This is a genomic window from Frankia sp. CcI156 (assembly GCF_001983015.1).
GTDB lineage: Bacteria > Actinomycetota > Actinomycetes > Frankiales > Frankiaceae > Frankia > Frankia casuarinae.
Map to the genome: position 1 here is coordinate 1 of NZ_MOMD01000018.1, position 49,069 is coordinate 49,069.

Here is a 49,069-nt window from a genome sequence, read left to right on the forward strand (position 1 = left end):
GCCGCGGTCGTCGTATCCGCCGCGGTCGTCGTATCCGCCGCGGCCGTAGCCGGTCCCGCCAGCGCGCGACCCGCGGGGGCCTTCCACCCGGGTGTCGTACCGGGCGTACCGGGCGTCCCGGGCCTGGGCGGGGCCGGGGTAGCCGGCCGTGTCGGCATAGCGGCCCTGCGCCGGGTAATTCCCCGGCGCGAGGTAGTCCGAGGAGGCGAAGGCGTCCACATCCATCGCCTCGGTGCTGGGCGGGGCGTCGCTTAGGCTCATCAACCCGGTGTCGAGCACGGCGTCCACCGGGTTGATCGACTCCAGCTCCTCGACCAGGTCGGCCGCCGTGGTGATGGGCGCTCCGACCCGGTCGTCGCCGAGGGTGGCCATGGTGATGGCGTCGAGATCACGCGGAACTGACGAGGCGACCTGTCGGGGAGTCCGCAGCCGGCCGCCCGAGGTGGGTGCGGTGGGCAGACCGTGGTCCCCGCCAAGGGGCCAGTAACCGGTGAGCCCGGCATACAGCAGGCCACCGAGCGCCCGGACGTCGGCCGCGGCGATCAGGTCGGGATTCACCGCCGTGGCGTCGGAGCCGCCGCCCGCGCGGTCGGCCGTGCCTGGGCCGGAACCGTCGTCCCCGCCGATCCCACTCTGGTCGGGCTGCCTGCCGTGCCCGTCGAGCTCCGTCGCGGGGAGGGAACCGTCGAGTTCCGCGAGCACCCCGCCGATCTCCAGGTCGATGACCTTGACGGTGCCGTGGCTGGAGACGATGACGTCACCGGGGTTCAGGTCACCGTGATGGATGCCGCGCTCGTGTGCCGCGGCGATGACTCGGGCCGCTGCGAGCACCACGGCGCCGGCCTGCTCCGGGCGTAGCGGCCCGTCGGTGGAAAGCTGACGCAGCGTTTTGCCGTCCACCCATTCCGAGACGACGTAGGAGATGCGTCGGGACTCGGCCGTGGTAGTGGTGGCGTCGTAGGTCGAGGCGGCCCCGGGATGCACCAGCCGACCGGAGTTGATCGCCGCGGTGAGAAGCCGACGGGCCGCCTGCTCCTGCGCCGGATCCGTGACCGGCCCGCCGCCGCCCGCGGACGCGGGGCCGTGCTCGACGATGCGCACCGCCACCGGTCGGGCGAGCACCTTGTCGTCGCCTCGCCAGAGGGTGACGGGCCCACGGGTCGTCAATGCGGAGAGTAGACGGTAGCGGCGGTCGAGCACGGACTCGGCGAGGATGGCGGTGCCGGAGGGCGGCGTCGCACCCCGGACTCCGGGCGCGTTCGGGTTCACGTCGTTATCGACGTCCCCGGCCTGCGGTCGGTTGCTTCCGTCGACCACAGCGCCTCCGTCGTCCACGGGCCCGGCGTCCATAATCCGCCGTCGGCTTCCCTACCTCACCCGGGCAGGGGTTCCGCCCAGCGTGCCGCCACCGTAGGCGGACACCCGGGYACCCTCCGTCGCTCTGACCAGCCGCCTCGATGAACGAAGCGACGAGCGGGAGGCTGCGCCTGGTTCACCGGCGACGTTGGGTGGGGCCCGCGCACAGCGTGTCCAGTGTACGAGGAGGTCAGGAGGATCTCGCGAATGTCTTGGGACAACCCGCCCATGTGTACCGACTGTGACGATCGGCGAGCCGATTCTTCCGGTGACGTGCGAGGATGCCCCGAGAGCAACGACGACGAGGATCTTCCTGGTGCCGGCGGGATCGTCTCGGCTGGCCCGTAGGTGCCATCACCGCCGGTCAGTCGCGTTGCGATGACCGTCCCGGCGGTCGGGGCAGCCGGCCGCCGAGTCGTCCGTTCACCTCCGCCAGCAGGGCGTTGATCTCGTGTATCCCCGTCCGGGTGCCGACCGCGAGGAAGAGCCCGCCTCCCACGGCCGCGGCGAGCACCACCGCGATCCCGGAACCAAGCCACCCCTCACCCACGACCGCGCGGACACCTCGGGCGAGAAGCGACGCGAGGACGGCGCCGATCCCGGCCGAGATCGCAACCCGGGTGATGACCCGCACGGTGCGATTGCCATCGATTCCCCCGAGCCGCCGGTGCAACAGGGCGCTCGTCGCAGCGAGGCCCATCAGGTAGGCGGTGGCGAAGGAGAGCGCCAGCGCGACGGCCCGGTGCTCCTCGRGCACGACCACGGTGAGGACCAGGGCACCGATGACGTTCACCGCCACGACCCCGATGTTGACCAGGGCCGGGGTGCGACTGTCCTGGTAGGCGTAGAACACCCGTAGCTGCACCTGGAACAGAGAGAACGGCACGAGGGCCAGGGCGAAGGCGCTGAGGGTGTCGCCGATGTCCACAGCGTCGCCGTAGCCGGTCGCGCCGTGATGGAACACGGCGACGGCGATCGGCCGGCCCAGGGCGAGGATGAACAGGGCGGCGGGCACGATCGCGGTGATCGTGATCCGGGTTGCCATCGAGATGTCGGCCCGCACCAGGTCGCTGCGCCCCTGGGCGGCGTGCCCGCTCATCCTCGGCAACAGCGCGGTGATGACCGAGACGCCGATGATGGCGTACGGGAGCTGGAAGATCTGGTATCCGTACGTGTAGATCGTGTAGGCGGTCGTCGCCGTCGACAGGTTGACGATCACCAGATAGCCGGCCTGGCTGATCACGACGAACAGCAGCGTCCACCCCGCCARCCGGGCCGTCGAGCGCAGTTCGGGATGCCGCATGTCCAACCGCGGCCGGTAGTGGAAACCGACCTTGCGCAGCGAGGGGAGCAGTGCGAGGGTCATGACGACGACGCCCAGCGTCGTCCCGGCGCAGAGCACCGTCACCTGAGTGTCGGTGATGGCCTTCGGCCCGTCCACACCCGGCGGGCGCGGCCCCGCGATGAAATAGGTGAAGCCCAGACAGGTGACGATGACCAGCAGGTTGTTCAGGATCGGGGCGAACATGGGCGCGGTGAACGACTGTCTGACGTTGAGGATCGCCCCGATCGTCGCGCCTACCCCGTAGAAGACGATCTGCGGCAGGAACCACCGCAGCATCGTGGCGGCGAGCGCCCGCTCGTCGGAGCCGGCGTGCAGGTAGAGACTGATGATCCACGGGGCGATCAGCATGCCCACTGCCACGACGGCCCCGAGGCCGAGGATCATGAGTGTGAGCAGCGACGACGCGAACGCGTCCCCCCCGTCGGGATCCTCCTTCGCGGTGCGGACCATGACCGGCACCACGACGCTCGTGAGGACGCCGCCGAGGAGCAGGTCGTAGAGGATGTTCGGCGTGGTGTTGGCGACGTTGTAGGCCTGGCTCACCGCACCGGTCCCGATCGCCGCGGCGATCGCGACGGTCCGCAGGAACCCGGATGCCCGGGAGACGATCGTGCCGATCGCCATGGTTCCACTGGCCCGGCCGAGGCCGGGCCCGGCCTCGGCCGGGCTGCCGGCCTGCATGGTTGCGCTGCCGCGCCGCGCCGTTGTGCTGTCGCGCCGCGCCGTTGTGCTGCCGTGCGGCGCCGTGCCGGTGTCTCGTCGGGCCGGTTCGGGGGGGATGCGGCGGACGTTGCTGCGAGGAAGTGCCACCGTCGGCCTGGACTCGCTCAAGGACGGCCGACGGCGCTCGTCGCCGTCCCGACGGGAACGGTCGGCTCGGGTGCGTCGCTCCGGACGCGCCGCAGGCTCTGGGCGGTCTGGGGTGTCCCGCCATGAGGATCGTCCGATGGGGATGACAGGGCCGACCCCGGGCGGGGTCGGCAGCCGGCTCGTCCGCCCGTCGTCCAGCGGCGGGGTGCCGCGTTGCGATCGTTCCGGTATGCGTGGCCCCGGCGGGGGACCTCCTTCCGACGGAGGCGGCACATGGGGAGGCGGCGGTGGTGGGCCCGACGTGGCGGGAAGCTTCCGGGTCTGCTCGCCGGCGGTCATGCGCGGAGCGCCGGGAGYGGGGRGGCGGTCTGCGGATCGCGGATACCGCTCGTCGCGGGAGCTCGCGGGATCGTCATGGCGCGGGTCCGGGTGGCGCGGGCCGTCATAGCGCGCGCCGTCATGGCGCGGGTCCGGGTGGCGCGGGCCGTCATAGCGCGCGCCGTCATGGCGCGGGTCCGGGTGGCGCGGGTCCGGGTGGCGCGGGCCGTCATGGCGCGGGTCCGGGTGGCGCGGGCCGTCATAGCGCGCGCCGTCGTACCGTGGGTCGCCCTGCCGCCGGTCTTCATGGCGTGGCGCGTCGAACCGTGGCGCGTCGAACCGTGGCGCGTCGAACCGTGGCGCGCCACGGCGTCCGTCCGGGTCGACAGGATGGTCCCGTTCCGGATGGTCCCGTTCGGAGTGCCGGGGCCGGCGCGCGAGTCCCCGGTCCGGATCTGGCTGCTCCGGACGGGTCTGCCAGGGATAACCGGGATACGACTGGTCCGGGGGGAACCGGGCCGGGCGTTCGGCCGCCGGGTAGCCGTCCTCGTCGCAGTACCCGACATCGGGTGGGTCCCGGTCCGACGGTCCACCGCCGGTACCGCGATCACGCCGGGGGTCGGTAGCACCCCTGCGATGCCGGGCCCCAGGCCGGCCCTCCTCCTCGACCGGCGTCATGGGCCGCTCCGTCGCCGTCGGAAGGGAGCTGTGGCCGCCGAGTCGCCGGTGTCCTCCTGGCTGTCGAGGCCGTGGCGAAGGGTGTCTCGGTCCTGGTCGTCATAGCGCCGGACGKCCGTCCGTACCACCGGCGTCGTCGTAGTYGAGGTGGYGGCTTCGCGCTCGTCGTCGCCACTATGCCGGGTCGAGACCGAGGCGGCGGGGGTGAGCGGACCGGCGGGGGTGAGCGGACCGGCGGGGGCGACCGGATCGACCTGGTTCACCTGGTTCACCTGGTTCACCGGGTAGAGCGGGGCAGTCGGCCCGGTCATAGCCTCGTGCGGACCCGCCGGTCTACCCAGGTCGTCCTCGGCCCCACGCAGGCGGGCCCGTAGCCGTCGCGCCAGGCGGATGATGACCGCCAGGAGCAGCACGCCGATGGCACCGATGGTGATCGCGGTCGCGATGGCGCCGTAGACGGTGGATCGGACGAGAACCCGGTTCGGTGGTTCCTTGGACAGCGCCTGCCCGTCGAGGTTGAGTTTGCGGATCTCGAGGGGAAACGTTCCCGCGCCTTCGGCCTCCATCCCGATCTCGACCTGAGCCTTCTGCCCTGGGGGAAGGCGGAGTGTCTGCCGGGCTGGCGAGCGCAGCCGGGACCGGTTGGTCGAAGAGAAGGCGAGCACCACAGTGACCTCGTATTGGGTGTTGTTCTCCAAGGTGATCGGGACCAGCCCACGTTTGCTCGTCAGGTTGACGCTGCGGGAGGCCACCACCTGGATTCCGTTGCGGATCGCGGACGCCTCCCCGTCCACCTGCTGGCTCAACGACACACCGTCAACCCTGCGGTCTCCCCGCCACGCGGCGGAGGCCGCCGTGACAAGCGCGTTCTTCATCGGGTTGATGAGCTGCAGCTGGCACCTGGGACCGCGCCTGGGTGGGCACAGCACGGGGCTCAGGGCCTGCACCTCGTCGAGGACGTCCTCGACGGCGGTGAGGTAGTTGGCCGGCAGTTCGCGGGCCTGTGCCTCGGCCGGGTAGACGAGCCGGCCCGGCCGGTCGGCCGGCCGGCCCTGGCCCCCGGCACCTGCGTCGAGTCCCACCGAGATGGAGTAGCCGCTGGTGAGGGTGTCGAGTACCGACCGTGCCCAGTCGCTCGGCGGATCCCAGTCCCGGGGCAGCGCCAGGACCTGGAACCGTTGCTCGGGTCGTTCGGCGGTGATCATGCCGAGCTCGGCCCGCAGGCGTGCCAGGGCCGTCCCGAAGTCGGGACCGTCGGGCAGCCCGGTGTAGGCGGTTGCGATCCTGGTGAGCCGGCGGTCGGCCGCGAGCGCCTGGATCGGTCCGGCCGAGGTGGCGAGGCTGACGGTCGCTGACGGAGTATAGGTGATCTTCGTCGCGGGGGGTAGCAGCTGGTCATCGAGGATCACGGTCCCGACCTCCAGCTGGCGCAGTACGTCCACGGTGGTGGCGTCCGCCGACCCGTCGGCAGGGTATGCGATGGTGCCCTTCTGTAGAGGGGCACGCCCCAACAGTTGGGCCAGCACAACTTCGCCAGTCTTGACGGCGTACTTCATCGTGTCCAGCTTCCGGGCGTGGACGAGCGCGGTCAGATCGGCATCCCCGTAGGGCAGCGCGAACACCATGCCTCCGTGCTCGGCGAAGCGCACGATGTCGGAGAGAAAAAGGGCCGCATCGGCGTTCGCCTGCGCATGAACGGGCCCGCCCGGGGTGGCGTAGTCGTAGCCGCCCGGCTGCGCCATGATGGTCAGCGCCTGCACCAGGGTCGGATCGACGGCGAGCGTGACCGGCGGCGCGGCGGCGGTCAGCAGCCGGGACAGCCGGCCGCCCGGCTTCACCTCGTCCGCGAGCGCGTTGTCGGTCAGCCTGCCGTCCGAGCGCAGGCGCGGCTGATCTGCGATCGGCAGGACCGCTGCGATCGGCGTCCTCGGCTGCTGCGGATTCGGCGCCCAGACCAGGAAGGTGTAGGCCGCGCCGATCGGTGCCACGGCGCGGCCCCCGACGGAGCCGGTAATCCGTAGCTGGATCGGGTACACCCCCAGGCTCGGCGGCAGGTCCAGCGCGGCGCGATCGGTGGCGATCCGGAAGGGCACGGGCGCGGCACCCTGGGTGGGCGGGGCGRCCAGCGGCTGGGTGCCGTCGCCGTTCGCGAGGACCACCTGGCGGTAGCTGCGTGTTCTCGCCGTGGCCGGGTCATCGGTCAGGGTGGCCAGCTGCCCGCGTGAGGTCACCCTGGCGCCTATCCACAGGCTCATGGAGAGGTGGGCCAGCGGCTCCCCGACCGTGGTGATGAGCTGGCCGCTGACGGAGAGCATGGTCGAGCCCCCCGGGGTGGGGGGACTTACCTCATCCAGATCAATCGTCACCGGGTTCGGCGAACCACCGGGCCTGGCTGCCGTGTTATCCGGAGTGATAGATGGCAAATTATTCGATTTATCGGTGGATGAAGATGCGGAAGATCGTGGTGTTCTTGTAGATGAACCGTGGTGGGTAACCGGTTCGACGAGGACTCCCCCGGCCGACGCGGGGGCCGAAGCCGAAGCCGAGGCCGCGCAGACCCCGGGCACGGCCACGGCGAACAGGGCCAGCGCCGCGAGCATCGCCGCCCAACGAGGTCCACGACGGCGCCGCCCGGGTCCCTTCTCACGCATCGTCACAGCCTGTCCCGCTCATCCGAACAGCCTGTCTCACTCATCCGAAGTCTGTCGATGCGGTCGTGTGGTCATGCGGTCGTGTGGTCATGCGGTCGTAGTCAGCAGGGTGGGCACCTCGTGGATCAGGCGGCGTTCATCGGCGTACGCGAGGCTGCCGGTCACCTGGGTCAACAGCACCCACTCCGCCGCCCGGCGCAACGGCGCGCGACCGGTGGTGGAGGTCGGCGGCGGCATKGGTTGATCGTACGAGCCCCCGGCGACCAGCCGGCCCGCCTGTCCGGAACGCCGGGGTTACGGCTTGGTTCCGCTAGGCCCTCCCCGGTTGGACGCCGAGGGTTGGACGCCGAGAAATCATGATCATTGTTTCGGGTCCACGTGCCGGATCACCGGCGGTGAGGCCGTAACCTGAAGGTGTGTCAGTGATCAGTCTGGACAATCCGCGAGACTCGRCCGAACGGGTGGTGAGTGAGCTGTTGAGGGTGCCGCCGGCCGCCGATGAGCTTGGCCGCGTCTTCACCGCGAACGGCTACCTCCTTCACCTCGTCGGTGGTTCGGTACGGGACGCCCTGCTCGGCAGGCCGGCATCCGCTGTGTCCGGGGCCGTACCGGCCGATCTCGACTTTGCCACGGACGCCCGCCCCGAGCGGGTTCTGGAGATCACCCGAGGATGGGCGGAGGCGACCTGGGAGGCCGGAATCGCCTTCGGCACGGTCGGGCTCGCTCGGCACGGTGTCCGGTTCGAGATCACTACCTACCGTAGCGAGGCGTACGACCGGAAGTCCCGCAATCCGGCCGTGACCTACGGCGACAGCCTGGAGGCGGACCTGTCCCGGCGGGACTTCACCGTGAATGCGATGGCGGTGTCCGTGCCCGGCCATGACTTCGTCGACCTGTTCGGCGGGATGKCAGATCTCGCCCGCGGCGTGCTGCGTACCCCCGCAAGCCCCGAGGCGTCGTTCGACGACGACCCGCTGCGCATCCTGCGGGCCGCCAGGTTCGAGGCGGCCCTGGGCCTCACCCCGGTACCCGAGCTGGTCGCGGCGATGCGCTCGCGGGCCGATCGGCTCGCGGTCGTCTCCCCCGAGCGGATCCGCGACGAACTGCGCAAGCTCATGTCGGCTCCCGACCCGGTCGCCGGTCTGGAGCGGTTGGTCGAGGTCGGGATCGCCGACATCGTGCTGCCCGAGGTGTCCGCCATGCGGATGGAGATCGACGAGCACCACCAGCACAAGGACGTCTACGCCCACACCATGACGGTGCTGCGTCAGGCGATGACCCTGGAGGAGCCGGGGGAGCCGGACGAGGTGCTGCGCTGGGCCGCGCTGCTGCATGACATCGGCAAGCCGCGGACCCGCCGGCACATGACGGGTGGGCGGGTGTCCTTCCACCACCATGAGGTCGTCGGCCGGGACATGGCCCGCCGCCGGCTCGCGGCGCTGCACTTCCCCAAGGACGTGACTGACGCGGTCTGCCGGCTTGTCTAYCTGCACCTGCGCTTCCACGGATACGGGGCGGGCGAGTGGACCGACGCCGCCGTACGCCGCTACGTGCACGACGCGGGTCCTCAGCTCTCCCGGCTGCACAAGCTGGTCCGCTCGGACTGTACGACCCGCAACCGGCGCAAGGCCGCGGCGTTGTCCCGGACGTACGACTCGCTCGAGGAGCGGATCGCCGAGCTCGCCGCGCGCGAGGAGATCGCCGCGATCCGGCCGGAGCTTTCCGGGGACGACATCATGGTGCTGCTGGGGCTGCCACCGTCCCGGTTGGTGGGCCAGGCCCGGTCGCACATGCTGGAGTTCCGCTTCGAGCACGGGATCGTCGGCCGGGAGGCCGCCGAGGCCGAACTGTTCCGGTGGGCCCGGGAGCACGAGGTGCCCGTCCCCGGTGATGCGCCCGTCCCCGGTGAGCTCACGCCTCGGCGGGGGTGACGGGCCTGGGCTGACCGTCCGGGCCAGGCTGACCGTCCGGGCCAGGGCGGTCAGCCGGTCGTGCCGATCCGGGCTCGCCGATGTGACGGATGATCCGGTCTTCCGGATGGCGGTGGGCGGCCCGGTAGTACAGGATCCCGGCGAGCGCGTAGCCGGCCCCGGCTACCAGGACCACCGGAACGGACCGGCCCTCGTCCGGCAGGACCACGGCGGCCACCGCCGCGGCCGCCACGAAGGCGACATTGAACAGCAGGTCGTAGAGCGAGAAGGCGCGACCGCGGTAGGCGTCGTCGGTCTCCTCCTGCACGATGGTGTCCACGCAGATCTTGCTGGCCTGTGCGGAAAACCCGAGCAACGCTCCCGCGACGATGAACAGCGTCGAGGAGAAGGGTAGCCCGAGCGCGACCTCGACGACCCCGCCGAGTACCAGGACGAGGGCGATCCAGCTCGACTTCGGCATGCGCCGCGTGACGCGGGGAGTCGCGAGCGCGGCGCTGATCGTGCCGGCTCCACTGGCGGCGACGACGGCGGCGAGTCCCGCGAGCCCGCCTTCCGAGCCGGTGAAGTAGTTGCGATACAGCAACACCGTCATCACGAGGATCAGGCCGTAGGCGGCCCGCGAGGTGGTGAGGGCGGCGAGCGCCCGCCGGGCCGGCCCGTGGTTCACCAGATAGCGGGCGCCGTCGAGCATGTCGGCGACGACCTGGGTGGTCTGCGCCCAGGCGCCCTGCCAGGCCATCGTCTCCAGCGGACCGAAGTCGCTCCGCCCCGCCCGCGCCGCGGTGGCGGCGGCTACAAGGTAGGTGAGAGCCGCCAGAGCGGCGACGAACGCCACCGCCCCGTCCTCGCCGCCGATCAGCCCGCGCAGTCCGCTGCCGACACCGGCTCCGGCGAGCGTCGCGACGGTGCCGGAGGTGACGGACAAGGCGTTCGCCGTGACAAGCCGGTCGAGGCCGACCACGACCGGGAGCCCGGCGGACAGCGCCGCCAGCACGAAGCGGTTCATGCTCACCGAAGCCAGTGCCACCGCGTAGAAGTCGAGGCCCGTCTGGCCGGTGGCGATCAGAGCGACCAGGATGCCCATCAACAGCATCCGGACGAGTGAGCAGACCACCAGAACCCGCTGGCGGGACACGCGATCGAGCACGATGCCGGCGAAGGGTCCGATGACGCTGAACGGCAGCACAACGATCGCGAGCGACGCGGCCAGGGCCGCCGCTGAGGTCGCCCGTTCGGGAGAGAACAGCACATAGCTGACGAGGCTCGCCTGGAAGACGCCGTCGGCGGCCTGGGAGGTGAGCCTGGACGCGTAGAGCATCCGGAACCCACGATCGTGCAGCAGCTCACGAAGGTTCTCCGCCCGGGCCACGTCGTCAGCCTAGGACCAGACTGGTCGGCTCGGGGCACAAGGTCCGGCCGCCCCCCTCCGGGCGGCCGGACCTTGTGTTTCCGACCGGGTCCGCTGGCCGGCCGATCCGACGAGGAGGACCCGACGAGAAAGATGAGGACGACGAGGAATCAGCCCTCGATCAGCCCTCGTCGCGGATGAACGCCTCCACCCGGTCCCGGGCCTCGTTGTCGCGGTACTGCTCCGGCGGGGACTTCATGAARTAGGAGGAGGCGGAGAGGACCGGGCCGCCGATGCCCCGGTCGAGTGCGATCTTGGCGCAGCGCACCGCGTCGATGACCACCCCGGCGCTGTTGGGGGAGTCCCATACCTCAAGCTTGTACTCGAGGTTCAGCGGCACGTCGCCGAAGGCACGTCCCTCGAGGCGGACATAGGCCCACTTGCGGTCGTCCAGCCAGGCGACGTAGTCCGACGGCCCGATGTGCACGTTGTCCTTGCCGAGGTCGTGGGAGACTTGGGAGGTCACGGCCTGCGTCTTGGAGATCTTCTTGGACTCCAGCCGCTCGCGTTCCAACATGTTCTTGAAGTCCATGTTGCCGCCGACGTTGAGCTGCATGGTCCGATCCAGGATCACGCCGCGGTCCTCGAAGAGCTTCGCCAGAACCCGGTGGGTGATGGTCGCGCCGACCTGTGACTTGATGTCGTCGCCGACGATCGGCACGCCTGCCGCGCGGAACTTCTCCGCCCACTCGGGCACCCCGGCAATGAACACCGGCAGGCAGTTGATGAAGGCGACGCCGGCGTCGATGGCGCACTGGGCGTAGAACTTCGCGGCGTCCTCGGAGCCGACCGGCAGGTAGCAGACGAGTACGTCGGCACGGGTCTCCCGCAGGGTTGCGACGACGTCAACCGGCGGTTCGTCCGACTCCTCGATGGTCTCCCGGTAGTAGCGGCCGAGGCCGTCGAGGGTGTGGCYGCGGCCGACGGTGACCCCGAGTGGGGGGACGTCCGCGATCTTGATGGTGTTGTTCTCGCTGGCGGCGATGGCCTCGGAGAGGTCGCGGCCGACTTTCTTCGCGTCCACGTCGAACGCGGCGACGAATGTCAGGTCCGAGACGTGGTACTCGCCCAGCCGCACGTGCATCAGCCCGGGGACCCGGGCTGACGGGTCGGCATCGCGGTAGTACTCGATCCCCTGGACCAGCGAGACAGCGCAGTTGCCTACGCCGACAATGGCGACACGTACCGAGCCCATGATGGTCTGCTCCTTAGCTGAGATCTTCGTGGAAGTGGGTCATATGGGGCACGCAGCTCCGCCGCGGCATTCCCGATCATGCTGGTCGGGAACAGGGACCCGCTACGGGATGACGTTCATCGGGTGGTCGGGACCTCGCCGTCGGGGTCCTGGCCGGCTGTCCGCGGGGCCCGCCTGCTCCGGCCACGCCTGTTCACGTTCACGTTCAGGTGCGCGTCGCCGTCGGCAGGCGTGCCGCTATCCCGTGCGCGCGGGTCGTCCTGGCGGTCCGCCTGCGCCGGAGGGCTTCCCGGCCCGCTTGGGCGGGCTGGTTCGACGACGGGTACCCCCGGCTGCACGGATCCTGTGGACGGGGTTGTGGGCAAACCTGTGGATCCTGTGGACAACTGTGGTCCCTGGGTGCCGACGGGGGTGCCGGCGCGTTCGGTCTCGATCAGCTCGTTCAGCCAGCGGACCTCACGTTCGACCGATTCCAGGCCGTGGCGCTGCAACTCGAGTGTGTAGGAGTCGAAACGCTCGACGGTCCGGGTCAGGGCCGATCGAACCTTCTCCCGGCGCTCCTCGAGCCGCCCGCGGCGACCTTCGAGGATGCGGAGGCGGACAGCGGCGTCCGTCTTCGAGAAGAAGGCGAAGCGCACGCCGAACATCTCGTCTTCCCAGGACGACGGTCCGCCCTCGCCCAGCAGGTCCGCGAGCTTCTCCTTGCCCTCGCCCGTCAAGGTGTAGACGACCCGRCTGCGCCCGCCGAGACGGCTCGCGGCGCCGACGTCGTCCGCGGTGACGTAGCCGGCGGACGCGAGACGACGCAGACAGGGATAGAGCGAGCCGTAGCTGAACCGGTGGAACGCGCCGAGGAGCGCCGCGAGCCGTTTGCGCAGTTCATAGCCGTGCATAGGGCTCTCGGAGAGCAGGGCGAGGACCGCCAGCTCCAGCATGATCCACCCCTTCTCGACCGTGATGCCCCGTGATGCCCCGTGATGCCCCGTGATGCCCTGCCGACCGTTCCGCGGGCCGTGGTGGACCACGGCCCGCGGAACGGTCAGCTCGACATATCGGAGCGATACATCGAGGATAGACGTCGCGGGACGAGCACCGCAACCAGGAATGACCAGTCGGCGACCGGGAGATGACAGATAGGCGCCCTGCCGGTGCATCCCGACCCCTGCCGGACCATCGGTCCCGCGCGGCCAGATCCCGGTGCGGGCGGGCTCACACTGTCATCCGGATCACAGTCGGGATGTGGAGCTGGGAGACCGGTTTGGCGGCTGTGCGGACCGTCTGTGCGGACCGTCTGTCYGGAAGCCGGCTCCGGCGTACCGTTGCTGGCATGCGTCYGCGGTCGGTCATCGACTACGCGCTCGCCCGCCGGGCGACGCTGGCGGATCTCTTCGCGGGCAGGATCTCGTCGTTGGATGTCTGCGACGCGCATCCTTATCTGCTGCGGGCGGCCAGGTACCACGGTGAGCGGACCACGAAGCGATGCCCGGTCTGCCGAGGCGGCGATCCGCTCATCCATGTCACCTACGCCTACGGCGACGAGCTCGGAGAGAGCTCCGGGCGGGTTCGCACCACCAGGGAGCTCCCCGCGCTCGCGTCGAGGTACAGCGAGCTGCGGATCTATGTGGTGGAGGTGTGTCCGCCCTGTGGCTGGAACCACCTGGTCACTTCTTATGTGATCGGGACGGGGGAGCCGAGGGCGAAGAAGCAGATCCGGCGGCGGACCGCGGACCGCTGACGGCTGGTCGTCCCCGAGAGGCGCAAAGGACGCCCTGCGCGAGGGGGCGGAATTCGGCGTGAGACCCTGGTCTGCCATGTGGGTCTCATGGCAGGTCCTGGCGTCGCATCCGCCATGGGCTGACCTCGTCACAGYCTCGCCGGGTGAATGCGGCGAGTGAGCGAACATCACGTAGTCGGCCCCGGTCCGATGGTGGACCGGTGGTCGCCGGGATCGTGCACGGTCCGGGCCGAGACGGGCCGGTTCTGTAGATCCTGTGGAAATCGGACCTTCGGTGATGGTTGGGGGCGCCGGCCCGTCTMCTGCGGCGGTCCGGATACCGGGGAGTCCCGCGGCGACGGATGGAGCGGTTGGTGAGCTCTCCCTACGATCAGGGCTCTAGTCGGGGTGGTCCTGCACCTGACCGAGCATGGCCTAACCCGGACGGCCAGTCCCGGGTACCCGCGGACCGGGTACCCCCGGACCGGGTACCCCCGGACCGCGCCCGGCGGCCGGAGCAGGCCAGGCCCGGCCAGGCCCAGCCAGGCCAGGCCCGGGCAGGCCAGGCCCGGGCAGGCCAGGCCCAGGGACGCCGGCTGGTGCCGCCGACGGGCCGGCCCACCGGCGGGAGAGGGGAACGCACCGCTCTCGTGCCACCCGCGGCTCCCTCCGCCGCGGCGAGGACGAACACGCCGCCGGACGGTGGGACCGGTCGGGGTGCCGGTGCCACCGTCGGGGGGTGGGTGCCGGACCGTGGCATCGGGAAGTCCGACGCGCCCGGCCGTGAACCGTCCAGCGCTCGTCCCGGCATGCCCGTCGGCGAGGCGACCGGTCGTCGCCGAGGCGGCGGCGCGCCCTCCGGTCGGGCGACCCCCACCCGGCGGGTTCCCGGCCGTGGGTTCTCCGATCGGACCGCCTCTGACCGCGGCGTCCCCGATCGTGGGCCGGACCAACCGGCAGACCGGACAGCCGGCGAGGTCAACACCCTGTACGACACCGTCGACCAGGAAGCCCTACGACGGGTCGATGTCCGGGAACGCACCGTGGACGCCACCGTTTACCACAAGGTGATGCCGGAGCGGGACTCCCGGAATGGCCGCCGCAACGGTGTGTCGGACCGCGACCGCATGACCGAGGTGACGCCCGCTCAGCGGGTGGCCGGTCGGCGCGACCTCACCCGCGCCACCGAACTGATGGCCGTCCGGAGCCGGGCACGGGAGGGAGACGGATCGGCCGCTACCCGCCGGATGGCGGGTGGGCGACCGGGCGCGGATCGGATCGAGCCCCGCCGGACCGGTCCAGGCCGGCCCGGTCCAGGCCGGGCCGGCCCGGGCCGATCCTCCCGGGCGGAGATGGGTGTCCCGGGCGGGGCGGGAGGACCCGGGCGCCGCAACGGGAAGGCCCCCCGGCCGGGCCAGGGGCGACACGGCCCGATGTGGTGGCGACGGCGCCCGCGCTGGCTGCGCCGTCTGGTCTTCGCCAGCTTCTTCTCCGGTCTTCTCCTGTTCGCCGCCGGCATCGGCGTCATCTACGCGGCGACCCGGGTCCCGCTGCCTGCCGAGGTGAAGACGGACCAGACGTCGATCATCTTCTACGGACCGCCGGCCGGCTCGCACCAGGACAACGGTGAGGAGCTTGCCCGGATCGGCACCGTGAACCGCACCGACGTGCCGCTCGCCGAAGTGTCCGTGGACATGCAGCACGCGGTGCTCGCGGCCGAGGACAAGAACTTCTATCACGAACCCGGTATCTCTCCCAAGGGCATTGCCCGGGCGCTCTACGTGAACGTCACCGGCGGGGAGCTGCAGGGTGGTTCGACCATYACCCAGCAGTACGCCAAGAACGCGTACCTGTCGCAGGAGCGGACCTTCACCCGCAAGATGCGCGAGATCGTGCTCGCGGTGAAGCTGGGCCAGAAGTACTCCAAGGGACAGATCCTGGAGTTCTACCTGAATACGATCTACTTCGGCCGGGGCGCCTACGGTATCGAAGCGGCGGCGAAAGCCTACTTCAACACCTCGGCCGCCAAACTCACCCCCGCCCAGGGGGCGGTCATCGCGGGCCTGATCCGATCACCCAACTACCTCGACCCGGCCAAGAACCCGGGTCCGGCGGCGAACCGCTGGCACGACGTGGTCGCGACGATGGTCGCCGAGGGCTGGGCTCCGCCGGGGCTCGCCCAGCAGAGCCCCCCACCCGTGGCCGCGAAGGCGCAGGACGCCGCCGCCTCGTCCGACCAGATCGCGTACATCCGCGATCAGGTCAAACGTGAGCTTACGACCGTCGGGAAGATCACCGAGGATCAGATCAACCGCGGTGGACTGCGCATCACGACCACGATCGACAAGGGGCGGCAGTTCAAGGCCTTCCAGGCGGTGAGCGACGTGCTGGGCCCGGCGTACGCCGCCGTGCCGGATCTGCGTACCGGGCTCACCGCGATAGAACCCGGGACCGGCAGGATCCTCGCCTGGTACGGCGGGTCGCTCTACGGCAAGGACGCACAGGGCCACGAGCAGTACGTCGACAACGTGTCAGGGGCGCAGGTGCAGTCCGCCTCCACCTTCAAGACGATCACTCTGGTCGCCGCGTTGCGTCAGAACATCAACCTCAAGTCGACCTTCGCCGCTCCCGCCAAGATCACACTGCCGGGGAATTACGTGGTCAGCAACGACGAGGGTGAGGCGGGYGATCTCGGATACAAGAACCTCATCGAGGCGACGGCGGGCTCCATCAACACGGTGTACGTACCGCTGGGGCAGAACATCGGCGTCTCGAACATCATCAAGACCGCGCGCGACCTTGGCATCCCGGCCAGCACCCAGCTTCGCAACGAAGCGGGTATCACGCTGGGCCAGGACGACGTGCACGCRGTGGATATGACCACGGTCTACGCGACCCTCGCCGGCGCCGGAGTGCGGGCCACACCGCACATCGTGGACAAGGTGGTCGACGGCAACGGGCAGGTGATCTATTCGGGTACCCCGGATGTGAAGCAGGTCATCCCGGCCACGGTGGCCCGCGACGCCACGTACGCCCTGCAGAGCGTGTTGACGGATTCGAGTGGCACCGGAAAGCGGGCCCGGCTGGACGGCGGGCGGGAGGCCGCCGGCAAGACCGGGACGTCGACCAACTTCCGGTCGGCCTGGTTCTGCGGGTACACCAGGGAACTCGCGTCCTGCGTGAACATGTTCCGGGGCAAGGGCACCGAGCAGGATGTGCTGAAGGGCATTCCCGGCGCCGAGAAGGGCGTCTACGGGGGTACCTACCCGGCCAAGGTGTGGAAGGCGTTCATGGACGCCGCGCTGACGGGGGTGCCGCCGTCGAAGTTCGATCCGCCGGCCTTCGGTGGCCTCGTGCAGGATAACGAGCCCGAGCCGACTCCCACACCCACCCCGGCGCCGAGCGCCTCATCGAGCCAGCCCGGCGATACCGGCGTCAACCTGGGCGATCTCCTGAACCCCAGTGGCAACGGCAACGGCGGTGGTCAGCAGCAGGGTGCCGGCCAGGCGGGCCGGCCGGCTCGACAGACGGGGATCTTCTCCGACCCGTTCAACTGACCGGGAGGTCGAGTTCAGTGCTGGTCATGGGCTGTCATGGGGCGAGAATGACGGGCATGGCCATGTCCCCGGCGTCCCCCGTCCGCGTCAGCCCGGCCCGGGAGGACCCGGTCGTCGCGGGGGCAAGCCAGCTCATCGGTGGGCCGCCGGGTGAGCACGCGGCCGTGCCCGACCGGCGTGGTTGGCTRACCCCGCTGCGGGTGCTGATGGCAATGGTCATCGTGGCCGGGGTCCTCGGCTACACCCAGAAGATCAGTTGCCGGGACACCCGGAACTGGACGCATGAGCACCAGTACACGGCGTTGTGCTACTCCGACATCGTCGCGTTGTACAGCCAGGAGGGGCTGGTCGACGGGAAGATCCCCTATCTGGACTACCCGACGGAATATCCGCCGTTGATCGGCGCCACCATGCAGCTCGTCGCCTGGCCGGCCGGTCTCGCGAACGGACCGCGGGCGGTCTACCGGGAGGAGAACGGCGAGCGCGTCTTCGACCATTACACGATGGACATGCGGTCGGCCGTCTTCTACGACCTCACCGCCCTGCTGTTCCTGATCGTGGCCTCGGTCGCGGTGTGCTGCACCGCGCTGGCGGCCGGATCGAGGCGGATCTGGGACGCCGCTCTGTTCGCGCTGGCGCCGACCCTCGTGCTGCATCTGCTGACGAACTGGGACATCATCGCGGTGGCGTTCGCGGCGGGCGGCCTGCTTGCCTGGTCCAGACGGGCTCCGAAGCTCGCCGGGATGCTAATCGGACTCGGCATCCTCACGAAGCTCTATCCGGCCCTGTTCCTGCTAGGGTTGGCCTTTCTCTGCCTCCGGGCCGGGAGGCTGCGCGAACTGGCCCGGACCGTCTGCGCGGCGGCGGTGACGGTGCTGGTGGTCATCGTCCCGCTATGGYTGACCGCCGGCTACTTCAACGCGGAGAACGCCCGCGTCGGCGACAGCATCTGGTCGACCTTCTGGCGAGGTGGTGACTGGATCCGGCTGGTCGGTGGTGGTCCGGACGGGGCCCGCAACGCCATCGCCCGGTTCTTCGATCTGAACTCCGACCGCGGCGCCGACTGGGACTCGCTGGCGTTCGGCGCGACCTGGCTTGCCGGCCGCTACGACCCGGCCTGGTTCGGAGCACTGCACCTGGTGGTCTCCGCGCTCACTGCCGTCGTCCTCGTCGCGGTGGCCGCGGCCGCGATCCATCATCGGCCCKATGCGCGCCGGCTGGTCATCGCGGCGGCCGCGGCCGGCTGGGTGACGATCGTCGTCGCCCTCCCGATGATCCTGCAGGGCTTGCGGAACAACGGCCTGCCCATCTCCACGTTGAACATCATCACTGGGGCGGCCCTGCTGGTCTCGGTGGTCGCCATCGGGTTACTCACCTGGCTCGCACCGCGCCGGCCCCGTCTGCCGCAGGTGCTGTTCCTGCTCGTCGTCGCCTTCCTGCTGACCAACAAGGTCTTCTCACCCCAGTACACGATCTGGCTGCTACCGCTGGCGGCACTGGCTCGGCCCCGATGGAGGCTGTTCCTGCTGTGGCAGGTCTGCGAGGCGTGGGTGCTGTTCACCCGATTCATGCACTTCATCTACAACGACACGCAGGGTCGTCACGGCATCGACCGGGGATGGTTCGTCGGCGCGGTGGCCCTGCGCGACCTGGTGCTGCTCGTCCTGGCCGGATTCGTCGTCCGGGAGATCCTRCATCCGCATACCGACATCGTGCGGACCGGCGGAATGGCGTACCCGGGTGATCCGCGTGTCGCGGTCGGCTCCGCTGCCGTCGGCGATCCGGACGCCGTTGACGACCCTGCGGGCGGGGTGCTGGACCATGCCCCCGATGTCCGCGGCGGCCGGCCGGCGTGGGTTACGGCGGCGGCCACCGGCGAGCCGGCCGGAGGCCCGGGCGCCGGCAGTGCCGACGGGGCCGGGTCCGGCGGTGCATGATCCGATCGGGCCGGGGATGGTCCGAGCGGCCTGGGCCCGGCTGCCGGAGCCGGTCCGGGCCACGCTGCCGATCTGGTTCGGGAGCCGGGTCGCGGTCGCCCTGCTGGCGCTCGCCGCCGCGCGGGTCCTTACCTCGGCGCCGGCGCGAAACGCTCCCGGCCTGCGCACGCTCTGGGACCGGTGGGATGTCGGCCTGTTCACGAAGGTCGCCCGGTACGGTTATCTCTCCCCCGCCTACTCGGACCGGACAGAAGTCGACTTTCCCGGCCTCCCGATCGCGATGCGGATCGTCCATATTGTCGTTCCGGACTGGATTGTCGCGGGTCTGGTCGTGTCGTTCCTCGCCGGTGCGGTCGCGGTCGCCGCGCTGTGGCGGTTGGCCGCGGACGAGGTCGGCAAGTCCGCGGCGCGGTTCGCCGTCCTCAGCCTCATCTGCTTCCCCTACGCGGTGTTCCTGTTCGCCGCCTATTCGGAGGGCATCTTCCTGGGGTTCGCGACGGCGTCCTGGCTGGCGGCACGTCGCAGCCGCTGGTGGTTGGCCGGCCTGCTGGGCGCCGGGGCGGCATCCGCCAGGATCAGTGGTATTCCCTTCGGGGTCGCGTTGGCCGTGCAGTACGTCGCGAGCCGGCGCTCCGCCGGCCTCCCGGTGTTCGCCCGGCCGGCGTTGTCGTTGGGGCTTCCACCCATCCCCGTCCTCGCCTACCTGGGCTATCTCAGGATTCGCACCGGGGGCTGGGGCTCCTACACGGACGCGATGCGGGACGGCTGGCACCGAGGCCTCGACTGGCCCTGGTCGGGCTGGACCGCCACCTGGGCATCGGCCACGGATGGCAACGGTGCGTCGACCTTCGTCTGGTTCTGGCGCGGGGAACTGCTCGCGGTGGTCGTCGGGGTACTGCTGACCATCATCCTGCTGGCCGGGAGACGGTGGGGTGAGGCGACCTTCCTCGGCGTGATGACCGTGATAATGGCCTGCACGAATTATTATGCATCGGGAATCCGTGGAATTTTAGTGGCCTTTCCGTTGTATCTGATGCTCGCRCGAGCCGCCGCGCGGCAGAGCTGGGTACAGTCGGTATATCTATGTACCGGTACGCCGATCATGGCAGCCCTGGTCGTCGCCTTCACGCAGGGACAGTGGGTGGACTAGCCTTTCCCCGCATGGCGCCTTCGGCGCAATGCGGGGGCCCCTGGCATCGGGGGCCGTGCGGGGTTTCCGTCGCCTCGCCTTCGGCGAGGTTCCTGGGGGAGCCTTCGGGAGCCTTCGGGAGCCTTCGGGCGCCTTCGGCGCAATGCGGGGGCCCCTGGCATCGGGGGCCGTGCGGGGTTTCCGTCGCCTCGCCTTCGGCGAGGTTCCTGGGGGAGCCGTCGGGAGCCTTCGGGCGCCTTCGGCGCAATGCGGGGGCCCCTGGCATCGGGGGCCGTGCGGGGTTTCCGTCGCCTCGCCTTCGGCGAGGTTCCTGGGGGAGCCTTCGGGAGCCTTCGGGAGCCTTCGGGCGCCTTCGGCGCAATGCGGGGGCCCCTGGCATCGGGGGCCGTGCGGGGTTTCCGTCGCCTCGCCTTCGGCGTTTGGAACTACGGGAGGCAATGCTGTGGACAGGCAGGATACCCAGCCGGGTCAGCCCGAGCCCGGCACCGGGGACGTCGGCGGCGACCCGTCCGGGAGCGACCACGACTCTTCCCCGGGCAGCCACGGCGGTTCCGGGTCCGGGCGCGTCGGTCCGCAGCTGGCTGCCCGCATGCTCGCGGTGGTCGCGGTCGCCGCGGCGCTCGCGGTGCTCGTGTTCGCCCTCGCGGATCCCTCCCCCTCCCGGCACATGCGTGGCCTCCTGATCACGGTGAACCTCGTCTGCCTCGCCGGGGTGTTCACGGCGTGGCTTCGCGTGGTTCTCGTGGTCGGGGCCGCCAGGGCCCCCGGGGGAATCGAGTAAGCTCGGCCGGACATGCCGTGCGCCGGCGTACGTGTGTCCATCCGCTGGTCCAGGCCGACCACTCGTCATGATTGGTCGGCGCGCCTCCGGGTGGCCCGCGTGCCCTGATGATCGTCCGGATGTGCTGACGGGCGGTTCCCTCTCAGATCCATCGCGTCGAGCACGTTCGAGACGGCACAGGTTCCGGTCGCGGTCCCTCCTGCCACGGAAGATCCGTGGCCGCCAGAGTCCACAGGAGGTGGGTTCAGCCTTGGCACGTCATTATGAGCTCATGGTGATCCTCGATGCTGACCTCGAGGAACGCACTGTCGCGCCCTCTCTCGACCAGTACCTCGGTGTCGTCCGTCAGGGCGGCGGCGTGGTGGAGAAGGTCGATGTCTGGGGGCGGCGCCGGCTCGCCTACGAGATCGCCAAGAGTCACGAAGGCATCTACGCCGTCATCGACCTTCATGCGGAGCCCGACGTCGTCGCCGAGCTCGACCGTCAGCTCGTCCTCAACGAGTCGGTCATGCGCACCAAGGTCATCCGGCTTCCAGAGCCGAAGAAGCCACGTCAGAGCCGCCGGGCGGCGGCATGATCCGGTCCGCGGCGACGGCAGTCCCCGTGCCGTCGTGGGCCGCCGATCTCCGGGAGAGTGCCCATGGCCGGTGAAACCGTCATCACCGTCGTCGGCAACCTAGCCAACGACCCCGAACTGAGGTTTACCCCGAACGGTGCCGCGGTCGCCAGCTTCACCGTCGCATCCACGCCGCGCACCCTCGACCGCCAGACCAACGAGTGGAAGGACGGCGAGGCGCTGTTCCTGCGCTGCTCCATCTGGCGCCAGGCGGCGGAGCACGTCGCCGAGTCGCTGCAGAAGGGCGCTCGGGTCATCGTCACCGGCCGCCTCAAGCAGCGGTCGTTCGAGACCCGCGAGGGTGAGAAGCGCACCGTGATCGAGCTCGACGTCGACGAGATCGGTCCGAGCCTGCGCTACGCCACCGCCAAGGTCGTCAAGGCCGCGCGTGGCGGTGGTGGCGGCGGTTACGGGGGCGGAGGCGGCTACGGCGCGCCTGCCGGCGCGCCCCCCGGCGCACCTGCCGGTGTTCCCGCGGGCGTTCCGGCCGGCGGYGGCTACGGCGGCGGTAGTGGTGGAGCACCCATCGATGACCCCTGGTCGCAACCGGCCGGCGGCTACTCCGACGAGCCACCGTTTTGAGCGGCCGGTCGTCGTCCTCGCGAACGACACAACGAGGTAGGAGCACACCCATGGCCAAGGCGGCCGTGCGCAAGCCCAAGAAGAAGGTTTGCGTTTTCTGCAAGGACAAGGTCGACTACATCGACTTCAAGGACACTTCGCTGCTGCGCAAGTACATCTCCGACCGGGGTAAGATCCGGGCCCGTCGGGTGAGCGGTAACTGCAGCCAGCACCAGCGCGACGTGGCGACGGCGGTGAAGAACAGCCGCGAGATGGCGCTGCTGCCCTACACCGCCTCGGCCCGGTAGGGGGTGGCAATGAAGCTCATCCTGACCCAGGAGGTCCCCGGTCTCGGCAGTCCGGGTGACATCGTGGAGGTCGCGAACGGGTACGGGCGTAACTACCTCGTGCCCCGCCGGTACGCGATCCTCGCGACCAAGGGCGCGGAGCGTCAGGTCGAGCAGATCAAGCGGGCCCGGTCGGCCCGCGCGGTTCGCGATCTCGGGCACGCTCAGGAGATCGCCGGTCAGCTCGGTGGCCTCAAGGTCGAGCTGACCAGCCGGGCGGGCAAGGAAGGCCGCCTGTTCGGTTCCGTGACGGCGGCCGATGTGGTGGAGGCGGTGACCGCCGCGGGTGGCCCCGAGCTCGACCGGCGCCGCGTCGAGCTCACCACGCCGATCAAGTCCCTGGGCGCCTACACCGTCGCCGTGCATCTGCATCCCGAGGTGACCGCGACCGTGAAGCTCCAGGTCACGCAGGCCTGATCAGGTCTGACCAGGGCAGGGCGGGCCTGATCGCGGCCGGATGGGCCCGAGGTCAGGCGGGTCTGACGGGGTGGCATCCGCCGTTTCTCCCGCTGTACCGCCGCGCTCGCTGTACGGGCTCCCCTGGCCGACCGTCTCAGGTGGTCGGCCAGGGGAGTTCGTTGTGTGTGGGGCAAGGGGCGACGACCAGATCCGAAACTTTTTCTCATCCACAGGGCACTCGGGATGCAGGCGCCTGCCAGCTAGGTTTCGTCGAGGTTGTGGTCTCGGGTGTCCACAGGTTTCCGATTTCCGTCCCGATGTCCTCCCCAGGTTTCGGCCGGTTGCCCACAGCTTTTCCACAAGGGCCTGTGGATAACTTTTTGGTGGGTGTGCCCGCCGGTCCGTAAGGTCGGACCCTCCAGGCCGAGGAAGGTACTTCTAGCCTGATCGGGCCAGGCCTCCTTCGGTGACGCGGGCGGCGCCCGGCGAGAGGCTCACCGGGCGCCGCCCGTTCGGTCCCTGCTGGAAGCCCCGGCCGGTCGGGGGCGGAGCGGTCGTTGACAGCGGTTCCGATCTGTACGAACATACGTTCGAATACGGGTCTACGGGAGTCCCGGGAGGGTGCGTCGTGAGCGTCACCGAGATCTCGCGTGGTTCCGGTGGGAGTGCAGAGTTCGACCGGACTCCCCCGCACGACCTGCCCGCTGAGCAGAGTGTGCTCGGCGGCATGCTGCTGTCGAAAGACGCCATCGCCGACGTCGTCGAGGTCCTGCGGACGGGTGACTTTTACCGTCCCGCGCACGGCCTCGTGTACGAGGTCATCGGCGATCTCTACGGCCGGGGGGAGCCTGCGGACGTCATCAGCGTCGCCGCCGAGCTCAGCCGCCGAGATCTGCTCGAACGGGTGGGCGGTCCGGCCTACATGCACACCCTCATCTCGAGCGTGCCCACTGCGGCCAACGCCGGGTACTACGCCCGTATCGTCGCGGAGAAGGCGGTCCTGCGCCGCCTCGCGGAGGCCGGCACCCGCATCGTGCAGCTCGCCTACGGCGCGGCTCCGGACGTCAGCGACGTCGTCGACCGCGCCCAGGCGGCCGTGTACGAGGTGACCGAGCGCCGGACGAACGAGGACTACCTGCCGCTGGGGGAGCTGCTCAACCCGGCGTTGGAGGAGATCGAGTCCATCCAGGGGCACGACGGTTCGCTGACCGGGGTGCCCACCGGTTTCGTCGACCTCGACGAGCTGACCAACGGCCTGCACGGCGGCCAGCTGTGGATCGTCGCGGCCAGGCCGGCCGTGGGCAAGTCGACCCTCGGCCTGGACTTCGCCCGGGCGGCGTCGATCAAGAACGGGATGGCGTCGGTCATCTTTTCGCTGGAGATGAGCCGCATGGAGATCACCATGCGGCTGTTGTCCGCCGAGGCGCGGGTGTCCCTGCAGAACATCCGCACGGGCCGGCTCACCGACGACGACTGGGGTCGCCTGGCCCGCCGGATAGGCGAGGTCGCGGAGGCCCCGCTGTTCATCGACGACAGCCCGCACCTGACGATGATGGAGGTCCGGGCGAAGGCCCGGCGGTTGAAGCAGCGTAACGAGCTGCGTCTGGTGATCCTCGACTACCTGCAGCTGATGTCGTCGCCCAAGAAGGTGGAGAACCGTCAGCAGGAGGTCAGCGAGATCTCGCGGTCGCTGAAGCTGCTCGCCAAGGAGCTCGACGTTCCGGTGGTCGCCATCTCCCAGCTCAACCGCGCCTCCGAGCAGCGGGCCGACAAGCGTCCCCAGGTCTCCGACCTGCGCGAGTCCGGAAGCCTGGAGCAGGACGCCGACGCGGTGATCCTGCTGTACCGGGAGGACACGGTCGAGAAGGAGTCGGCGCGCGCCGGCGAGGCGGACCTCATCATCGCCAAGCACCGCAACGGGCCGACTGGCACCGTCACCGTCGCCTTCCAGGGTCATTACTCACGGTTCGTCGACATGGCGAACTGAATTCTCGGCCCGGGAGCGGGACGAGGCCCACGGGTGGAGAGCGTCAGCGGCCCGCCAGCGGCCCGGGTGGGTGCCCGGGTGTGTTTGGCGTGGTCATGGTTCATGTTGGCGGACCGCAGATCTCCCGATGCTGCCAGACTGGGCGGTATGAGTTTCAGGATCATCCATGGCGAGTGAGAGGCGGGACGGCGGGCGGCCCGCCGGGGCGGTCCTCGAAGTTGCCCGGTTCGACATCAAACCGGGCAGCGAGGACGATTTCGTCGCCGCGTATCACGGGGTGCGTGCGGAGCTCGTCGGCACGCCGGGCTGTCGTTCCGCGCGGATGACCCGCGGGGTCGAGTCACCGTCGAGTTTCGTGCTGCTCGTCGAGTGGGACAGCCTGGACGCCCATCTGACGAACTTYCGGGAGTCGGAGCGGTTTGTCCGCTGGCGTGCCGCCCTCGGCCCGTACTTCGACGGCACCCCGACGGTGGCGCACAGCGCAGACGTCCCCGCCGCTCCCGGCCCGGCCTGACCCTCGACGACCGCCGGACCTCTGATCATGGCAGCGTTCCTCGGGTACCTGTTTTTCGCGCCGCTTACGGCGCTCTTCTTCGGTTTCCTCATCTGGCTGGTGCCGGCGATCCTGCTCCGGAACACGGATGTGGTGAGCCGGCTGAACCTGCGGCCCTTCGCGTTCTTCGTCACCGGCTACGTCTTCAGCGGGCTGATGGCCCTCTACCTGCTGGTGCTGGACGCCGGCCACGACGTCGCGCCGGCGGCCGGCGCCGTCGCATCCCTGGCCCTCCTCTGGGCTGTTCGGCGGCAGTGGCGCCGGCATCGGCCACTGGGCACGCGGCAGGTGGCGAGCAGGCGACGTGGCGGCCCGGTCCAGCCGGTCCAGCAGGGTTACCCTGGCCCGCCGGTGCAGCCGGGTTACCCCGGCCCGCCGGTGCAGCCGGGTTACCCCGGCCCGCCGGTGCAGCCGGGTTATCCGCATCAGCCCGGCCACCCGTACCCCCCCATGCCGCAGGCCGGGCCGGTCGCGAGAGGTCCATCCGGGTATCCCGAGACCGCCGGATATTCGCTTACGCAGCCGGATCAGCCCCGCCCGGGCGGGGGAGGAGACGGTCCGGGCGGGGGAGGAGACGGTCCGGGCGGGGGAGAAGACGGTCCGGGCGGGGGAGAAGACGACCCGGCAGGCGGGGCGGGTGATCCCGGTCAGCCGGGGTATCAGTCTGGGCCCGCGGGTCATCGGGCGGCACCGGACGGCGGTCGCGGGGCCGGTCGGCGGATCGCCGGCTACCCCTGGGCCGTTCCGCCCAGCGGGCCCAGACCGGGGGGCCTACCACCCGGCGCGCCCCCGTCCCCGCCACCGGCCGAGGCGGACCCTGATTCCTGATCACGGGTTCTTGATTTCTGGTCCGGTTCCTGGTCTCTGGCGCCTGATTCCGTCGCTCGTCGTTCGCCGCCCGGCGGGCCGGGCGGCGCGACACGGCAGGCTGGACCCGTCCGGGCGGTGGCGTACCGTCGTGTCATCGTCTGTCAGTGCCGGCGGTCCCCGCCAGCAGTGCCACTGAATTGATCTTCGAGGTCGAGATGCCCGCCCTGCGCTCCCGCACCACCACCCACGGCCGGAACATGGCCGGCGCCCGCGCCCTGTGGCGCGCGACCGGGATGACCGACGACGACTTTGGCAAGCCGATCGTCGCCGTGGCTAACAGCTTCACCGAGTTCGTCCCGGGGCATGTGCACTTGCGTAACCTTGGCTCGCTGGTGGCCGGGGCGGTGGCCGAGGCCGGTGGGGTGGCGCGCGAGTTCAACACCATTGCCGTGGACGACGGCATCGCGATGGGGCATGGCGGGATGCTCTACTCGCTGCCGTCCCGCGAGCTCATCGCCGACAGCGTCGAGTACATGGTGAACGCCCACTGCGCCGACGCCCTGGTCTGCATCTCCAACTGCGACAAGATCACCCMGGGGATGCTGCTCGCGGCACTGCGGCTGAACATCCCGACCGTGTTCGTCTCCGGCGGAGYGATGGAGTCGGGCAACGCGGTCATCTCCGGCGGCACGGCTCGGTCCAGGCTGGACCTCATCACCGCGATGTCGGCGGCGGTCAACCCGGACGTCTCGGACGGCGACCTGTCGACGATCGAGCGTTCGGCCTGCCCGACGTGTGGATCCTGCTCCGGCATGTTCACGGCGAACTCGATGAACTGCCTGACCGAGGCGATCGGGCTGTCCCTGCCCGGCAACGGGTCGACCCTGGCCACCGCCGCCGCCCGCCGTGAGCTGTTCGTCGAGGCCGGGCGCCTCGTGGTCGACCTGGCGCGGCGCTATTACGAGAAGGACGACGAGGCGGTCCTGCCCCGGTCGATCGCGACCGCCGCCGCCTTCCGTAACGCCTTCGCGGTCGACGTGGCGATGGGCGGCTCGACGAACACCGTGCTGCATCTGTTGGCCGCCGCCGTCGAGGCCGGCGTTGACGTCACCCTCGCCGACATCGACCAGATCTCCCGCACCGTCCCCTGCCTGTGCAAGGTGGCGCCGAGCTCCACCCGTTACTACATGGAGGACGTCCACCGGGCGGGCGGCATCCCCGCGATCCTCGGCGAGCTCGACCGGGCCGGGCTGCTCGACCCGGACCCRCACACGGTGCACTCCGCGAGCCTGCGCGAGTTCCTCGACCGCTGGGACGTCCGCGGCCCGAGCCCCTCGCCGGACGCGATCGAGCTGTTCCACGCGGCGCCGGGTGGCGTGCGCACGATCGAGCCGTTCAGCTCCACCAATCGGTGGGACACCCTTGACACCGACGCCAGGGACGGTTGCATCCGTTCGGTCGAGCACGCCTACTCCGCCGAGGGTGGGCTCGCGGTGCTGTTCGGCAACCTGGCCGTCGAGGGCGCCGTCGTGAAGACGGCCGGTGTGGACGAGGGCCAGTGGACCTTCCGCGGCCCGGCGCTCGTGGTCGAGAGCCAGGAAGAAGCGGTCGACGCCATCCTCACCGGGCGGGTCAAGGCCGGGAATGTGATCATCGTCCGCTACGAGGGCCCTCGCGGCGGTCCGGGGATGCAGGAGATGCTCTACCCCACCGCGTTCCTCAAGGGCCGCGGTCTCGGCCCGAAGTGCGCCCTGATCACCGACGGCCGGTTCTCCGGCGGGAGCTCCGGACTGTCGATCGGTCACGTCTCCCCGGAGGCGGCCCACGGCGGGACGATCGCCCTGGTCCGCGACGGGGACATCATMGAGATCGACATCCCGGCCCGCCGGCTGGAGCTCGTGGTCTCCGACGAGGAGCTGGCGAGCCGACGCGCGGCGCTGGAGGCGGCCGGCGGCTACCGTCCCACCGGGCGGGAACGGCCGGTGTCCATGGCGCTGCGGGCCTATGCGGCGATGGCGACCTCGGCCTCCACCGGTGCCGCGCGCGACGTCGGTCTGCTCGGCGGCTGATGAGGCGGCGTCCGGGCGGGCCTGGTTCGGACCGGGCCTGGTTCGGACCGGGACGGGTTCAGACCGGGACGGCGGCGGGGGCGGACGACGGCGTCGCGAGCGTCACGGCAAAATCCCCATCGGGATCCGTCCACTGCCGCGCCACCGCCCAGCCCGCCAGCGCAAGCTCCGAGGCGATGCCGTCCAGGGTGAACTTAGCGCTGATCTCGGTGAGGATCTCCTCCCCCGGTTGGAAGTCGACCGTAACGGCGAGGGTCGCGATCGAGACGCGCTGCTCCCGAACGGAACGTAGCCRCATCTCGATCCAGGAGTTCTCGGCGTTCCAGACCGCCACATGCGCGAATCCGCGGATGTCGAAGTCGCCCCCGAGTTCCCGGTTGATCACCGTCAGCACATTGCGGTTGAAAGCGGCGGTGACCCCGGCACCGTCGTCGTACGCGGCGACGAGGCGGTCGACGTCCTTGACKAGGTCCGTTCCCAGTAGTAGGGCGTCGGAGCTCTCGGCCTGCTCGCGCAGCGTACGGAGGAGGTTCTGCCGCTGCGCAGGGCGCAGATTGCCGACCGTGCCGCCGAGGAAGGCGAGCAACCGATGGCCACCTCGGGGCAACTGGTGCAGATGCCGTTCGAAGTCCCCGACCACGGCCGCCACGGAGAGCCCCGGGTAGGTGGTGAGGATTCCGCGACCTGCCCGCACCAGGGCCGCCTCGTCGACATCGAAGGGGATGAAACGGCGGAGGTTGCCGGCCGCCCGCAGCGCGTCGAGCAGCAGCCTGGTCTTGTCGGAGGTTCCCGATCCCAGCTCGACGAGGGTGTCGGCCGGACAGGCAGCCGCGATCTCGTCGGCGTAACTGACCAGGATGGCCCGTTCCCGCCGGGTCGGGTAGTACTCCGCCAACCGGGTGATCTTGTCGAACAGCATGCCGCCGGTGGTGTCGTAGAACCACTTCGGCGGCAGCTCGCGGGGGCTCGCGGTGAGGCCGGCGAGCACGTCGCGGGCCAGMGTGACGGCGCGATCCGACTCGTGCAGGTGGCGGTCGACGGAGAGGCCCGGGAACGGGATCTCCGCCGTGCCGTTCGCGCCCGTCCCCTCAGGGACGGCATCATCCGCTCGGGTGGTTGTCGGAGTCCTTGGTGTCATGGATGTACCCTCCATCAACGTGGTGCAACCCACGGTAACTGATCTAGGAGATCATGTTACGAAGAGTGACTTGATGTGTGTCGGCTACCAGGAGGTGATGGTCCGGAACGTCCACCCAGCCCGGTTCGTCATCGTCTGGTTCGCTTGCGACCAGGACTCCATCCTTCTCCCTCCGGTATGACAGGCTGTCCCGCCAGGCGGTCGCCACGATCTGGGTTCCATCCACCACCAGCAGGTTCAGCCGGGCCCGCTCGCCCGAACCCGCCGCGTCCAGCGACAGCACGACCTCGGCGACCGCCTCGGCGAGTGGACGCTTCCCGGCGTGCTCCCACACCAGCGCGGCGAGCAGCGCGGAGTCGCACGTCGAGTCCGGGACCGGAGCGTCGGGCCGGTCGCGCAGCATCCGCCGGACGGYCACCGGGTCGACCCGGCCGTTGTGGCTGAGCAGCCGGTGGCCGTCGGTGAAGGGAGCCGTCGCGCTTTCTTCGATCGGCATGCCGACGGTGGCGCTACGCACGGCCGCCAGCACGCAGCCGGAGGCGACCGCGCCGGCGATCGAGGCGTACGAGGCGTCCGTCCACATCGGCACGGCCCGGCGGAACCGGGCCGGCGCCGCCCGCAGCGCCGGGGCGTACCAGCCGACTCCGAACCCGTCGGCGTTCACCGTGCCGTGGCGCATCCGCCTCGGCGACCACGACTGGCGCAGCAGGCTGTACGGACGCTCCAAGGTCAGCCCCGCCAGGGTCCGTGGCGTTCCGATCCAGGCGAGGTGCCGGCACACCGAGGTCTCCTTCGCACGCGTGCTCGTTCGTCACCCGGCGTCGCGGGCCAGCCGGAATCCGGCGAAGATCTGCCGGCGGATCGGGTAGTCCCAGTTCCGGAACGTGGCGCGGACGGCGACGGCGTCCGTCGCCCAGCTGCCTCCGCGCAGGACGCGGAAGGACGACTCCCGCCCGGCCTTCGGAAAGAAGACCTCGCTGTACTCCCGGTAGGGGTAAGACACGAAGCCCGGGTACGGCGTGAACCCGCTCGCCGTCCATTCCCAGACGTCCCCGATCATCTGTTCGGCTCCRCAGGGACTCGCGCCCGCGGGATAGGCCCCCAGCGGGGCCGGGYCGCTCGTCCAGTTGCCCAGATTGGCACGCTCCGGAGTCGGATCGGTGTCCCCCCACGGATACCGCCGTGAACGTCCGGTGACCGGGTCGTAGGCGGCGGCCTTCTCCCACTCGGCCTCGGTCGGTAGCCGCCTGCCGGCCCAGCGGGCATGCGCCTCGGCCTCGTACCAGCACACGTGCTGGACCGGCTCGTCGAGGGGAACCGGCTCGACCCGGCCGAACCGGCGGCGCAGCCAGGTGCCGCCCTCGCGCCACCAGAACGCGGGCGCGCTCAGGCCCTCCGTCTGGCGCCATTCCCATCCCGCCGCCGACCAGAGCCGCTCGTCGTCGTATCCGCCGGCGTCGATGAAGGCGATCTGCGCCCGGTTGGAGACGGGGAGGGTGTCGATCCAGAACGCGGGGAGGTGGACGCGGTGGGCGGGACCCTCGTTGTCGAAGGCCCAGGGATGGATACTGGTGCCGAGGGTGAACTCGCCGCCCGGCACGAGGACCTCCGGCCGCGGCACCCGGCGGCCGGGCGGTGGCGCCGCGCCGGGAGCAAGTACCGGCGGTCCCTGGCGGAGCTGGTGCGTGGCGAGCATCGTTTCGTCGTGCATGTGCTCGTGCTGCACGACCATGCCGTAGACGAAGCCGTCGGCGAGCAGTCGTTCCCGCTCCGGTACGGCAGCGGTTTCCGCGCCGGCGCCAGCCATCGGTCCGAACCGGTCGGGTCCGAACCGGTCGAGGAGGTCGAGAGTGYGGCCGCGGACCTCGTGCAGGTACGCCCTGGTCTCGGCGGGGCCGAGCAGGGCCAGCCGGCTGCGGCTCGCGCGGCTGTGCCGGAACGCGTCGTAGATGTCGTCGAGCCCCGGCCGCGTCCCGGTGCCGCCGGCCAGCGCGCGCACCAGCCAGAGATCCTCGTAGTTGCCGACGTGGGCGAGGTCCCAGACCAGCGGGGACATCAGCGGCGAGTGCTGGCGGAGGAGATCCTCCGCGGCGATGTCGGTGTACGTGAGTGAACGCTGGCGTGCGGTCCGCAGGGCGTCGGCGACGGTGTCGGCGGTGATCGGCTTCGCCTCCCGGATCGGCTTCGCATCCTGGTCGGCGGCGGTCTCCCGGTCGGCCGGGGCGGCTGGGGATGCCAGGGATGCCGGGGACCGGGTCAGACGAGTGAGACGCACCGGTGGGCCTCCTCACGCAGCAGACCGGCCGGGCCGATCGCGAGAAGTCGTTCGGTCAGTTCGTCGGCCGGACATCGGCCGCGGTCGAGGTAGCGCCCGGCGAACGACTCGACCGTCTCGGCGAGATCGGTCGCGCCGCGGCGGCGCAGGGCGCTCACGGCCAGGTCGACGCAGCGCACCGCCGCGCGTCGCAGGGGCTCGTCGGCCATGCCGAGCATCGCCGCGGCCGGCCAGCGATGCGCGACGGCCAGGCACGCCTCGAACGCTCCGTCCGCGGCGACCGGGTCGTCAAGCAGTACCGTCGGCATCGCGACGGCAGCCTGCCAGCCGTCACCCGGTTGCGCGTCGAGGTAGCGCAGTTCCCACCAGCCACGCGGTCGGACCKGGGGGAACACCGTGGTCGCATGGTAGGAGAGATCCTCGCGGGTCGGGGGACGGGTGACCGGGCCGCGGCCGGCGAGCCAGTCCCCGAAGGTTGAGTCGTCCYGGACCGGGACGAAATGATGATCGTCTTCGGGGTTGYCGGCCCTGGCGGGATTCTCGACCATCATCAGCTTGGCGTCGAGCAGGTACCGCGCCCACAGGTCGACGAGATCGGGCTCGGTGTCCCCGGACCCCGGGGCCGTGAGAGCGGCCGCGACGGGCCGGGTTCGGCTCGCGTCGATGCCGTCCCACACCGCCTGGCGGGTCGACCGCCATCCGGTCCGGCGGCCGGCGTACGCGGGTGAGGCGGCGAACAGGGCGGTGAGGACCGGGCCGAGAGCGTGGACGAGTTGGAACCGCCGCGCCGCCTCGGCAGGCGAGCCGCCGAGGTCCAGGTTGACCTGGACGGAGGCGGTCGAGTACATCATCACCGTGCCGGACGCCCCGCCCCCGGTCCGGAAATGCTCCTCCATCGCCGCGTATCGGGACGCGGTGGTCTGCCGCATCCCGACGCGCAGGGGATCGACCCCCATGCCGACGAGGGCCAGGCCGTCGACCGCCAGGGCGGAGCGGACCAGGTTCAGATCGGCGGAGCTCGCCCGCACGGCCGCGGTGAGCTCGGCCGGCGGCCCGGACAGCTCCAGTTGGCCGCCGGGCTCGAAGGTGATGCGGCTGCCCCCGGGCAGGACCGGCCCGCCGGGACCCGGGGTGGTCCCGGGAATCCGGGCGAGGGACGCCAGCGTGCGGGCCGGCGGGATCAGACAGTGGACTGCCTGCGTGTCGACGATCAGCCACTCCGTCTCGATGCCGACGCATCCTCCCGGTACCGTCGGGCCACCGTTTCCCCGGGTGTCCTTGCGGTCGTTCCCCCGGATGCCCTTGCGGTCGTTCCCGCGGTCGTTCCCGTAGGCCGCCTCATCGCCTGTCCCGTGGACCGGCGTGACGCAGCCGGCCGCGAAGGCCCATACCTGGTCGGTGTCGATCGCCCGCCGCTGCGGCTGTGAGTGAGGGTGTGGTGGCTGCGGCTCGTCATTCCGGATCCCCTCGGGTGTCACGTGGCGTGGCATCCTGTGGCTCCTCTCCGGCACTGCAACTGTTCGACACCGCGCCCGACGGCGGCCTCCGGTGGGTTCTCCCCTGCGCCGCCGGCCCCCTACCCGGCCGCCGTACCCGGTGTCGCCTCGGCCGTCTCGCCGATGGGTGGTATAGATGTGTTTCCAACGTTCTTCTCCCTCGCATATTCCACGCCCTTGACCCTGTCGCTGTTGTGTATTCGATGGAATGGTGGCCGGGACGGACCGGGACGGACCGGGAGTCGGCAGCGCGCCGTGATTGGCTGACGGCGGAGCCGGTTCCGGACCCGGAGACAACGCCGAGCGCAACGGCGTCGTGACGGCGCCGGGAGGTGGTGACCGCGGACGTGTCCGATCGGYAGTCAGCGGGACGTTCGGCCATGGCCGAGTACCTGCGGCGCAAGCAGCTCTACGTCGCCGAGCGCAGCGATCATAAACGGCGGGCGATGGCCGTCGCCGGGGCCACGGCGGGTRCCGTCACCCTCGTCGTCGCCGTGGTCATCCTCCTGGCCGGGCTGYCCGCGCTCGTGGCCGTGCAGCTCGCRATCATCTCGGCCGTCGTGGTGGTCCTCGTCGCGGCGACCCGGTTTCTCCGGTCCCCGCCGGAGATCGAGGCCTGGCGCGAGGACGCGGAGGCCGAACGCAGCACCGCACGGGCGTTGGACCGTCTGGCCCGGGCCGGCTACACCGTCCTGCACGACCGTGCGCTGGCCGACTCGGCCGGCAATATCGACCATCTCGTCATCGGGCCATCCGGGGCCTGGGTGATCGAGACCGACGCCCATCCGGGACCGATCCGCCAGAACACCGCCGGGGTCTGGGCCGGCAAGGTTCCATTGCGGGCGATGCTGGGGCTGGTCGCGTGGATGGGCGAGGAGGCCACCGCGCAGCTCCTCGCGGAACTGCCGGCGGGCTGGCAGCTGGAGGTCCAGCCGGTCGTAGCCTTCGCCCGCGCGGATCTTCCCGCCGGCTTGGCCCTCGTCGAGGGCGTGCTGTTGCTGCCCACCACCGGSGTGGCCGACTACGTGCTCTCCGCCGGGGTCGTGCTTCGGCCCATCGACGTGGCGATGCTGGTCGACGTGGCCGGGCGGGTGTTCCCGGCCTATGCGGTGTCGGGACCCCCGCCGTCCTGGCCGGCCCGATCCCGGCTGCGTGGCCTGCTGCGGCGTTGATCGGTTCGCAGTGACGTTGATCAGGACGATGCGACCCGGTCCGACCACGGTGCCGGCGGGCGGGATACCGTTGGGTGAAGGTGGCCTACGAAGGAGACGAGATGGTTCGCAAGGTGACCGTGCTGGCTCTACTGGCGAGCGCCGGAGCCGCGCTGACCGCCGTCCGGCGCCGCGGCAGGGGCAAGGAGGAGATCGACCTCTGGCGGGAGGCGACCTCCGCGGCGGGCGCCCCGGCCGGCGGGCGCTGAGGTCCGCGGCAAGGCCGGGCTGCCACCCCGGCCCGAGGTGCCCGAGGTGTCAGCCCGTCAAAGCTTCCAGCTCAGGGCCTCAGAGCTCGACTAGGCCCACGTCGACGACCAGGGTGCCGACCAGCCCGGTCGGGGCGGCGAGGTGCAGCTCGATGTGCGTCTCCGGTACCAAATCCTCGACGACGCGCAGCGGCACGTGGATTGAACCCCGTGCTCCGATCGGGAAGAAGCGCATGGGAATCCCGTTCCGCAGGAGGATCGGGCAGATCAGCTCGTCCGTCGAGTTACCGCCCCGAAAGTAGAGCGGCTGGGCGGTGATGCCGGCTGGGACGACGTAGCTGAACGACGAGCCAAGCGAAATCGGAACATCCAGACCTTTGCCCTCGAAGGGGACAATGCCCTGCAGGAAGCGAGGAGTCGTGAACATCCGCTCATCCTTCCGTCGGGTATCCGTGTGCATGCTTTCCGTATCTTCCTCTGGGTATTTTCGCTCGGAGCTGTTTCCACCGCGTTACGTYGGCCATCGAGGGAGCGTCGGGCGCGGCGTGGATCTCGAGCGTGGAGTGTGCCGACTATAAGGAATCTGCGGGTAAAGACGCTGGCAGAAGGCTTGACCTGGCGTGTGGTGGCGTGGGGAGGCACCGTAGAACCATGACCACCCCGACCTCGTCTCGACCGTCCGACGCCCTCGTTCCCGGCGCGGGAGCTGATGCCGACCCCGGGGCGGGCGTGAGCATCGCTCAGGAGCCGAGCATCGACACGTCGCCGCCGTCCGGTCCCTCCTACCTCCCCTCGGTGGTTCCGCACGATCGGCTCGCCGGATGCGCGGCGGCCCATCGGCGTCTGCTGGAGGTGGCCGGCCGGCTGGACGACGTCGTCGTGCGCCGTCCGTTGGGCCTGCCGGGCTGGACGGTCGGTCATCTGCTCACCCACCTGGCCCGCAACGCGGACGGTCACACCGGCATGGTCGAAGCCGCCCGGGCCGGTGGGATCCGGGCCCAGTATCCCGGGGGCGCGCGGCAGCGGGAGGACGGCATCGCCGCCGGTCGCGATCTGCCCGCCGCGCACGTCCGCGACGACCTGGTGGCCGCGGTGACCCGGCTGGAGCGGGCCTGGGACGGCGTGCAGGTCGACGTCTGGCGCACGGGTCTCGGGCACACCGCCACCTATGGCCTGACGACCCTTGCCGATCTGGTCTTCCTCCGCTGGCGGGAGACCGAGATACACCTCGTCGACCTCGATCTTGYCGATCTCGGCGGTCCCGGCTGGGCGGACCTGAGCCCGGCCTACGTCCAGGCCGAATGGGAGTGGACCCTGCGCGGGCTGCCGGCCCGAGTACCCCCGGAGATCACCGTCGTGCTGGCGCCGGGGGACCGGCCGTCGACCGCCGTCGGTCGCGGGCAGCGGCGCGTGGTCGTCGACGCGCCTACCAGGCCGACGCTGCGCTGGCTCGCCGGCCGGGACCCGGGCCGGCCGGACTGGCCCACCCTCGCCCCCTGGGAATGACCGGCGCTTTCTCGGACTGACCGGCCGGCCGCTCGGTGTCCCGGGTCGGGGGCCGGCGGGACCCGCGACGGGGCGGGCTTCTTCTGAGGTTTCCGGCTAGCGCGACAATGTCTGCCGTGTTGGACAACAGGGACAACTGGGGTGAGGCGGCGCGCGGGCGACGTGGGGATCGCGGCCGGGGCTTTTCATGATCACGATGGCCTTGTTCAACAACAAGGGCGGCGTCGGTAAGACGACCCTCGCCTACCACCTGGCGCACATGCTGCAGCGCATGGGTCACCGGGTGCTCGCGGTCGATCTCGATCCGCAGGCGAACCTGACCGCCCAGTTCCTCGACGAGGACGAGCTGACCCAGCTGTGGGAGGAGCCGGAGGTCACCGCGTCGTCCGCGCYGAAGTCCATCATCGACCTCGAYGTGCGCCCGGTTCGGATCGTCCCCGGTACGGGGACGATGGCGACGGCGATCGGGCCAATCATGGAGGGGGTCGGGGACGTCACGCTCTTCGATCCGGTGACGATCGAGGACGGTCTGTGGCTGCTGCCCGGCGACGTCGAGCTGAGCGTCTTCGAGGACCGGCTGTCGGCCGCCTGGCCGAACAGCTTCCTCGGCAAGGACATCGCGGCGCTGCGTACGACGACGGCTTTGCACCGGGTCATCGACCATGGTGCCCGCTCGGTCGGCGCCGAGATCGTGCTCATCGACGTGGGGCCCAATCTGGGGGCCATCAACCGGGCCGCGCTGCTGTCCGCCGACACCGTGCTCATGCCACTGACGGCGGACCTATTCTCGCTGCGAGGGCTGCGCAACCTCGGCCCCACACTGCGGGAGYGGCGTTCCACCTGGCAGGGCATGGTGCTGCCGAAGATTCCCGAGCGTATCTCGGCCCCGCGCGGGCTGATGATGCCGATCGGGTACATCGTGATGCAGCCGCCGACGCGGACCGACCGGCCGGCGAAGGCGCACGACCGGTGGCTCGACCGGATTCCCGAGGTGTTCGCGACCTCGGTGCTCACCAGCGGGAACCCCGGACCGCATGACCGTTCCTTCGAGATCGCCACCCTGGGGCACTACGCGAACCTGATCCCGCTGGCGCACGACGCCCGTAAGCCGATGTTCGAGCTGCGGGCCGGAGACGGCGCACTCGGCGGTACGCAGAGCGCGGTGCGGCGCTGCTACTCCGACTTCCGGGATCTCGCGGTTAAGGTGCGGGAGCGGCTGGCCTTCATCGATCCGACCCTGCGCCGGTCCTGACCGACGGGCCTCGCGGCCGGTGCCGGCACGGCCGTAGCCGTAGCCATCGCTGACGGCGGCGTCGGCGGGCCGGTTATCCACAGGGTGGCGATTGGGGGAGTCGCGGCCCGGTTATCCACAGGGCGCCCGCGGGGCCCGATGGTCGTAGGCGGGCACTGTGATCGCCGGAAGACCGGATCAACCCGAGCATCGGTGTCCCCCTATGGTTCCCGTGCCGGACCAACGTCCGAGGAGACCGTCATGCCGTACGCTTGTGAAGCGCTTCGCCGAGGTGGTCATCGTCGGGTGGTTCCGTCCCGGCCGGAGTGCGTCCCGCGGGGGGCGTAGCTCAATTGGCAGAGCACTGCCTTTGCAAGGCAGGGGTTAGGGGTTCGAGTCCCCTCGTCTCCACCGCGGCTGACCTGCTGGTATCACCGGCAGTGACGCCCTCTTTGATCGTTATGTAGCCAATCGTGTAGCCCAGCCGCTACGAGCGTTCGTCGGAGTCGCCCGAGTCCGGCCGGTCGTCTGGCTCGCCGCCTTGGCCGTCCGCGTCATCGTCAGACGCCGTCATCAGCTTGTCCATCGCGTCGGACGCGGCGCGCAGACGCTCGGGGAGCGCGTGGCCGTAGCGCTCCATGGTCATGCGCATGGTGGCGTGGCCGAGGATCTCCATGACGGTGCGGGGTTCGACGCCGGCCGCCAGGAGGAAGCTGGCGCAGGCGTGGCGGAAGTCGTGGAGCCGAAGCGTGGGAAGGCTCGCCCGCCCACGCAACTGCTGGACGCGGCGCGTCACGTTGCGCGGTTCCATCAGCGTGCCGACCGTGGACGCGAAGACGAGACCGTTCTCCTTCCAGGCCGTGCCCGCGTCCGCGCGCTCCTGCTCTTGATATTTCTGGTGCCGCMGGAGCGCCTCGACCGTCGTTGCCGGAATCGGTACAGGGCGCCGCGAGCCCCGCGTCTTCGTCTCGACCAGGCRGAGCGTGCCAGAAACGCGCTGCGCCGAGCGGACGWCGCGCAGGGTCCCCGCGTCGAGGTCGACATCGTCCCAGCGCAGGCCGAGCAGTTCGCCACGGCGTAGGCCCATCGTCAGCGCGACCACGAACAGCGCTTCCAGCCGATCGCCGGCCGCGACGTCGAGGAACCGGCGCGCCTGTTCTACCATCAGCTCCCGCGGTTCCGCGTCGCCGAGCTTGGGTGCCTGGACCGACTTCGCGACGTTCCGGCTCACCAGGTCCATCCGTTCCGCGTCGGTGAGCGCCGCCCGCAGGACCGCGTGAACCTTGGCCAGGCTTGCCGGCTTCATCGAGTCCCGGCGCGCGGCGTGCAGCCGGCGGACGTCAGCCGGGGTGAGCTTGTCCAACCGGATCTTGCCGAGTACCGGCACGATGTGCCCGTCGATCGCGTACTGATAGCGCGCGAGGGTCGACGGCCGCGTGCCGTCATGGGCCTTGATCTCGTCGAGCCAATAGGCCAGCCACTGTGCGACCGTCTGTGGCTTCGCGGCGAGGTCCTGGCCCTTGTCGGCCGCTTTGCGTAGCTCCGCCATCTTGTCACGGGCTTCCTTCTGAGTCCGGCCGTAGACCGTCCGGCGACGCCGCTTGCCGTCGATCCACCCGAGGTCGACGACACCGACCCAGCGGCCGTCGCTGGCCCGCTGGTAAAGCCCACCCTCGCCGTGCGCGCGTCGACTCTTCTTCTGGTCCGCCGCCGCCTGGTTGTCCGGGTCGTTCTTCTTCTCGGCCATCAGTCGGCGTCCAGGGGGTTGCCGTCGGGCCATTCGATGTTGTCGCACCACGCGCAGCCGTAGCGGCTGTCGCCCATGTCGCAGGCGAACTTGTTCTCTCCCTCGGGCTGTGGGTAGAGCCGGCCCTGTCCGGCGCGGGCACGGTCGAGATGCTCCCGGAGAGCCTGTTGCAGACTCATCGTCGGGTGTCCGTCGTGGTTGGTAGGCATGACGAATGCAGCTCCTTGCCGAAAGAAGAACGGGGAAGGCACACGCGGGCCGCAGGTGGCGTCGCCCGGTGCCGGGGGGTTTCCGTTCTCTGGCGCTGGGATGGTCTGCCGGGGCGCCGGCCGCGTCCAGGGCGCTGCGCGTCGCTGACGCGATCGGCCTTCGGCCGACCCTGGACCCGTCCGACACCCCGGCAGCTTCAAGCGCCACCAGAGAACGGAAGAAAAATGGGGGAGGAGCAGGCAGAACTGCCGTTACGGGAGCGGAACGCTCGCCGCCGCCGGCCCCGCCGAGGGGTTCACAGACGCCGGAAGCGTTGCCGAATCCCCGGGCACYCGCCGGAAGACGAGTACCGCGTTGACGTCGCCGAAGTGCTCCGTGAAGAACGCATCCGCGGGCAGCGTGCCGAGGATCGCCACCAGGTCGCCGACATCGGCCCCGGGACGGACCGTCAGCACGAGCTCCCCGGTGGCCCGGGTGCGCATCGCGATCAGCGGGGACCCGCCATCACCGGGGGTGCGCCACGCGCCGAAGCCGCCAGACGAGAAAATGGGCATGGGTCTCAACTCCTGTGCAGTCAGGATTGGGATCAAGGTTCCGGTGGGTGTTGGCGCACCCACCGGACCGCTACCGCCTACAGTAGGCATGAGCTAATGGCTCGTCAAGTTATGATGTGCCCCATGTCGACGATCAACCTTATGGGCGCGGCGGAGATCGCCCAGATGCTGAACGTGAGTCCGTCGCGGGTTCATCAGATCCTCCGCGACGATCCGACCTTCCCCGATCCGGTGGCCGTGCTGAGCATGGGGAAGGTCTGGAACGCCGAGGACATCGAGCGATGGCATGCCGCGCGCCAGGCGCCACGGCCAGCCAAGGGCCAGGGCCGGACAGGTCAGTGGACGTTGGATGACCTGCACCAGGCTCTTGATCGTTATGAACAGGTGCTCGTGTCCACCGGACGGACGCCGAGCACGATTCAGACGTACATGGACCATCCCCGACGTTTCCTCCGGTGGCTCGCAGGCGACTACGACCCCCTGAGTAGCTGACGGCAACCACTCTCGGGGACGCAGCCACTCTCCGACCTGGCTCGGGCATCGGTCAGGCAGCCTGCCCCTCGTCGAGGCCCCGCAGCCGCCGGACGAACGCATCGAGCGCCGCCCGCGGGATGCGCCGTGACCGGCCGATCCGCACCGATTCCAGGTCGCCCGCGGCGAGCAGTTCGTACACGGTGCTCCGGCCGACCGCGAGGATCTCCGCGGCCTCAGCCGGGGTGAGCAACAGCTTGGTCATCCGTACCTTCCGGACCATCGCGACGGCGGATCAGGCAGCGTTCGCGGTCACCGGTGGGCCGGTTGCCGGAAGCCCGCTGGAGGCAGGCCGCCGATCCCGGTCGAGTTGGGCACGCCAGGCGTGGCGTTGCGCGACAGCCTGCAACAGCAGGTGTTCACGTCGAGGTGCGGCCGGATCGCCGGGACGGAGCAGCGTCCACATCGTCCGGGCCGGATCATGCTCGCCGACCGGACCGCTTCCGGTCTGCCCGAGCGCTTCGAGCTGCGCCTGGACCCAGGCGAGCCGATCGGCCCGATGATCGGCCAGCGTCTTGCCGGACCAGCGACGGGAGACCAGCACCCGCCGTCCACCGAACCCGAGGGTCTCCCGCCGGTGCGCCTTCCCCCGACACCGGCCCGGGACGAGGCCCGGTTTCGGGTTGCGCGGTTGGACGCCGTAGCGCAGCCAGTTCGCGCAGGTTGGCGAGCACGGTTCGTGTCGCAGCGCGTCCGCGAGCCGCTCGACATGCCGCCGGTGCGCGTCGGTGGCGACGTCGTGGCAGGCATCAAGGCTCTTCACCAGGTACTTCGTGAGATAGCCGATCATCCGGCCGGTGTGCGCCGAGTTCGCCGTGACGCCGTCCGCGCGCAGTTGCGGGCCGAAGCGGACGACGTGCGCGGGTTCGTCGTCCTCGCCGATCGCGTCGAGCGCCTCGTCCCAGGTCGGCAGCGGCGCGCCGGAATCCGGATCGAGGTAGCCGCCGGCTGCCTCGTCCCACACCGGTAGCCGGTCGTCGCCGTAGACCGGCCGGTCACACGACGGCCACCACACCTGCTGATAGGTCGCCGCCGCCACCTGACGCAGCACCACCCTCGGGATCGTGCCCCGGATCGCCGCGTGCAGGTGAGGGGCGAGCCGCCGTTGCGGTTCGAGCGCGGCGAAGTACTGCACATCCCAGCCCACGGCCCGGCGGAGGTTCTGCCAGAACCGGTCGATCAGCTTCGGGAAGTGGATCGCGTCCCGCGCCGCCCGCTGGTAGTCGTAGGAGTCCGGATCGACCGGGGTGCCGTCGGAGGTCACCCGCCCGTAGGTGTCGCAGGTCAGCGTCAGGAACATCGACGGCCGCCACACCGTCCCGTCCGCCGCCTCATACGTCCGCCCGACGGTCCGCCGGTCGACGGGCAGCCGGGGCAGGTCGGGCGCGTCCTGGCGCCGCCGCGTCGAGCGGACCCGACGAGGACGCTCCCGATCCTCCGGAGCCGCCCGCCCCCGCACGCCCAGCGCGTTGAGTTCCTCGTCCACCTGGCCGATGAGCTCGTCGATCTCCGCCACGCCCACCGGGTCCCCGGCACGGTCGGCATCGCGGCGGAACGCCTCCAGATCCGCGCGGAAGCCGGCAAGAACCTTCACATCGTCGGACGGAGGATCCGGGTCGGGAACCGGTTCGTCCTCCAGATGCCACCCCGCCTTGCACTGAGCCATCCGCAGCCGCCGCGCCCGCTCCGCACACGACGGGCACTTGCTCGCCAGGGTGGCGCCGCACGGCACTGGGACGATCTCTGTTTCACCGGTGTCGAGGTTCGTCCGCCGCATCGCCATCGGCCGCACGCACACCCCGTTCTCCAGAGCGACGGCTTCGACGACCTGGCGGGCCAGCGGCAGACGCATCCGCGCTGCCCGGGAACCGGGTCGATCGTCACGATCGTCACGGCTGGGAGTGTCGAGGGTGGTCGGGGAGGTTGGGGTCACGCAACCTCCCCGAGGTCGAACAGATCGCCGTGATCGGCTGGGCTGTCGCCGTTCTGGTGGGGGTTCAGGTCGGGAACCCAGCCGCCGTCTGCGGAGCGCCGGTAGGAGATCACCGTCCGGTTGATCTCGGCGTCGTTGACGAAGGCCGCCCGGACCCGGACCGGTTCGGGCTGTCCCTCGTGCAGCACGTAGCCGACCCCGGGCAGCGAGACCGGGATCTCGTCCGCCCGTGCCCCCCGGTCCCGGGCGCCAGAGCCGAGCACGAGGTCAGCCTGTTCCGGTTCGGTCATCCGCAGCGCGACCCGGACCGGGAACAGGTCCCGGAACGGGAGCACCTCCTTGCGTGGGTCCTGCACCGCCGCCAGGACCACGACCCCGGGCGCCCGCCCCTGGGAGAGCAGCAGCGGCAACGCCGCGCCGATCCGCTTCTTGACATCCCGGTCCGTGACGTAGGCGGTCAACGAGGCGATTTCGTCGACCACGACGACGATCAGCGGCTCGCCGGTCGTCGGGGTGTGCAGCCGGGTCCGGCCCCGCAGCCGTTCCGTGCGTTCCTGCATCACGCCCACCGCGTCGTCGAGCAGGTCAGCGATCGTCTCCGTGGTGGTGGCGAACCGGGCGAACAGCGGCTCCCCGAAGGCCAGTTCCATCCCGCCCTTGGGATCGCACACCCACAGCTCCACCAGGCCCGCCCRCACCGCCGGGCCGAGACCGCGGATGATCGACCACAGCACCGAGCCCTTACCGGCCCCGGTCGCCCCCGCGACGAGCAGATGCGTGCCGCGGACGGGCAACGTCCACGGTTCTCCGTCTTCCTGCCGGCCKACCGGGACCGCACCCAGCCCCGCGACGAGCAGGTCAGGCACGGTCCCGGCATCCTCCGATCGGCCGCCGTCATCCGAGCCGTCGGGACGCGGCGTGTCGAGGTCAGCAGGGCTTACCGGGGTGGTCAGGGTGTCCCGCCGGTGGAAGTGCAGCCGGATGAACCGGTGCTGCTCCGCCTGGACCTGGCAGCGCCGCGCCCGGAACACGTGCCGCAACGCTTCGGCCTGCTCCGCCCACTGCTCCGGGGTCTGACCGGGCAGCAGTTCCACCCGCAGGACGTCCACGGACCGGGTCGAGCGGATCCCGCGGATACGGGGGAAGTACTCGTCAAAGGTCACCTCGTCCCCGGTGGACGCCGGCATGCGGATCGCCAGGTCGGTGTGCACCATCGCCGGCCGCCACCGCCACCGGTAGACGAACGCCAGCCGGGCCCGGCCCCAGACCCACCGGGCCAGCCACCGGAAGGAACGGGGGTGCAGCCGGCGCCACGCCACGGCGACGAGTACCAGGCCGACGAGCAGGCACAGCAGGCCGAGGGGGCCGAACCGGTGCCAGAACAGCGCCAGCCCGACCGCGGCCGGCACGGCGACCCGGTGGCGCCAGCACCAGCGCACAGCCAGCGCCAGGGCCTTCACAGCCACCGCGAGGACGAGCATCCACACCGGGACGCGCACCTTGTCAGCCCGGGAGGGAACCCGAGGGAAAGCCCGGTCGCCGTTGATTCTGAACATGGCAAATACCACCTGTTTTCGAGCGCGCGAAACCAGAGAGAGGAGAAAGGGGAAGGATGCGCCCGGGGCTACAGCGGGGAAGTGCGGCAGTCCCGGGGGCGGTCCGTGTTTCCGGCGCGGATTACGCGGCGAGATGCTCCGGCGGATCGCCGAGCACTGCGAATCGGATACGCTCGCACTCGATGRGGTAATCGTTCACCGCGGCGAGCAGCGTGTACGCGAACTCCACATGGTCCGAGGTGACCGCGTCGTTCGCGACGGACAGGGACAGGTGCGTTTCGCCGGCCCGCACCGACAGGATCGGCGGACGGTCCGGGTACGTGTGGCAGCGCACCGACCAGCCGGATCCGACGTGCATGCCGATATGCGTCGAGGAGCTAAGTCGTTCGAGCCCGCTCATRCCGCCACCCCGGCATTCCCACGCCGGACCGTGCCCGGAGCGCGCATGCTACCTGCCCGCAGCGAGTACGCCACCCGCGGCCTGTCCGCCACCCGTCGATCGATGTAGGGAAGCACCGTGAGCTGGTCGAACTCGACCGGGCGGAACGGCGTCCCGGGCAGCAGGTCCGGCGGGACCGGCTGCACCGCAGCGATCATCCGGACCTTCATCTCCGTCGTCCGGGCCTCCGGATCACCATCGACCACCCGTACCGCCCACATCGGCTGGCCGGTCTCCTCGTCCCGCTGCTGCGGGTCCGCCGCACCACTTTTGATCTTGTCGTAGTCGTTGACCGGCTCCACACCGACAACGAAGGCACCCGCCGGGAAAACCGTCKAGAACGCGACGGGAATCCGTCTCGGTACCGCCACTGCATCTACCTCCCGAGAGATGACCCGCCGACCCCGGACCAGCTCCGGAAGCGGGCATGGACATACCATGCTCCGCCGGAAGAGCGCTTTTCAAGCGGTAGATCGTCAATGCATATTCAGTCGAGATCGGGCGATGCAGTCACGGCATGGCGTCATGCACGCCATGCAGAGTCGACATCCCCCGCTGACCAGCGCATCTAGGTGGATCGAGAATTCGCTAGCATTCCGTCTATGACTGATCGTCTCGACGGTCGGAGCGTTTCCGGCACCGATGCTGCGCAGGACGACGAGGATTGGCAGGCCGTCGCGGCAGCGATCAAGGCCCGGATGTCCGCCCAGCGCATCGGGCAGCAGGAGTTGGCGGATCGGGMGGGCATATCAGTGTCGACGCTGCGGCTTGTCCAGCACGGCGCGAACCGGCGCGTGCGGAACCGGACCCTGACCGCGATCGCGCGTGCGCTCGACTGGCCGGACGATCACCTCGTCCGCGTGCTCACCGGCAACGGCGAGCACGGCCCCACCGGTGTCCAGGCCGCACCGATGGCCGTCGGCCTGGAGATCCTCGCCGGAGTACGGGAGATACGGGACGACATCCGACGGATCGTCCGCCGCCTTGACGAGCTGGACAGCGCGGCCGGGCCAGCCGGCCGGTAGATCACCTTCGCCGTCGCAGGGGATGCACCGCCGCACCCCGCAGGTGGACGGACTCGAACACAGCAGAAGGCCGGACCCCCCGAGGGTCCGGCCTTCTGGCATCAGAGGTGGGACGTCAGCCCAGCGCCGAGGGATTCCACGACCGTGGACGGCGACGGCGGATCACCTGCCGCCGGAACGCATCCGCCGCGTCAGCCTTACCGGCCTCATACGCGGCCCGCTCCTCCTCCGTGGCCCAGCGGCGCGTGCTGTCGACGCCGGCCGCCGACGGGTCGAGCTGGAGCATGCCGCGCAGGAGCGTGCCCGGCACCTCCCGCCGGGACAGCCRCACCCCGTCCGCCTCGTAGACGAGGACCACGTCCGCGTCACCGTAGGCTTCGGCGAACCGCAGGCCCGCCGGCATCTCCGCCATGACCGCGTGTAGCGTCTGCGCCGACGAACCGGCCGGCACCACCAGCGCCCATGCATCCGAGCCCCACGGCATCAAGCCGACCCCCGGAGTTTCCTCGGTCTGGCACGACCCACTGGCCCAGGTCATAGCGAACCCCCGCATCGCTCGTGCCCGCGGCTCGTCCTGGCTGTCGACATGCTCCACACCCGATCYCCTCATCTGTCCGCTGTCCGCGTCCGGTCGAGCGCCGGCGCCGCCCGYGGAGTTGGAATCGGCACGGACGGCACCGACCAGGAACAAGGCTCACCGAAGTCGCATGGTCACGGAATGTCGAGTCAGCATTGATCGACGACATCAGGCGCCGGACCCGCGCCGCCGCCCACACGAGAACAGCGCCGTTTCAGCGCTGGTCAGCCGCTCGATTCGGGCTTGCCATACCGCGACGACATGCCCACAGCTATGCTCAGCGTGYCTGCCCGCTCACGCGGATTGCCCCGGCCCGCCACCGATCAAAGAGCGATGAATGACCGCTGACCCACAGCCGACCTGGCAGCGCTACACCGTCTCCCCCGAGCTGCTGGCCYGCGCCGACATGGCCGAGGCACTACGCACCCGCGACTTCGGCGCCGCCTTCCTGCTCATGCGCAAGTGGGACCACGTCAGCCAGGACCGCATAGCCTCGTCCATCGAAGGCTTCAGCCAGTCCCGGGTAAGCCGGATCGCCAGCGGCAAGGCCAGGGTGGAGGACGTCGACGTGATCGAGCGGATCGCCGACGGGCTCCACATCCCCGGGATCATGATCGGTCTCGCGCCTCGTCCGTGGGAGTCCGGCACGGAAGTCCCCCGGCCCCGCCGGGAGTCCCTGCGGGTCCCGACCCATCTGCGGGACCTCATCGGCAACAGCACCGGCGCCCCGCCGGTCGTCCCCCGCCGCGACGAGGTCACCGASTCGATCCGCGCCCTGCTCGCCAGCGTCCAGCCACCGGCACCAGGCCCCGGCGGCGGCCGGCAGGTCGCCCTGCCCCCGTACGACCTCGAAGGGCACATCCTCGCCGCATGGAGTTCGGGACGGCCCCGCGAGGGCACCCCCGCACTCGTCATGGTCGCCGGATTCCCCGGATCCGGGAAAACCGAGTTCGCGCGGTTCATCGCCGAGATCACCGGATGGCCCCTGCTCGACAAGGACACCCTCAGCCGTCCACTCACGGAATCGCTGCTCCTAGCGACCGGCGACGACCCGAACGACCGCCACAGCGACACCTACGTGGGCCGGATCCGCCCGCTCGAATACCGCAGCATGTTCGACACGGCGTTCGACAACCTCCGGCTCGGCATCACGACCATCGTCACCGCGCCGTTCGTCCGCGAACTCGGCGACGCCCGGTGGGTGGAACGCATGGCCAAGCGCGCCGGGAACTGCGGCGCCGCCGTCGCCGTGGTATGGCTACGGTGCGACATCGACTCGATGCGCGACTACATGGAGTCACGCGACGCCGCCCGCGACTCGTGGAAGCTGTCCTACTGGGACGACTACCTCAAGACGATCAACCCCGACGCGCGGCCGGTCTGCACCCACTACCTTGTCGACAACAGTCGGCACGCACAGACCAACCTCGCCGAACAGGCCCGCCGCATCGCAAGCCAGGTCCGCGATGCCTCCTGACGCCGTCATCCTCTACGGCCCACCGGCCGCGGGGAAAGACACCATCACCGCCGCCCTGACCAGCCGGGACGATCGCTTCGTCCACTTCGACCGGCTCAAGGTCGGAGCCGGAGCACCCAGCCGGTACCGGTACGCCACCGCCGACGACCTCACCCGCCTCCAGGACCGCGGGCAGATCCTCTACGTCAACGAGCGGTACGGCAACATCTACGCCATCGACCGGCCCCGCCTCGACGAGATCACCGGCACCGGGCGGATACCCGTCGTCCACATCGGACAGGTCGCCGGCATCGCCGCCCTACGCGCCGAATACCCGGCACGGTGGCTGACCGTCCTGCTCTGGTGCCCCCGCGACATCACAGCCGACCGGCTCCGCCAGCGTGGCAGCACCGACATCCCCGACCGGCTCCGCGCATGGGACGAAACCCGCGCCGACCTCACCGGCATGAGCCCGGCCGAGTTCGGCATGGTGCTCCGCACCGACCAGCGGACACCCGAGGCGATCGCCGAACAGATCCGCCGCCAGGTCGCCGGAACCACCCAGGACGCCGCGCCCATCCGCGATGAGCTGGACTGAACCCCCATGCAGCTCGTCCTACCCACACTAACCTTCCGCCGCCCGGACGGCCGCCTCGACACCACCGCGACCGCCCGCTACGCTGAGCGCGCCGCCGCCACGTGGGCGCACCTGTTCATCCTGTCCGGCACCACCACCGGCGGACACCACGCCACCCCCGCCGAACGCGCCACCGTCGTAGACCTGTGGGCTGACACCGTCGGCACTGACCGACTGACCGCCTGCTGCTGGACACGCGAGGACATCGACCACGCCTGGCGGAGGAACGTCGTCCCCATGGCCGTCCTGCGCAACTGTTCGACCCAGACGGAAGCCCTGGGCTTCCTGGCGGATCTTCCTCGCCCGGCCTATCTGTTCAGCCATCCCGAGTACGGTCCCGCCACCCTCACACCAGCACTGGCCACAGCCRCCGCCCRCACAGACGTTCTCCCCGCCGGAGCGAARGTGTCGAAGATGCACGTGGAGCAACTCCAGGAGCTACGCACCGCCACCGGACCCAGCTTCACCATCTGGGACGGAACCGCACGGCACATCGCCGACAGCCTCACCGCCGGAGCAGACGGCATCGTCGCCGCACCCCTCAGCCACCTACCCGACCCCTTCCCCGGGCCGAATGTCACCGCGCTACAGCATGCGATCGACACCACGCAAGCCCACCTCGACACCCTCCCCAGCCGGGAGGCCCGCGCAGCGGCCCTGTTCCATCTGGCAGCCCGACCACCAGGACACGCCGCATGAGCGCACCAGCCCCGGACGAGGAACGTTCGTTGCCGAATTACTCGTTTTAGGATCAAGCCGCGGTGCGGGTCCGCGCCGCGCGACCGGCTGCGCGCGGCCTAGCGGCCGTGCTCGCCGGGCCCGTCGCACCCCGCACCACGCAGACCATCCGAGACGTTCGATGAAGGCCGCCGGTCGGCAGGGTGGGGAGAACCAGCCGGGGCACGGGGCAGGACGCCGCGGGTTGTCGTCGCGCACGTCGGTGGGCAGCCGAAGAACGAGCAGAGGGCACGCCAGCCGACAGCCCTATCACCAGTGCCAGGGCGCTTCGCTCCCCGGGCAGCCCTCCCAGCAACTACCAGCGATGGGATTTTCTGTGGTCACCCGCCGAGCGGTTTTCGAACGTCTTCGAGATTTTTGCAAATTTGCAGAACGGTCGGATGGCTGGGGCCGTAGGCGGCCTCGGTGATGGCGAGGGCACGTTCGA

The 49,069-nt window shown here is 70.3% G+C and carries 43 protein-coding genes, 1 tRNA gene and 1 pseudogene; 24 read left to right on the forward strand and 21 right to left on the reverse strand.

What is annotated here, in order from left to right:
• From CcI156_RS08855 to CcI156_RS25565, 4 genes are all read right to left on the reverse strand, one after another.
• A partial coding sequence (locus tag CcI156_RS08855) for a protein kinase family protein (RefSeq protein WP_217697682.1) occupies positions 1–1,317 on the reverse strand: 1,317 nt, incomplete at its 3' end.
• A gap of 403 nt (positions 1,318–1,720) precedes the next feature.
• On the reverse strand, positions 1,721–3,511 hold the full coding sequence (murJ, locus tag CcI156_RS27665; RefSeq protein ID WP_371681787.1) for a murein biosynthesis integral membrane protein MurJ: 1,791 nt from the start codon (positions 3,509–3,511) through the stop codon (positions 1,721–1,723).
• Positions 3,512–4,503: 992 nt separating this feature from the next.
• Positions 4,504–7,158, reverse strand: coding sequence for a DUF6049 family protein (locus CcI156_RS08865; protein ID WP_076805289.1), 2,655 nt, complete (start codon positions 7,156–7,158; stop codon positions 4,504–4,506).
• A gap of 87 nt (positions 7,159–7,245) precedes the next feature.
• The gene (locus tag CcI156_RS25565; protein ID WP_023839965.1) at positions 7,246–7,395 is read right to left on the reverse strand and encodes a hypothetical protein; all 150 of its coding nucleotides are present in this window, start codon (positions 7,393–7,395) and stop codon (positions 7,246–7,248) included.
• A 185-nt stretch (positions 7,396–7,580) separates the two neighbouring features.
• Between CcI156_RS25565 and CcI156_RS08870 the strand changes: the two genes are divergently transcribed.
• Entirely contained in the window at positions 7,581–9,089 is a 1,509-nt protein-coding gene (locus CcI156_RS08870) for a CCA tRNA nucleotidyltransferase (RefSeq protein WP_076805290.1), read from the forward strand.
• On the opposite strand, the gene CcI156_RS08875 is transcribed toward CcI156_RS08870, so the two are convergent.
• The 3 genes and pseudogenes from CcI156_RS08875 to CcI156_RS08885 all read right to left on the reverse strand — a co-directional run.
• On the reverse strand, positions 9,070–10,458 hold the full coding sequence (locus CcI156_RS08875; protein WP_011438884.1) for an MFS transporter: 1,389 nt from the start codon (positions 10,456–10,458) through the stop codon (positions 9,070–9,072). The genes CcI156_RS08870 and CcI156_RS08875 overlap by 20 nt on opposite strands.
• A 160-nt stretch (positions 10,459–10,618) precedes the next feature.
• Positions 10,619–11,692, reverse strand: a complete 1,074-nt coding sequence (locus CcI156_RS08880) for an inositol-3-phosphate synthase (protein WP_076805273.1) — start codon at positions 11,690–11,692, stop codon at positions 10,619–10,621.
• 278 nt (positions 11,693–11,970) lie between these two features.
• A pseudogene (locus CcI156_RS08885) lies at positions 11,971–12,627 on the reverse strand (PadR family transcriptional regulator); the annotation flags it as partial.
• Between the two features lie 392 nt (positions 12,628–13,019).
• On the opposite strand from CcI156_RS08885, the gene CcI156_RS08890 reads away from it, so the two are divergent.
• From CcI156_RS08890 to ilvD, 13 genes are all read left to right on the forward strand, one after another.
• The gene (locus CcI156_RS08890) at positions 13,020–13,427 is read left to right on the forward strand and encodes a DUF5318 family protein (protein ID WP_076805291.1); all 408 of its coding nucleotides are present in this window, start codon (positions 13,020–13,022) and stop codon (positions 13,425–13,427) included.
• A gap of 578 nt (positions 13,428–14,005) precedes the next feature.
• Positions 14,006–16,963 carry a transglycosylase domain-containing protein gene (locus CcI156_RS08895; RefSeq protein WP_254847340.1) on the forward strand — a complete coding sequence of 986 codons (2,958 nt, stop codon included), beginning with the start codon at positions 14,006–14,008 and terminating at the stop codon, positions 16,961–16,963.
• Positions 16,964–17,010: 47 nt separating this feature from the next.
• Positions 17,011–18,900, forward strand: a complete 1,890-nt coding sequence (locus CcI156_RS08900) for a glycosyltransferase family 87 protein (protein ID WP_076805274.1) — start codon at positions 17,011–17,013, stop codon at positions 18,898–18,900.
• Positions 18,893–20,050 (forward strand): hypothetical protein, encoded by a 1,158-nt coding sequence (locus CcI156_RS08905; RefSeq protein WP_011438878.1) that lies wholly within the window; start codon positions 18,893–18,895, stop codon positions 20,048–20,050. The genes CcI156_RS08900 and CcI156_RS08905 overlap by 8 nt, the downstream gene beginning before the upstream one ends.
• Before the next feature lie 442 nt (positions 20,051–20,492).
• A complete protein-coding gene (locus CcI156_RS08910) occupies positions 20,493–20,831 on the forward strand; it encodes a hypothetical protein (protein WP_011438877.1) in 339 nt (112 codons plus the stop codon).
• 250 nt (positions 20,832–21,081) lie between these two features.
• Positions 21,082–21,408 carry a 30S ribosomal protein S6 gene (rpsF, locus tag CcI156_RS08915; protein WP_011438876.1) on the forward strand — a complete coding sequence of 109 codons (327 nt, stop codon included), beginning with the start codon at positions 21,082–21,084 and terminating at the stop codon, positions 21,406–21,408.
• A 63-nt stretch (positions 21,409–21,471) separates the two neighbouring features.
• A complete protein-coding gene (locus CcI156_RS08920; RefSeq protein ID WP_023839971.1) occupies positions 21,472–22,029 on the forward strand; it encodes a single-stranded DNA-binding protein in 558 nt (185 codons plus the stop codon).
• 50 nt (positions 22,030–22,079) lie between these two features.
• Positions 22,080–22,316 carry a 30S ribosomal protein S18 gene (gene rpsR / locus CcI156_RS08925; RefSeq protein ID WP_011438874.1) on the forward strand — a complete coding sequence of 79 codons (237 nt, stop codon included), beginning with the start codon at positions 22,080–22,082 and terminating at the stop codon, positions 22,314–22,316.
• A 9-nt stretch (positions 22,317–22,325) separates the two neighbouring features.
• Positions 22,326–22,772: a 50S ribosomal protein L9 gene (rplI, locus tag CcI156_RS08930; protein ID WP_011438873.1), complete on the forward strand. Its 447-nt coding sequence runs from the start codon at positions 22,326–22,328 to the stop codon at positions 22,770–22,772.
• A gap of 610 nt (positions 22,773–23,382) precedes the next feature.
• Positions 23,383–24,741, forward strand: coding sequence for a replicative DNA helicase (gene dnaB, locus CcI156_RS08935; protein WP_011438872.1), 1,359 nt, complete (start codon positions 23,383–23,385; stop codon positions 24,739–24,741).
• A 166-nt stretch (positions 24,742–24,907) separates the two neighbouring features.
• On the forward strand, positions 24,908–25,255 hold the full coding sequence (locus CcI156_RS08940; protein WP_011438871.1) for an antibiotic biosynthesis monooxygenase: 348 nt from the start codon (positions 24,908–24,910) through the stop codon (positions 25,253–25,255).
• A 27-nt stretch (positions 25,256–25,282) separates the two neighbouring features.
• Positions 25,283–26,122: a hypothetical protein gene (locus tag CcI156_RS24675; RefSeq protein ID WP_023839972.1), complete on the forward strand. Its 840-nt coding sequence runs from the start codon at positions 25,283–25,285 to the stop codon at positions 26,120–26,122.
• A 197-nt stretch (positions 26,123–26,319) separates the two neighbouring features.
• Complete coding sequence (ilvD, locus tag CcI156_RS08950) at positions 26,320–28,173, forward strand: dihydroxy-acid dehydratase (protein ID WP_076805292.1); 1,854 nt, start codon at positions 26,320–26,322, stop codon at positions 28,171–28,173.
• Between the two features lie 58 nt (positions 28,174–28,231).
• Here the strand turns inward: ilvD and egtD are convergent, their stop codons facing one another.
• Genes egtD through egtA form a run of 4 tightly spaced genes read right to left on the reverse strand, consistent with a single transcriptional unit; the run spans position 28,232 to position 33,076 of the window.
• Positions 28,232–29,311 carry an L-histidine N(alpha)-methyltransferase gene (gene egtD / locus CcI156_RS08955; protein WP_139341455.1) on the reverse strand — a complete coding sequence of 360 codons (1,080 nt, stop codon included), beginning with the start codon at positions 29,309–29,311 and terminating at the stop codon, positions 28,232–28,234.
• A 43-nt stretch (positions 29,312–29,354) separates the two neighbouring features.
• Complete coding sequence (egtC, locus tag CcI156_RS08960; protein ID WP_076805275.1) at positions 29,355–30,092, reverse strand: ergothioneine biosynthesis protein EgtC; 738 nt, start codon at positions 30,090–30,092, stop codon at positions 29,355–29,357.
• A gap of 30 nt (positions 30,093–30,122) precedes the next feature.
• Positions 30,123–31,586, reverse strand: coding sequence for an ergothioneine biosynthesis protein EgtB (egtB, locus tag CcI156_RS08965; protein WP_076805276.1), 1,464 nt, complete (start codon positions 31,584–31,586; stop codon positions 30,123–30,125).
• Positions 31,568–33,076 carry an ergothioneine biosynthesis glutamate--cysteine ligase EgtA gene (gene egtA, locus CcI156_RS08970; RefSeq protein ID WP_076805277.1) on the reverse strand — a complete coding sequence of 503 codons (1,509 nt, stop codon included), beginning with the start codon at positions 33,074–33,076 and terminating at the stop codon, positions 31,568–31,570. The genes egtB and egtA overlap by 19 nt, the downstream gene beginning before the upstream one ends.
• Before the next feature lie 386 nt (positions 33,077–33,462).
• Between egtA and CcI156_RS08975 the strand changes: the two genes are divergently transcribed.
• On the forward strand, positions 33,463–34,254 hold the full coding sequence (locus tag CcI156_RS08975) for a nuclease-related domain-containing protein (protein WP_076805278.1): 792 nt from the start codon (positions 33,463–33,465) through the stop codon (positions 34,252–34,254).
• A 101-nt stretch (positions 34,255–34,355) separates the two neighbouring features.
• Positions 34,356–34,502 carry a DLW-39 family protein gene (locus tag CcI156_RS08980; protein WP_035729042.1) on the forward strand — a complete coding sequence of 49 codons (147 nt, stop codon included), beginning with the start codon at positions 34,356–34,358 and terminating at the stop codon, positions 34,500–34,502.
• Positions 34,503–34,581: 79 nt separating this feature from the next.
• Here the strand turns inward: CcI156_RS08980 and CcI156_RS08985 are convergent, their stop codons facing one another.
• Entirely contained in the window at positions 34,582–34,929 is a 348-nt protein-coding gene (locus CcI156_RS08985; protein ID WP_011438863.1) for a hypothetical protein, read from the reverse strand.
• 224 nt (positions 34,930–35,153) lie between these two features.
• Between CcI156_RS08985 and CcI156_RS08990 the strand changes: the two genes are divergently transcribed.
• From CcI156_RS08990 to CcI156_RS09000, 3 genes are all read left to right on the forward strand, one after another.
• A complete protein-coding gene (locus CcI156_RS08990; protein WP_076805279.1) occupies positions 35,154–36,008 on the forward strand; it encodes a maleylpyruvate isomerase N-terminal domain-containing protein in 855 nt (284 codons plus the stop codon).
• 187 nt (positions 36,009–36,195) lie between these two features.
• Complete coding sequence (locus CcI156_RS08995) at positions 36,196–37,260, forward strand: ParA family protein (protein WP_076805280.1); 1,065 nt, start codon at positions 36,196–36,198, stop codon at positions 37,258–37,260.
• Between the two features lie 317 nt (positions 37,261–37,577).
• A tRNA-Ala gene (locus CcI156_RS09000) sits at positions 37,578–37,650 on the forward strand.
• 76 nt (positions 37,651–37,726) lie between these two features.
• On the opposite strand, the gene CcI156_RS09005 is transcribed toward CcI156_RS09000, so the two are convergent.
• The 3 genes from CcI156_RS09005 to CcI156_RS09015 form a co-directional block, all read right to left on the reverse strand.
• Positions 37,727–38,986: a tyrosine-type recombinase/integrase gene (locus CcI156_RS09005; RefSeq protein ID WP_076805281.1), complete on the reverse strand. Its 1,260-nt coding sequence runs from the start codon at positions 38,984–38,986 to the stop codon at positions 37,727–37,729.
• Entirely contained in the window at positions 38,986–39,195 is a 210-nt protein-coding gene (locus CcI156_RS09010) for a hypothetical protein (RefSeq protein WP_023839978.1), read from the reverse strand. Before CcI156_RS09010 ends, CcI156_RS09005 begins: the two co-directional genes overlap by 1 nt.
• A gap of 252 nt (positions 39,196–39,447) precedes the next feature.
• Complete coding sequence (locus CcI156_RS09015; protein ID WP_023839979.1) at positions 39,448–39,750, reverse strand: hypothetical protein; 303 nt, start codon at positions 39,748–39,750, stop codon at positions 39,448–39,450.
• Positions 39,751–39,873: 123 nt separating this feature from the next.
• Between CcI156_RS09015 and CcI156_RS09020 the strand changes: the two genes are divergently transcribed.
• Complete coding sequence (locus tag CcI156_RS09020; RefSeq protein ID WP_035940932.1) at positions 39,874–40,242, forward strand: AlpA family transcriptional regulator; 369 nt, start codon at positions 39,874–39,876, stop codon at positions 40,240–40,242.
• Positions 40,243–40,294: 52 nt separating this feature from the next.
• On the opposite strand, the gene CcI156_RS09025 is transcribed toward CcI156_RS09020, so the two are convergent.
• The 5 genes from CcI156_RS09025 to CcI156_RS09045 all read right to left on the reverse strand — a co-directional run bounded on the left by CcI156_RS09025 (position 40,295) and on the right by CcI156_RS09045 (position 44,580).
• Positions 40,295–40,486: a helix-turn-helix domain-containing protein gene (locus CcI156_RS09025; protein WP_023839981.1), complete on the reverse strand. Its 192-nt coding sequence runs from the start codon at positions 40,484–40,486 to the stop codon at positions 40,295–40,297.
• Between the two features lie 30 nt (positions 40,487–40,516).
• Entirely contained in the window at positions 40,517–42,133 is a 1,617-nt protein-coding gene (locus CcI156_RS09030) for a replication initiator (RefSeq protein ID WP_035729044.1), read from the reverse strand.
• 77 nt (positions 42,134–42,210) lie between these two features.
• Positions 42,211–43,770: an FtsK/SpoIIIE domain-containing protein gene (locus CcI156_RS09035; protein ID WP_076805283.1), complete on the reverse strand. Its 1,560-nt coding sequence runs from the start codon at positions 43,768–43,770 to the stop codon at positions 42,211–42,213.
• A 121-nt stretch (positions 43,771–43,891) separates the two neighbouring features.
• On the reverse strand, positions 43,892–44,128 hold the full coding sequence (locus CcI156_RS09040; RefSeq protein WP_254847341.1) for a hypothetical protein: 237 nt from the start codon (positions 44,126–44,128) through the stop codon (positions 43,892–43,894).
• 38 nt (positions 44,129–44,166) lie between these two features.
• Entirely contained in the window at positions 44,167–44,580 is a 414-nt protein-coding gene (locus CcI156_RS09045; RefSeq protein ID WP_076805285.1) for a plasmid replication, integration and excision activator, read from the reverse strand.
• A 231-nt stretch (positions 44,581–44,811) separates the two neighbouring features.
• Between CcI156_RS09045 and CcI156_RS09050 the strand changes: the two genes are divergently transcribed.
• Complete coding sequence (locus CcI156_RS09050) at positions 44,812–45,234, forward strand: helix-turn-helix transcriptional regulator (RefSeq protein WP_076805286.1); 423 nt, start codon at positions 44,812–44,814, stop codon at positions 45,232–45,234.
• Between the two features lie 115 nt (positions 45,235–45,349).
• Here CcI156_RS09050 and CcI156_RS09055 read toward each other — a convergent pair whose 3' ends face one another.
• Positions 45,350–45,829 (reverse strand): hypothetical protein, encoded by a 480-nt coding sequence (locus CcI156_RS09055; RefSeq protein WP_371681788.1) that lies wholly within the window; start codon positions 45,827–45,829, stop codon positions 45,350–45,352.
• A 319-nt stretch (positions 45,830–46,148) separates the two neighbouring features.
• Here CcI156_RS09055 and CcI156_RS09060 point away from each other — a divergent pair, with 319 nt between their 5' ends.
• Genes CcI156_RS09060 through CcI156_RS09070 form a run of 3 tightly spaced genes read left to right on the forward strand, consistent with a single transcriptional unit; the run spans position 46,149 to position 48,603 of the window.
• The gene (locus CcI156_RS09060) at positions 46,149–47,288 is read left to right on the forward strand and encodes an AAA family ATPase (protein ID WP_076805287.1); all 1,140 of its coding nucleotides are present in this window, start codon (positions 46,149–46,151) and stop codon (positions 47,286–47,288) included.
• A complete protein-coding gene (locus tag CcI156_RS09065; protein WP_023839989.1) occupies positions 47,278–47,865 on the forward strand; it encodes a guanylate kinase in 588 nt (195 codons plus the stop codon). The genes CcI156_RS09060 and CcI156_RS09065 overlap by 11 nt, the downstream gene beginning before the upstream one ends.
• Before the next feature lie 6 nt (positions 47,866–47,871).
• A complete protein-coding gene (locus CcI156_RS09070; RefSeq protein WP_076805288.1) occupies positions 47,872–48,603 on the forward strand; it encodes a hypothetical protein in 732 nt (243 codons plus the stop codon).
• Positions 48,604–49,069 lie beyond the last annotated feature (466 nt).

Bases quoted from the DNA above. Each gene is read 5' to 3' on its own strand.
- CcI156_RS25565 (WP_023839965.1), bottom strand. From the start codon at position 7,395: ATGCCGCCGCCGACCTCCACCACCGGTCGCGCGCCGTTGCGCCGGGCG.
- CcI156_RS24675 (WP_023839972.1), top strand. From the start codon at position 25,283: ATGGCAGCGTTCCTCGGGTACCTGTTTTTCGCGCCGCTTACGGCGCTC.
- CcI156_RS09010 (WP_023839978.1), bottom strand. From the start codon at position 39,195: ATGCCTACCAACCACGACGGACACCCGACGATGAGTCTGCAACAGGCT.
- rpsR (WP_011438874.1), top strand. From the start codon at position 22,080: ATGGCCAAGGCGGCCGTGCGCAAGCCCAAGAAGAAGGTTTGCGTTTTC.
- rplI (WP_011438873.1), top strand. From the start codon at position 22,326: ATGAAGCTCATCCTGACCCAGGAGGTCCCCGGTCTCGGCAGTCCGGGT.
- CcI156_RS08980 (WP_035729042.1), top strand. From the start codon at position 34,356: ATGGTTCGCAAGGTGACCGTGCTGGCTCTACTGGCGAGCGCCGGAGCC.
- CcI156_RS09025 (WP_023839981.1), bottom strand. From the start codon at position 40,486: ATGACCAAGCTGTTGCTCACCCCGGCTGAGGCCGCGGAGATCCTCGCG.
- CcI156_RS09065 (WP_023839989.1), top strand. From the start codon at position 47,278: ATGCCTCCTGACGCCGTCATCCTCTACGGCCCACCGGCCGCGGGGAAA.
- CcI156_RS09020 (WP_035940932.1), top strand. From the start codon at position 39,874: ATGTCGACGATCAACCTTATGGGCGCGGCGGAGATCGCCCAGATGCTG.
- CcI156_RS08985 (WP_011438863.1), bottom strand. From the start codon at position 34,929: ATGTTCACGACTCCTCGCTTCCTGCAGGGCATTGTCCCCTTCGAGGGC.
- CcI156_RS09030 (WP_035729044.1), bottom strand. From the start codon at position 42,133: ATGCGTCTGCCGCTGGCCCGCCAGGTCGTCGAAGCCGTCGCTCTGGAG.